Origin of the sequence: Novosphingobium sp. Leaf2, from assembly GCF_001421325.1 — a bacterium.
GTDB lineage: Bacteria > Pseudomonadota > Alphaproteobacteria > Sphingomonadales > Sphingomonadaceae > Novosphingobium.
This window is the reverse complement of sequence record NZ_LMJY01000006.1, coordinates 57,672-99,223: the sequence shown is the minus strand read 5'-3', so window position 1 is coordinate 99,223 and position 41,552 is coordinate 57,672. Positions and strand designations below refer to the sequence as shown.

33 protein-coding genes (1 of these 33 only partly in view) are annotated in these 41,552 nt (G+C 65.5%); 16 read left to right on the top strand and 17 right to left on the bottom strand.

Annotated features, from left to right (window positions below; all coding sequences use genetic code 11):
• Window positions 1-25 precede the first annotated feature (25 nt).
• The 7 genes from ASE49_RS18915 to ASE49_RS05915 form a co-directional block, all read right to left on the bottom strand.
• Window positions 26-166, bottom strand: coding sequence for an aldehyde dehydrogenase family protein (locus ASE49_RS18915; RefSeq protein WP_442945947.1), 141 nt, complete (start codon window positions 164-166; stop codon window positions 26-28).
• The gene (locus ASE49_RS18650; RefSeq protein ID WP_235522860.1) at window positions 163-264 is read right to left on the bottom strand and encodes an aldehyde dehydrogenase family protein; all 102 of its coding nucleotides are present in this window, start codon (window positions 262-264) and stop codon (window positions 163-165) included. Before ASE49_RS18650 ends, ASE49_RS18915 begins: the two co-directional genes overlap by 4 nt.
• A 1-nt stretch (window position 265) precedes the next feature.
• The coding region (locus tag ASE49_RS05935) for an aldehyde dehydrogenase family protein (protein ID WP_235522859.1) at window positions 266-1,523 on the bottom strand (1,258 nt) is incomplete at its 3' end.
• Window positions 1,520-2,671, bottom strand: a complete 1,152-nt coding sequence (locus ASE49_RS05930; RefSeq protein ID WP_056769321.1) for an FAD-dependent monooxygenase — start codon at window positions 2,669-2,671, stop codon at window positions 1,520-1,522. The genes ASE49_RS05930 and ASE49_RS05935, both read right to left, overlap by 4 nt.
• 2 nt (window positions 2,672-2,673) lie before the next feature.
• Window positions 2,674-3,534 (bottom strand): polysaccharide deacetylase family protein, encoded by an 861-nt coding sequence (locus ASE49_RS05925; protein ID WP_235522858.1) that lies wholly within the window; start codon window positions 3,532-3,534, stop codon window positions 2,674-2,676.
• A 193-nt stretch (window positions 3,535-3,727) separates the two neighbouring features.
• Window positions 3,728-5,221 (bottom strand): flavin monoamine oxidase family protein, encoded by a 1,494-nt coding sequence (locus ASE49_RS05920; protein ID WP_056769318.1) that lies wholly within the window; start codon window positions 5,219-5,221, stop codon window positions 3,728-3,730.
• 101 nt (window positions 5,222-5,322) lie between these two features.
• Window positions 5,323-6,285, bottom strand: coding sequence for a hypothetical protein (locus tag ASE49_RS05915; RefSeq protein WP_056769316.1), 963 nt, complete (start codon window positions 6,283-6,285; stop codon window positions 5,323-5,325).
• A gap of 115 nt (window positions 6,286-6,400) precedes the next feature.
• Between ASE49_RS05915 and ASE49_RS05910 the strand changes: the two genes are divergently transcribed.
• Both ASE49_RS05910 and ASE49_RS05905 read left to right on the top strand, forming a co-directional pair.
• Window positions 6,401-8,209 (top strand): diguanylate cyclase, encoded by a 1,809-nt coding sequence (locus ASE49_RS05910; RefSeq protein WP_056769314.1) that lies wholly within the window; start codon window positions 6,401-6,403, stop codon window positions 8,207-8,209.
• 79 nt (window positions 8,210-8,288) lie between these two features.
• The gene (locus ASE49_RS05905; protein ID WP_056769312.1) at window positions 8,289-9,176 is read left to right on the top strand and encodes a LysR family transcriptional regulator; all 888 of its coding nucleotides are present in this window, start codon (window positions 8,289-8,291) and stop codon (window positions 9,174-9,176) included.
• 89 nt (window positions 9,177-9,265) lie between these two features.
• On the opposite strand, the gene ppdK is transcribed toward ASE49_RS05905, so the two are convergent.
• Window positions 9,266-11,944 (bottom strand): pyruvate, phosphate dikinase, encoded by a 2,679-nt coding sequence (gene ppdK / locus ASE49_RS05900; RefSeq protein ID WP_056769310.1) that lies wholly within the window; start codon window positions 11,942-11,944, stop codon window positions 9,266-9,268.
• A gap of 458 nt (window positions 11,945-12,402) precedes the next feature.
• Here ppdK and ASE49_RS05895 point away from each other — a divergent pair, with 458 nt between their 5' ends.
• On the top strand, window positions 12,403-14,667 hold the full coding sequence (locus ASE49_RS05895) for an FdhF/YdeP family oxidoreductase (protein ID WP_056769308.1): 2,265 nt from the start codon (window positions 12,403-12,405) through the stop codon (window positions 14,665-14,667).
• 9 nt (window positions 14,668-14,676) lie between these two features.
• On the opposite strand, the gene ASE49_RS05890 is transcribed toward ASE49_RS05895, so the two are convergent.
• Window positions 14,677-16,308: a Na+/H+ antiporter gene (locus ASE49_RS05890; protein WP_056769306.1), complete on the bottom strand. Its 1,632-nt coding sequence runs from the start codon at window positions 16,306-16,308 to the stop codon at window positions 14,677-14,679.
• Window positions 16,309-16,466: 158 nt separating this feature from the next.
• Here ASE49_RS05890 and ASE49_RS05885 point away from each other — a divergent pair, with 158 nt between their 5' ends.
• From ASE49_RS05885 to ASE49_RS05865, 5 genes are all read left to right on the top strand, one after another.
• Entirely contained in the window at window positions 16,467-17,090 is a 624-nt protein-coding gene (locus ASE49_RS05885; RefSeq protein ID WP_056769305.1) for a TetR/AcrR family transcriptional regulator, read from the top strand.
• A gap of 450 nt (window positions 17,091-17,540) precedes the next feature.
• Window positions 17,541-17,924 carry a hypothetical protein gene (locus tag ASE49_RS05880; protein WP_056769302.1) on the top strand — a complete coding sequence of 128 codons (384 nt, stop codon included), beginning with the start codon at window positions 17,541-17,543 and terminating at the stop codon, window positions 17,922-17,924.
• Window positions 17,921-19,192 carry an efflux RND transporter periplasmic adaptor subunit gene (locus tag ASE49_RS05875; protein WP_235522857.1) on the top strand — a complete coding sequence of 424 codons (1,272 nt, stop codon included), beginning with the start codon at window positions 17,921-17,923 and terminating at the stop codon, window positions 19,190-19,192. The genes ASE49_RS05880 and ASE49_RS05875 overlap by 4 nt, the downstream gene beginning before the upstream one ends.
• Window positions 19,193-19,324: 132 nt before the next feature.
• The gene (locus ASE49_RS05870; protein WP_056769300.1) at window positions 19,325-22,501 is read left to right on the top strand and encodes an efflux RND transporter permease subunit; all 3,177 of its coding nucleotides are present in this window, start codon (window positions 19,325-19,327) and stop codon (window positions 22,499-22,501) included.
• A 14-nt stretch (window positions 22,502-22,515) separates the two neighbouring features.
• Entirely contained in the window at window positions 22,516-23,928 is a 1,413-nt protein-coding gene (locus tag ASE49_RS05865) for an efflux transporter outer membrane subunit (protein ID WP_056769298.1), read from the top strand.
• 18 nt (window positions 23,929-23,946) lie between these two features.
• On the opposite strand, the gene ASE49_RS05860 is transcribed toward ASE49_RS05865, so the two are convergent.
• Window positions 23,947-24,429: a DUF4142 domain-containing protein gene (locus ASE49_RS05860; protein WP_056769296.1), complete on the bottom strand. Its 483-nt coding sequence runs from the start codon at window positions 24,427-24,429 to the stop codon at window positions 23,947-23,949.
• 191 nt (window positions 24,430-24,620) lie between these two features.
• Between ASE49_RS05860 and ASE49_RS05855 the strand changes: the two genes are divergently transcribed.
• Both ASE49_RS05855 and ASE49_RS05850 read left to right on the top strand, forming a co-directional pair.
• Window positions 24,621-25,697 carry a TauD/TfdA family dioxygenase gene (locus ASE49_RS05855; protein WP_056769294.1) on the top strand — a complete coding sequence of 359 codons (1,077 nt, stop codon included), beginning with the start codon at window positions 24,621-24,623 and terminating at the stop codon, window positions 25,695-25,697.
• Window positions 25,698-25,767: 70 nt separating this feature from the next.
• Entirely contained in the window at window positions 25,768-26,973 is a 1,206-nt protein-coding gene (locus ASE49_RS05850; protein WP_056769337.1) for an SGNH/GDSL hydrolase family protein, read from the top strand.
• 21 nt (window positions 26,974-26,994) lie between these two features.
• Here ASE49_RS05850 and ASE49_RS05845 read toward each other — a convergent pair whose 3' ends face one another.
• The 4 genes from ASE49_RS05845 to ASE49_RS05830 all read right to left on the bottom strand — a co-directional run bounded on the left by ASE49_RS05845 (window position 26,995) and on the right by ASE49_RS05830 (window position 30,911).
• Window positions 26,995-28,362, bottom strand: coding sequence for an amidohydrolase family protein (locus ASE49_RS05845; protein WP_056769292.1), 1,368 nt, complete (start codon window positions 28,360-28,362; stop codon window positions 26,995-26,997).
• An 82-nt stretch (window positions 28,363-28,444) separates the two neighbouring features.
• Entirely contained in the window at window positions 28,445-29,785 is a 1,341-nt protein-coding gene (locus ASE49_RS05840) for an AtzE family amidohydrolase (protein ID WP_442945946.1), read from the bottom strand.
• 2 nt (window positions 29,786-29,787) lie between these two features.
• Window positions 29,788-29,988 (bottom strand): hypothetical protein, encoded by a 201-nt coding sequence (locus ASE49_RS05835; protein ID WP_056769289.1) that lies wholly within the window; start codon window positions 29,986-29,988, stop codon window positions 29,788-29,790.
• 83 nt (window positions 29,989-30,071) lie between these two features.
• On the bottom strand, window positions 30,072-30,911 hold the full coding sequence (locus ASE49_RS05830; protein WP_056769286.1) for a DODA-type extradiol aromatic ring-opening family dioxygenase: 840 nt from the start codon (window positions 30,909-30,911) through the stop codon (window positions 30,072-30,074).
• Window positions 30,912-31,113: 202 nt separating this feature from the next.
• On the opposite strand from ASE49_RS05830, the gene ASE49_RS05825 reads away from it, so the two are divergent.
• Window positions 31,114-32,391, top strand: coding sequence for an MFS transporter (locus ASE49_RS05825; protein WP_056769284.1), 1,278 nt, complete (start codon window positions 31,114-31,116; stop codon window positions 32,389-32,391).
• A gap of 3 nt (window positions 32,392-32,394) precedes the next feature.
• Here ASE49_RS05825 and ASE49_RS05820 read toward each other — a convergent pair whose 3' ends face one another.
• Window positions 32,395-33,846 (bottom strand): hypothetical protein, encoded by a 1,452-nt coding sequence (locus ASE49_RS05820; RefSeq protein WP_162234229.1) that lies wholly within the window; start codon window positions 33,844-33,846, stop codon window positions 32,395-32,397.
• 107 nt (window positions 33,847-33,953) lie between these two features.
• Between ASE49_RS05820 and trhO the strand changes: the two genes are divergently transcribed.
• Window positions 33,954-34,925, top strand: coding sequence for an oxygen-dependent tRNA uridine(34) hydroxylase TrhO (gene trhO, locus ASE49_RS05815; RefSeq protein WP_056769280.1), 972 nt, complete (start codon window positions 33,954-33,956; stop codon window positions 34,923-34,925).
• Between the two features lie 87 nt (window positions 34,926-35,012).
• On the opposite strand, the gene ASE49_RS05810 is transcribed toward trhO, so the two are convergent.
• Window positions 35,013-36,104 (bottom strand): acetamidase/formamidase family protein, encoded by a 1,092-nt coding sequence (locus ASE49_RS05810; RefSeq protein ID WP_056769277.1) that lies wholly within the window; start codon window positions 36,102-36,104, stop codon window positions 35,013-35,015.
• Between the two features lie 197 nt (window positions 36,105-36,301).
• Here ASE49_RS05810 and ASE49_RS05805 point away from each other — a divergent pair, with 197 nt between their 5' ends.
• The 3 genes from ASE49_RS05805 to ASE49_RS05795 all read left to right on the top strand — a co-directional run bounded on the left by ASE49_RS05805 (window position 36,302) and on the right by ASE49_RS05795 (window position 40,441).
• Window positions 36,302-36,787: a VOC family protein gene (locus ASE49_RS05805; protein WP_056769275.1), complete on the top strand. Its 486-nt coding sequence runs from the start codon at window positions 36,302-36,304 to the stop codon at window positions 36,785-36,787.
• Window positions 36,788-36,894: 107 nt separating this feature from the next.
• A complete protein-coding gene (locus tag ASE49_RS05800; RefSeq protein ID WP_235522856.1) occupies window positions 36,895-38,097 on the top strand; it encodes an aromatic ring-hydroxylating oxygenase subunit alpha in 1,203 nt (400 codons plus the stop codon).
• 37 nt (window positions 38,098-38,134) lie between these two features.
• Window positions 38,135-40,441, top strand: a complete 2,307-nt coding sequence (locus ASE49_RS05795) for an acetamidase/formamidase family protein (protein ID WP_056769273.1) — start codon at window positions 38,135-38,137, stop codon at window positions 40,439-40,441.
• A gap of 15 nt (window positions 40,442-40,456) precedes the next feature.
• Here the strand turns inward: ASE49_RS05795 and ASE49_RS05790 are convergent, their stop codons facing one another.
• Window positions 40,457-41,287, bottom strand: coding sequence for an oxidoreductase (locus ASE49_RS05790; protein WP_056769271.1), 831 nt, complete (start codon window positions 41,285-41,287; stop codon window positions 40,457-40,459).
• A 159-nt stretch (window positions 41,288-41,446) separates the two neighbouring features.
• Between ASE49_RS05790 and ASE49_RS05785 the strand changes: the two genes are divergently transcribed.
• Window positions 41,447-41,552, top strand: the 5' portion of a protein-coding gene (locus tag ASE49_RS05785) for an LLM class flavin-dependent oxidoreductase (RefSeq protein ID WP_056769268.1). Its footprint extends 1,025 nt past the window's final position; only the first 106 of its 1,131 coding nucleotides appear in the window; its start codon is at window positions 41,447-41,449; its stop codon lies off the right edge, out of view.

The following is a 41,552-nucleotide window of genomic DNA, read 5'->3' as shown; positions in this document are numbered from 1 at the left end:
TTGATCCGATGCCCGGCCGCCGCGTTTACACCACCGCGCAGACCGTCTTCCACTCAAGGTAGTTTTCCAGCGCCTGCCGTCCGCTGTCCCGACCCCAACCAGACTGCTTCACGCCACCGATGGCCAACCCTGTTCCGATGGGGCACGCGTGACGGTAGCGGGTCACAGCCTTGCGGTGACGGCTTTGGTTTCGAGGTAGCCGTCGAGGCCTTCCTTGCCGAATTCGCGGCCCCAGCCTGACTGGCCGTAGCCGCCGAACGGGATNCGCCATCAGTTGCGCCAGTTCCGGGATCTACCGCCATCACCGGGCCGAAGATTTCCTCGCGCACCAGCGCCATGTCGGGCCGGCAATCGGTGTAGATCGTGGGCTGCACGAAGTTGCCGGGCCGGTCGAGCCGCGCGCCGCCGGCCACCAGCGTGGCCCCGCTTTCCCGCGCGCCCTCGATGTAGCCCATCACCTTGGCGGTGTGGGCATCCGAGATCATCGGTCCCTGCATCGTCGCCGGGTCCAGCCCGTGGCCCAGGGTCATCGCGCCGGCGAACGCCGCGAGCCCGGCGACGAGCTCGTCATGGATGTCGGCGTGGGCGAAGATGCGCGTGCCGGCCATGCAGTTCTGGCCCTGCAGGAAGAACGTTGCCATCGCCACGCCCGGGATCGCCAGCGACAGATCGGCGTCCGGCATGATCACCACCGGGCTCTTGCCGCCCAGTTCCAGGCTGACCTTCTTGAGATTGCCCAGCGCGGCCGAGACGATCCGGCGCCCGGTCGCGGTCGAGCCGGTGAACGAGACCTTGTCGATCCCCGGATGCGCGGCGATCGCCGCCCCGGCTTCGGCGCCAAGGCCGTTGACGATGTTGACGACGCCGGCCGGGAAGCCGGCATCGAGCACCATCTGGCCCAGCGCCAGCACCGACAGCGGAGTTTCCTCCGACGGCTTGAGGATGACCGTGCAGCCCGCCGCCAGCGCCGGTGCGAGCTTCAGGATCGCGGTGGAGAGCGGGACGTTCCACGGCACGATCTGGCCCACCACCCCCACCGGCTCGCGCAAGGTGTAGGTCAGCGCCTCGGTTTCGGTGGCGATGTGGCGCGGCGGAGCGGTGGTCGTCCCCTCGATCCGCATGATCGCGCCAGCATAGTAGTCGATCATCTCGACGCAGTTGGCGGTGGTGAGGCCGGCGATAAAACCCGGCATGCCGTTGTCGAGGATGTCGAGCTGGGTCAGCAGCGTGGCGTGCTGTTCCATGATCCGGGCGAGCCGGTGCATCAGCGCGGTGCGTTCCGCCACCGTCATCCGGCTCCACGGGCCATCGAAGGCACGGCGTGCGGCGATGACCGCCCGGTCGACCTCGGCCGCGCCACCGGTCTGGACACGGGTGAGTTCAAGCCCCGTGGCCGGGTCCGTAACCGCAAGCTCGCCGCTGCCTTCCACCCATGCGCCGCCGATCAGCAGTTGGTGAGTGGAGGCCAGGAAGGCCTGCGTTTCGGGCGCGATGGCGTGGCCGTCGAAGGGGAGCGCGCTCATACCGGCACCGTGCGGCAGTCGTACGTGAACAGGCCCAGCGATTCCTCGTCCTTCATGCCTTCCAGGCCGAAGAAGTCGGTGTCCTGGCCCTGCATCCGGTCCGCGTTGGCGTTGCTCTCGGCCTGGATGAAGGTGGCGCGTTCGTGGCGGGCGGCCTCGTAGCGCTGGAGACCCTCGGCAATGCTGGCAGAGGCCCCCAGCGCCCTGGCAAGCACCACCGCGTCCTCGATGCCGCAGGCCGCCCCGTGGCCCAGGAACGGCGTCATCGCGTGGGCGGCATCGCCGATCAGGGTGACGGTGTCCTCGATGATCCAGCCGGGCAGCGCAGTGCGCGCATTGATCGCCCACTTGTACATCGGCTGCTGGCAGGCCGCATCGATAAGCGTGCGCGCATCGTCGCACCAGCCGGCATAGACCTGGCGCACTTCGCGCGGGTCGACCGGCGTCGTCCAGCCTTCCTCGTTCCAGCCGTCCTGCCGGGAAAAGAACACCAGGTTCATCGCGGTGGCGCCACGGATGTTATAGCGCGTGATCATCGCGCCGGGCCCGATGATGATGCCCGGAAAGTCCGACAGTTCCTGCAGTTCGGGCGTCACCGGCACCAGGCAGCGCCACGCGACGTGGCCTGTGAAGTGCGGCGGGGTCGTCTCGAACCGCGCGCGGATCACCGACTTCACGCCGTCCGCGCCCACGATCAGGTCGCCGCTCACGGTGGACCCGTCTACCAGCGTCACGGTACTGCCCTGGCTGGACACCACGCCCGCGTTAGTGCGCAAGTCCACCCCTGCGCGCCGGGCCGCGCCCACGAGGACTTCGTGCAGATCGGCGCGGTGGATCGTCACGTACGGGGCGCCGTACCTGGCGCGCTGGTCCGAACGGTCCTTGGCAACGATGGTCCGCCCGTCCTGCCAGTGCTGGATGCGCTGGCGCGCAGGCTCGACCCCGGCGCTGGCGACCGCCTCGCACACGCCGATGAAATCGAGGCCCTTCATCGCGTTGGGCGACAGCGTGACGCCTGCCCCGATCTCGCCAAATTCGCGCGCGCTTTCCAGCAGCGTGACCGCGAACCCTTCCTGCGCCAGTGCCGCGGCGGCGGTCATTCCCGCGATGCCGCCACCCACCACTACGATCGTTTCGGTACGCGCCACAATCAGCTCTTTGCCTCAAGCTGGCCGGGGATGTGGTCCTCGTGGTTCTCCAGATACCATGCCGCGATCTCCTCGCGCGTCGCCCACCAGACGCCGGGCAGCGACTTGGCATGTTCGATGAACTCGCGCAGCGCGCGCACCCGGTGCGCGCGGCCCGAGACGTGGGGGTGCAGGCCCACGTTCATGATCCGCCCGGTCTTGGCGCCTTCGGCATACAGAACGTCAAGTTCTTCGATCAGCGCATCGCGGAACTGGTCTGTCGTGAAGTTCTTGCGGGTGATGAACGTGAAGTCGTTGATCTCGTTCGAATAGGGCACCGAGACGATCGGGCCGTGCGGCGTGCGCAGCAGGAACGGCTGGTCGTCGTTCATGATGTCGCAGTAAAAGGTGCAGCCCTGCTCGGCCAGGATGTCCGCCGTCTGCATCGTGCCGCGCAGCGAGGACGACAGCCAGCCCTTCGACTTGCGCCCCGTGTATTTCTCGAACTGGTCGAGCGAGCGCAGCACGATGTCGCGCTCCTTCTCGGGCTGGTGCGCGAAGTTGGTCAGCAGTTCGCCCTGCTCCCAGTTGTGCGTCAGCAGTTCCCAGCCGCGCTCCAGCACCGCATCGGTCATCGCCCGGCGCCGCTCGAACGTCACCGCATTGGTGGTGCAGCTGGCCGGCACGCCCAGTTCATCGAACAGGTCGAACAGCCGCCAGATCCCCACCCGCTGCCCGTATTCGCGCCACGTGAAGTTGGGAAAGTCCGGCGTGTTGCCCGGAAGCACGTCAGGCAGGATCGCCGGCCCGCCCGCGTAATACGGCTTGTCCGTATCCTTCGTCAGATCCCACGTCTCCAGATTGAACGTCAGAATCAGCGCCACCCGCGCCCCATTCGGCCACCGCAAAGCCCCCCGATGCGGCAAAGGAACGTAATCGTATTCCATAGAAAGGCTCTCACTCGCGGCTGACAGTTTTACCATGCCCTGTTCCGGCATCCCTTCCCCGGTTCTGCGCGCAATTGTCCGCCGTGCGAACAGCGACAGCCATCAGAAACCGGGGACGTTCATGGCGGCGTTACGAGATCACTTCAAGCACGACCCGTTCGCTCGATTCCAGCGCGCCTTCCAGCCCGCGCGCACCGGTAGCCGTGTGCTCGCCCGCGAAGAACAGGTTGCCCGCAGGTTTGGCGATGTCTGCCATCCACTTCACCTGACCCGGTGCCAGATAAGAGAAATCGCCTACGTTGAAGCGTTCCTGCGACCAGCTGAAATAGGAGTGTGCGCGCAGCTTGCCCTTGGTAGCCGGGCGCAGTGCCTCGATTCGTGCAACGATCAGCGCCTTGGCGTTTTCGGCGCCAAGAAGGTCCCAGTAATCCGCCAGGTTGCCCCGCGCCTGCACGATGAAACCCGTGATCTGCTGGGGATCCTCACCGTATCGCTGGGGAATGACGTTGCCCAGCACGCCGTCAGTCCACATGCCGGGGGCAAGTTTGTCCTGCTCCCAGAACGGGGTATCGGCGGTGAGGAACACCATCGAAATCGGCTGATAGCCAAGCTGCGCCACTGCTTCGGCCTGCAGTCCATTCAGCCCCGGCTCTATCGCCACGTTGCGCAGGGTGGAAAACGGCAGCGTGCAGATGACCTTGGGCGCGGAGAAGACGGACCCGTCCTTGCAGTGCACGGTTACCCGGCTGCCCGCGTCACCACCTTGTGTGATCGCCACAACTTCACGGCCAAGCAGCACGTCGCCCTTGAGCTGTTTGGCCAGGGCCTGTGCCATCAGCAGATTACCGCCCTTGACTGCGAACGATTTGGGCCCTGCCGCGATCTGCGCTTTCACGAAACCATCGTTGTATTCGCTCATCAGCGCCGAAACGTCGTAGGCGTTGCGCCCATAGTAAGGCGCGATGTCGTAGGCCAGATGGATCGCCTTGTCCGAAAGACCCTGCTGCTTGAGGAAATCGTGCAGCGAAATGTCCAGCGGCGCGCTAACCGGGTCGGCCCACGCGTTCCAGTCCTTGAGACGTGTCTTTTGCGCCACCAGCATGGCCGCGAGTTCGCCAGGCATCGCAGTCTTCAGCGCGTCGGGAAACGGGTTGCCGGGAAACTTCGCCCATTCGTCCCGCGTGAAAGCCTGGTTGCCGATGTACAGCAGGGGCGGCGGACCGATCCGATAGCGTGAACCCACTTCCTGCATGGTAACGCCGGCACGCGTGGCCACATCCAGCCCGCGCCCATAGCCCTCACCCATCGAGTTGAAGCCCATCTCGGGGTATCCCGGCTGATCCAGCAGCGTCATGATCCGCCCGCCCACGCGGTCCCGGCCTTCGATGATGGCGACCTTGAGGCCCTGCTCTTCGAGCATGTGCGAGGCTTGCAGGCCCGATATGCCGGCACCCAGGATCAGCACGTCGGGCTCGCCGGCCTGGCGCGCGGCCGCCTTGGCCACGGGTTTGGTTCCGGCGCCGGGACGGGTCTTTGTTGCCGCCAGCAAGGGCGTGCTGGCCGCCATCGCGCCTAGACCAAGGGTTGCCGCGCCAAGGGCGAACCTGCGCCTGTCCATCGCCATGCTCCGTCGATCCTTCAGTTATTCAAGGATGCTACATCACAGGATACACGCGGCGGGCAAAGAGGCTTGGCTTCACCATCTGGCGGATAACGCGCGGGGTGTCACCGCCCCTGCAGTTCCAGCATCTCGAACCGGGCGCCCCACGCGGTGGTTGCGCAAAGGCCGCGCACCTGCCCATAGGGCGCCCACTCGAACACCACAACGGGACTGACCTTGGCACCGGCGGCGGCAAGCGCTTGGGCCTTTTCGTCCAGGTTGGTGACTGGCAGACGCAGCGATGCCCACCCACGGCCCGGTGGCGCGGCATGGGAAAAATCGTGGCCGGCGCAGCCGAAGGCGATGATCTCCACCGACCCCTCCATCCGGCCGTGGGGATGATAAATACCGATACGCATGTCGATGCCGCTTGCCAGTCCCACCGGAAGGCCCATGCAATTTCCGCCGTCCGCACGCCCGGCCGGGCTGCTGGTTTCCTGCACGGGCTGCCATCCCAGCCCGTCGAGGAAGAACGCGCGCGCGGCATCGAAATCGGCGACCACCTGGGTGGAATTGAACACCCACGAAGCCGGCCCCGAAATCGTCTCGTACCCCGCCAATGGCGGATGCACCCGCTCCATGAGCGCGATGCACAGACCGTCCGCATCCTTTTCCACCACCTCACGCACCGCCAGCGGGCCGAAGTCCCAGTCGATGATCGGTGCCGGGCTGACAAATCCAGCGTCGCGAAACGCACCATGCAGGCTGTCGATGTCACGCAGCGCGCGGATGTTGATGTCGAAGATCCCGCCGGCGTCCCAAGCCTGAGCGCCATCGCGCATGGGCGATGCAGCCGGCCCGTCAAGCGTGACCAGGCGGATCGCGCCGCGACCGGCATCGGGATGCGCGAGCAGGATGTCCCGGCCACTCCGGTCGCCGCCTAGGCCAAGCAACGCCAAGGCGCCTGCCGCGACCGGGCCGCTGTGGCGACGCTGATAGCCCGTTGCGGCACACACCCGGCTGGCGCTCACCTCGCAGTCGGCGACGATGCCGACGATTTCCTCGAATCCGTTGTCTATCGCGATCATCACTCACTTCTGGCGCGCTTTCGCCGACGCCCAAACGCCAACATCGCAACGATCCGACCAGCGGTCAGCACGCTTGCGTACAAAAAAGTAACCATCATCGTCTAACGCTGCTCTCATGCGCATCGCGACGATCACGAACTGGGCCTACGGGGCCACCGTCTGCCTGACCCTTGCCGCCGGGGCGACTATGTTCATGGCCTCCAACGCCGATCGCGAAGAGCGCGCCGCAGTCAGTCAGCGGGACCAGTTCGATGAACTGGCGTTCGAACTGGAAAGCGACATCGCCCAGCTGACCGACCAGGCGCGCCTGTTCGCGGTGTCCGGCGATCCCAGCCACGCGATCGCGTACGACAGGGTCCTTGCGGATATCGGCCCGGTGGAGCAGCGGCTGACCCGCCTGCGCGATGCCGGAGCGAACGCCGTGGAGCTGCGCTCGCTGCACGAAGGCTTGCGGCAGGCAGAGACCTTGCAGGACGAACAACAGGCTGCGATCGCTGCCATGCGCCAAGGTGACGATGCCACGGCGCGAAAGATCGTGTTCGGGCCGGAATACGAGCGCGAACTGGAACGCGCGCATTTCCTGCTTGGCCGGTTCCGCTACATGCTCGACCAGCGCTCGGACGAGGTGATCCGCAAGGCCAGCGAAGCGTCGCAGCAATTGCGGTCCGTGTCGGAGGTCACGGTTTCCATCACCGCGATCCTGTTCCTGTTCGTGCTGGGTTTCATACTGAAACGCCGGATACTGCGCCCGGTCGTCACGCTCAGCGACGTGGTGAGCCGTTTGGCCGAGCAGGATTATGATGTCCAGCCGCCGGTATTCTCGCACGTCGATGAAATCGGCGACATGGCGCACGCCATCCGCATTTTCCGCGAAAACGGTCTGGAGCGCCAGCGCCTGGAACGCGAACGCGATGCCGACTGGGCAGTGCGCGATCTGCTCGCCCGCATGACGCAGCGCCTGCAGGGGTGCGAATCTGTAGACGATCTGTACGAAGTGGTGGGGATCTTCGCCCCCCGGATCGCGCCGCATCTGGCGGGGCGTCTCTATACGCTGGACGCGCGGCTGGGGCTGATGGTCTGCAACGCGCGCTGGCTCGGCCCGCAAGGCAGCGACGCGAGCTTAGATCCCGACGATTGCTGGGCGCTGCGCCGCGGGCAGATCCACAGTCCCGGCGCGGCGCTCGACGATGTACCCTGCCGGCACGTCGCCACCGATGCGCGCCCGGCTACGATCTGCGTGCCGCTGACCGCGCAGGGCGAGACGATCGGCCTGCTGGCTTTGGAAAACCTGAATGGAACCAGCGCGCCCGACGCGTCCACGGCGATCTACATAGAACTGATGTCCGAAACGATCGGGCTGGCGCTGGCGAACCTCAACTTGCGCGCAGAACTGCACGAAAAAGCGCTGTTCGATCCCTTGACCGGCCTGCGCAACCGCCACGATCTGAGCGACGTGCTGGGCCGGTTGGTGGTGGCCGCCGATGCGGCGGGGCGCACGCTGGCCTGTCTGATGATGGACATCGATCTGTTCAAGCGTCTGAACGACCAGTTCGGCCACGATGCCGGCGATCTCGTGATCCGGGCTGTCGCGGGCGTTCTTGCCAGCGCGATCCGCGACGACGACTTGGTATTCCGCTATGGCGGCGAGGAATTCCTGATGCTGATGCCGGGGCTGGACGAGCCGCGCGCGCTGGAACGGGTCAGCCAGATCCAGGCGCGCATTGCCGCGCTTGATCTGGTGCACGACGGGCACGCGCTGGGCGCCGTCACCATCTCGATGGGCCTTGCGATCTATCCCGATCACGGGCCGGCGCAGTCTCTCATCGCGACGGCGGACGCCGCACTGATGCGAGCCAAGGAGGCCGGACGGGACCGGGTGGTGGTCGCCAATCGCCGGAAGGGCGATGTGCCCGCCCCGGCATAAGCCGGCTCGCCTGGCCGGCCTTCATCCGATAAAGCAGGCGCCATGATCGCTTCTGCCCCTGCCAGCGTGTGACTAACCGATGCTGAACCTCACCACGCTCCAACTGTTCATCCGGGTGGCAGAACTTGGCAGCCTGTCACGCGCGGCGCAAAGCGCGAACCTTGCGATCGGTGCGATCAGCCGGCGCCTGACGCAGATGGAAGAGGAACTGGGCGTGCCGCTGCTGGTGCGCAACGGACGCGGGGTCAGCGTGACGCCGGCGGGCGAGGCTCTGCTGGCCCACGCGCACCGCATCATGCGCGAGGTGGGTGCAACCGTTTCGGACTTGTCCGACTATGCGCAAGGGCTGAAAGGCAGCGTCGATATATTGGCTTGCACGTCGGCGGTGGCGCAATTCCTGCCGGCGGACCTGGCGGCGTTTGGAGCGACGCAGCAGAAGATCCGCCTCAACATCCAGGAGGCGCACAGCGCGGATATCGTCAGCCGGCTGCGCAGCGGCAGCGGCGGGCTGGGTGTAGTCGTCGCCGAGCCAGGCCTCACCGGCCTGCAAAGCTGGCAATACCGGCGCGACCGGCTGGCGGTTGTGGCGCTGCCCCATGTCCTGTTCGGCATGCAGTCCGTGCGTTTTCAGGCGCTGGCTGACATGGAGTTCGTGCAGATGGGGCACGAAACCGCGAACACGCGATTGCTGATGCGAGCAGCGGAGGAGCAGGGCTGGCCGCTTCGCCTGCGCGCTGCCGTGGACAGCTACGATACGGTCTGCCGGATGATCCAGGCGGGATTCGGCATCGGTATCCTGCCGCGCGAGGCCGCGCTCCATTTCGTGAGCGCGATGGGCCTCAAGCTGGTGGAGCTGGATGAACCTTGGGCGGAACGCCAGCTGCTGCTGGTGGCCGACGCCGCCGCCGTGGACGGCTCGACCCGGCTCCTGCTGGATTTTCTGATGGCGCGCGCGACAGCACGCTAGGCGGCGGGAAGCGCAGGGTTAACCGCACTTCCCGCCGGGCAGGCCATTACCGCATCGCTCCTCCTCGACGCAGCCATGGCCCGCCGGTTCTAGCGCGCGTTCAACACCGCCTGCGCGGCTGCAAGGCGAGCGATCGGCACGCGATAAGGCGAGGCGGAAACGTAATCGAGCCCGGTCTTTTCACAGAACGCGATGGAGGCCGGATCGCCGCCGTGCTCGCCGCAGATGCCCAGCTTGATACCGGGGCGCGTGGCGCGGCCACGCTCGGCCGCCAGTTCGATCAGTTCGCCCACACCTTCCACGTCGATGCTCACGAAGGGATCGCGCGCGAAGATGCCTTTTTCCACATACTGGCCCAAGAACCGGCTGGCATCGTCGCGGCTGATGCCGATGGTGGTCTGAGTCAGGTCGTTAGTGCCGAACGAGAAGAACTCACCCACCTCGGCAATTTCGCCGGCCTTGAGCGCGGCGCGCGGCAGTTCGATCATGGTGCCGACAAGGTATTCCACCGTGGCGCTCTTTTCCGCGAACACTTCAGCCGCAACCCGGTCGACGATCGCCTTCATCAGTTCCAACTCCTTGCGGGTGGCGACGAGGGGGATCATCACTTCGGGGATCGGCGCGTCGCCGCTCTTTTCCTTCACGGCCAGCGCCGCTTCGAAAATGGCGCGCGCCTGCATTTCGTAGATTTCCGGATACGTCACCCCAAGGCGGCAGCCGCGATGACCCAGCATCGGGTTGAATTCGTGCAGTTCGCCCGCCCGGCGCTTGAGCGTTTCGACGGTAACGTTCGCGGCCCGCGCCACTTCCTCGAACTCGGCATCGCCGTGCGGCAGGAATTCGTGCAGCGGGGGATCGAGCAGTCGGATCGTGACCGGCAGGCCCGCCATGACCTCGAAGATTTCGGTGAAATCCTTGCGCTGTTCGGGCAGCAACCGGGCCAGCGCGGCGCGGCGACCGGCCTCGCTGTCCGCCAGGATCATCTCACGCACCGCGGTGATGCGGGCGGCATCGAAGAACATGTGTTCGGTGCGGCACAGCCCCACACCCTCCGCGCCGAATTCGCGCGCGGTGCGGCAGTCCTGCGGGGTTTCGGCGTTGGCGCGAATGCGCAGGCGGCGCACTTTGTCCGCCCAGACCATCAGGGTGCCGAAATCGCCGGCCAGTTCAGGCTGCACGGTGGCAACTTCGCCGGCCATCACTTCGCCGGTCGAGCCATCGATGGTGACGATATCGCCTTCGTTCAGCACGCGGCCCTCGATACGCACCGTGCGCGCCGCATTGTCGATCGACAAGCTGCCCGCACCCGATACGCAAGGGCGGCCCATGCCACGCGCCACCACGGCCGCGTGGCTGGTCATGCCGCCGCGTGCGGTCAGAATGCCGCGCGCCGCGTGCATGCCGTGAATGTCTTCGGGCGACGTTTCCACGCGCACCAGGATCACCGCCTTGCCCAGTTCGGCCAGCTTTTCGGCGGTGTCGGCATCCAGCACGATCGCGCCCGATGCCGCGCCGGGCGATGCCGGCAGACCCTTGGTCAGCACATCGCGCGACGCCTTGGGGTCAAGCGTAGGGTGCAGCAGCTGGTCAAGCGCGGCGGGATCGACGCGCGATACAGCCTCTTCCTGGGTGATGAGGCCTTCTTCAGCCATGTCCACCGCGATCTTGAGCGCGGCTTTGGCGGTGCGCTTGCCGGAACGGGTCTGCAGCATCCACAGCTTGTTCTGCTGCACCGTGAATTCTATATCCTGCATGTCGCGGTAGTGCGTTTCCAGGATGTCGAACACGCGCGCCAGTTCGCCGTAGGTTTCCGGCATCGCCTCTTCCATCGAAAGCGGCTTGGCCCCGGCGCGCTCCCGCGCTGCCTTGGTCAGGTATTGCGGGGTGCGGATACCCGCCACCACGTCCTCGCCTTGCGCATTGATCAAGTATTCGCCGTAATATGCATTCTCGCCAGTGGCCGGGTCGCGGGTGAAGGCAACGCCGGTTGCGGACGTCTCGCCCATGTTGCCGAACACCATCGCCTGCACGTTGACCGCCGTACCCCATTCACCGGGGATAGAGTTGAGGCGGCGATAGACTTTGGCGCGGTCCGACTGCCAGCTTCCGAATACTGCACTGATCGCGCCCCACAGTTGATCATGCACGTCTTGCGGGAAAGGCTTGTTCCAAAGTTTTTCCACCAGCGCCTTATATTCGCCGACCAGGGCTTTCCAGTCCGCCGCGGTGAGGTCGGTGTCGAGGTCGTAGCCCTTGTCTTCCTTGGCGATCTCCAGCGCTTCCTCGAACGCGCCGTGATCGAGTTCGAGCACCACGTCGGCATACATTTGGATGAACCGGCGATAGCTGTCCCATGCGAAACGTTCGTCACCCGATGTCGCGGCCAGGCCCTCCACCGTCTCGTCGTTGAGACCAAGGTTCAGCACCGTGTCCATCATACCGGGCATCGAAATGCGCGCGCCGGAACGGACCGACACCAGCAATGGATCAGCCGGGTTGCCGAAAGTCTTGCCCGTCACCTTCTCGATGTGCGCGATTCCGTTGGCCACCTCGGCGGACAGGCTTTCAGGATAGGCGCCACCTTCTTCGTAATACCGGGTGCACATGGCGGTGGTGATCGTGAAGCCCGGGGGAACCGGCAGGCCGATCGCGGCCATGCCATCGAGGTTGGCGCCCTTGCCGCCCAGAAGATTGCGGTCACCTTTGCCGCCATCGTCAACGCCGCCACCAAAGCGGTAGACATAGCGCGTATCGGTCAAAACGGTCATGATGGCAAAACCTTCCCAAGCGCGGCGCCCACGGCAGCAAGTGCCAGGACAGCCGTATATCGTGATCGTGATGCCAGCAGTTTACGCCCGGCGCCATCGATAAATATGGAATGGCGTTTTCACATAATGTGAAATCCGGTGACTATAACGGCGAGCGAATAGCCCTCGTCAATGCGCATTGTGCACAAAAGGCATCAATAATTGCGTTTTTGACAATTGCGCCGCACCGCACCATGACGCATACGGAAAGCGCCTTTCAGGCATCCTCTCCCAAAACTTCACAAGCCGGCCTTCGGGCCGGCTTTTCTTTTGCCCGCCGCGTGTGTGTGCCTGGCGCCCCAGTAATTTGTTGGCACCGTGAACACACATACCGTACCGTGCGTTACGAGGAATGACACAAAAGCGGCGCTGGCATCGGGTAGCATGCGCGCGTTCGGCCCGACGGTGAAAGGTATACCATGAGCGATGAGGCGCAGCCGCGGCATTACAATAAGGCAACCGGTGGCTGGGGTTCGATGGAGGGGATGGCCCGCGTTGAACTGACGACCAAAGCCGGCCCCAGCGCTCTCGCCACCCTCAAAGAGCAGAACAAGCCGGGCGGCTACATGTGCTCATCGTGCGCCTGGGCCAAGCCGCCCGAACCGCACGTCGCCGAGTTCTGCGAAAACGGCGCCAAGGCCACGCTGTGGGACCTGACGCCAAAACGCTGCACCCCGGAATTCTTTGCGACCCATACGGTGAGCGAATTGAAGACCTGGTCGGACTTTGATCTGGAAGACGCTGGCCGGCTGACGCATCCGCTACGGTACGACGCTGCAAGCGACCGCTACCTGCCGGTCAGCTGGGAGACGGCCTTCGCCGCGATCGGCGCTACGCTCAAGCGGCTGGAACCCAAGTCCGTGACGTTCTACGCTTCGGGCAAGGCGGCGCTGGAACCATCGTATCTCTACGCCCTGCTGGCGCGCATGTATGGCAACAACAACCTGCCGGACAGCTCCAACATGTGCCACGAGACGACCTCAGTCGGCCTCAAGAAAGTGCTGGGCTCTCCGGTTGGAACTTGCACGTTCCAGGACTTGGAGAAGTGCGACGCAATCTTCTACATTGGCCAGAACCCCGGCACCAACAGCCCGCGCATCCTGCATCCGCTGAACGATGCGGTGAAGCGGGGCTGCAAGATTGTCGCCTTCAACCCCCTGCGCGAAAAGGGGTTGCTGGAGTTCACCGACCCGCAAAACCCCTGGCAGATGACGCTGGGCAAGCCCACCCAGATAGCGCATCAGTACGTACAGGTCGCGGCCGGCGGCGATATCGCGGCCCTGATGGGCGTGTGCAAGCGGGTGCTGGAACTAGATGCGCAAACCGGCAATGTTCTGGATCGCGCGTTCCTTGACGAACACTGCCACGGCATGGACGACTTCATCGCCAAGGTTCATGCAACGACTTGGGACGAGATTGAGGAGAATTCCGGCGTTTCGCGCGCCGAACTGGAAGCAGCGGGGGATGTCTATGCCCAGGCCAAAAATGTCATCGGCATTTACGGCATGGGCCTGACCCAGCAGGTGCATGGCACCCAGGCCATCGGGATGCTGGTGAACCTGTTGCTGCTGCGCGGCAACATCGGGCGACCCGGTGCCGGCTGTCAGCCGATCCGTGGCCATTCCAACGTGCAGGGCCAGCGCACCGTCGGCATTTCCGAAAAGCCGGAACTTGTTCCGCTGGACAAGCTGCGCGAAATCTTCGGCTTCGACCCACCGACTGAAAAAGGCCATACTACGGTCGAGTTTCTGGAAGCCCTGCTGGATGGCAGCGCCAGAGGCTTCATAGGTCTTGGTGGCAACATTGTGCGCGCGGTTCCCGACCAGTCCCGCTTCGATGGTGCATGGCCTGGCCTGGACATCACCGTCAATATCGCCACGAAGCTCAACCATACCCATCTGCGGCCCGGCAAGGAAAGCTTCCTGCTGCCGTGCCTGGTCCGCGCCGAGGACGACAGGCAGGCCAGCGGCCCCCAGCAGGTGAGCATTGAGGACAGCTTCAGCCACATCTACGGTTCGATCGGTCGCCGCACCCCGGCAAGCGAGCACCTGAAATCCGAGTTGGCGATCATCACCGGCATCGCCAAGGCCACCTTGCCACCGCGCCCAGACTGGGCATGGGATGAATGGACGGCAGACTACGGCAAAGTCCGCGAACTGATCGCGCGCACCTACCCGGATGAGTTTTACGACATGAGCGCGCGGATGGACCAGCCCGGCGGGTTCTATCGCGGCAATCCGGCGCATGATCGCATCTGGAAGACCGAGAGCGGCAGGGCGGAATTCACCGTCCCCACGGTCTTGACCAACAGTGGCCTGACCAAGGCGGCGGGGCGCTTCACGCTGGTAACGCTGCGTTCGAACGACCAGTTCAACACCACGGTCTACGGGTATTCCGATCGTCTGCGCGGGTTGTCCGGCAATCGCATGATCGTGCTGATGAGCCCGGCGGATATGGCGGACATGAAGCTAGCGGACGGCGCTGTGGTCACGTTGGTGACCGACTGCGGCGATGACAGGCGCCGTGCGGTAAGCGGGCTGACGGTCACGCCTTACGACCTGCCGCGCGGGTGTCTGGCCGGGTATTTCCCCGAGCTCAATCCTCTGGTGCCGCTCGATCACCATGACGAGCTGTCGAAGACGCCGGCGGCAAAGGGCGTGCCGGTGCGGATCGAAACATCCTGACCGGGTGGGTCAGCCCAGGATGCGCGCCTCGGTCAAGTCCAGCTCGCGGTTGAGCTTGCGTGCGGTTTCGCTGCCGATGGTGCGGGCGCGCACCATCTGGGCGACTACCGCGCGCTCGGCCCGCACGCCGATTAACCGGAATTCGCGCTGCAGGCGATCGGCGGCGCGCGTTTCGCTGGACTGACGCTCGCCCAGACTGTCGATCCGCTCGCGGTACAGATCCATGACCTGCGCCCCTGCATCAACGTACAGATCCGCCTCGCCATTTTCTTCGGCGAGCGCGTGCTGGCGGTGCTCGATCGCGCGGATGGCCGCTTGCGCCGCATTAACACGCGCGCCTTTTTCTTCCGACTGCCGCGCCGGTTCCGGCGGCATTTCAAGGCCTTTCAGCAGTACCGGCAAAGCAACGCTGGCGATGACGAGCGACACCATGATCACGCCGGCGGCCAGGAAAATCGCCAGGTCGCGGCCGGGAAACGGCGTACCATCGCTCATTGCCAGTGGCAGGGTGAGCACGCCCGCCAGCGTGATGGCGCCGCGCACGCCCGCCACCGACGTTGCCACGATCAACCGCCAGCCCGGGTTATTGACGCTGATGCCCCGGCGCATGTGCCGCAGGATCGTGAGCCGCAACGACGCCCAGACCCAGGCGAAACGCAGCAGGCCAAGCCCGGCCACTATCGCCAGGACATAGAACGCCAGCCACCAGGGATCGCTGTGCCCGGTCAGCGCCACGGTTTGCCTGGCGCTGGCCAGGATCACGGGCAATTGCTCGCCCAGCAGCACGAAAATGATGCCGTTGAGCGCGAACTGCAGCGTGTCCCACACCGAGTTGCGGCGCATGCGCGTGACCGCCATCGTCTGGCGCGAGATTTCGGCGAACGTCATGGTCACCCCCGCGCTTACCGCCGCCAGGATGCCGGATGCGTGCGCGTGCTCGGCCAGAGTGTAGGAGCCGAAGGGGATCAGCAGGCTCACCAGGATCTGCGAGCCGGTATCCTCGCCCCAGCGCTTGGTCACCCAGGCCTTGGCGCGGATCACGGCAATGGTGAAGACCACACCGATCAGCAAACCGGCCCCGGCCACCCACACGAAGCTCAACGCGGCCTGACCGGCCGAGAACGTGCCGGTCAGCGCGGCGGCTACGGCGAAGCGCAGGCACACCAGGCCCGACGCATCGTTCAGCAGCGATTCGCCCTCCAGGATGTGCATCATGCGCTTGGGGATCGGCACGCGCGCGGCGATCGCGGACACCGCGATCGGGTCGGTCGGTGAAACCACGGCGGCGAGCGCGAAGGCGATGGCGAGCGGCATGGCGGGGATCATCCAGTGGATGAAAAACCCCATGCCCACAACGGTGAGCAGCACCAGCCCCAGCGCCAGTTCCACCACCACGACTGCGTCCTTCAGCAATTCGTCCTTGGGAATGCGCCAGCCATCCAGGAACAGCAGCGGGGGCAGGAACAGGAAAAGAAACAGTTCGGGATCGAGGTCCACCCGGTGGGAGGTGGACAGTCCGATCACCGCGCCGAGAAGGATCTGCACCAGCGGGGTGGGGATGGAAAACGGCACCATTCGCGCAATGGCTCCGCTGACCACGACTGCCAGCAGAAGGAAAAGCACGATCGACACGGTATCCAAAACTGCACTCCAAATTACGGCCGGGGCGCGTGCTTTACTGGGTGGACCCGCCGGGCCGCAACCCTGCCGGCGGGATTAAATCGGACCTTTGGCGCGCTGTCATCCATCGGACCCATCCACTGGACTCTGCGCGGGCACACCCCTATATACCGTTCGGTATGAAATGTTCCGCACCTTTGGCGCTGGCGTCCGCAACGCGGGGCCGCCCCCGCGAATTCGATCCCGATCAGGCCCTTGCAGCAGCGCTGCAGGTGTTCTGGCGACGGGGCTACGAAAGCGCGTCGATGGCGGAACTGACCGAGGCGATGGGCATCACCAAGCCCAGCCTGTACGCCTGTTTCGGCAATAAGGAAGCTCTCTTCAAAAAAGCGCTGGACTTGTACGAACGGGACAAGCTGAAATACATCGGCACCGCCCTTGAAGCCAAGACCGCGCACGAAGTGGCCGAGCGTTTGCTGAACTGCGCGCTGGCCACCCACTGCGGCGCCAGCGACCCGCAAGGGTGCCTGGGCGTGATCAGCATGGTAGGCTGCACCGCCGAAGCGGAATCGATCCGCGCCGATGTAGTGGCGCGCCGCGCGTCGTCAGAAGCTGCCGTGGTCCGCCGCTTCGAACAGGCGAAGGCAGACGGCGATCTACCGGAAAGCGTATGCCCTACCAAGCTGGCAAGCTGTTTGATGACGGTGCTGCAGGGCCTGTCGGTAAAAGCGCAAGGCGGGGCCAAGCGTGAGGATCTGCAAGGCGCGATCGACACGTTCCTGACGATGTGGCCACGCCGCTGACATGCGGATCCGGGCGATCGTCCGGTCAAAGCCTGAACTTTCGCCTACATGCGCGTTAAACGCCGGTTCATGCTCTTGAAAAATCTTTTTCGCTTCTAATCTACCGATCGGTACAGAAAGCTGCTTGACGCAGTGCACAAGTGAATATATACCAATCGGTACAGAATGACCTGCCCGAATCGCGCTGATGCAGCGGGACCAGGGTTTCCCTCAACGACCAGCCTGATCGGCTGGACCATTGTCGCATGTGCGGCTGTTGCCCCGGCAACGGCATGCGTGTGACTTTGCCAAACGCCACGGCGGCGCCCCGTTCGGACAGCTTTGTCCGCACGATGCACCGCTGCATCCAGACCCTCCCGGCTGCCCCAAGCCGGGAGTTGCCCCGGTGCGCGCTCTCCCCCCCCTGTCCCTGGGGCGCGCGCCGGGGCTCACCCGCCGGAGTACCGAGCCATGGCATTCATCGATTTTTCAGACGCCGCGTATCAGGCCGTTCCTGCCCTGGCGGCGACCAGCCCGACCGAGACGCTTTCCGCGCTGGAGCGCCGCATCGTGGCACTGGCGCGCAGCGATACGCTGGACACCCTGCGCCCATCGCGCAAGCGGGGCTGGTTTGCCCGGCTGGTGCTGGGCCCCACGCCGCCGTCCGCCATGCTAGCCAACGCGCAGCTGGAAAGCCTGCGCCGCCTGGCCGTGCGGGCCTGGCACCACGGCTATACCCTGCCCGTCTCGGCGCTGCGCGAAGCCCGGCAGGCAGGCTGGAGCGAAGCCAAGATCGGCGCGGTCGTCGACATCATCGGGCGCGAACGCGCGCCCTTTCGGAGGCTGGCTGCGTGAACGTTGCAACCTCGCTGCAAATCCCGGCTGAGTACGCGCCGGATCGGTCCGGCAAAATCGCGCGATCGCGCCGGATGCCGATCGCGGTTGGCGGACTGGCGCTTGTCGCCATCGCGGGGATCGGTTGGGCCATCTTCGGGCGTTCCGAAACCGCCGCCGCCCTGCCCCCGCCAGCGGTGGTGCAGACGGCCCATCCACTGGTGCGCGACGTGACCGAGTGGGACGATTACGTGGGCCGCTTCGCGCCCAGCAAGTCGGTCGACATTCGCCCGCGCGTTTCCGGGGCAATTACCCAAGTGCTGTTCCGTGACGGCGATTACGTGCGGCAGGGCCAGCCGCTGTTTCAGGTCGATCCACGCCCCTATCGCGCCGCTCTGGCCGAAGCTCAGGCCGATGCCGCTTCGGCCCGCGCGGCGCTGGCGCTGGCCCGGTCCGACTATGCCCGCGTGAGCGGCCTCACCGGTGACGAGGCGATGGCTGCCAGCGAAGTGGACAGCCGCCGTGCCCGCGTCCGCGCTGCGGAAGCCGCGCTGGCAGCGGCGCAGGCACGGGTTTCGGCGCGCAGTCTGGACATGGGGTTCACCACCGTGCGAGCCCCGATTTCCGGCCGCGTATCGGACCGCAAGGTGGATGCCGGCAATCTCGTGTCCGGCGAAAGCGGCGCGAACGCCACGTTGCTGACGACGATCAACGCCGTGAGCCCCATCTACTTCACCTTCGATGCTTCGGAATCGCTGTTCCTGAAGGCCCAGCGCGACAAGGCCGCTAACCGGGCGCCGTCCGCTGTGGAAGTACGCCTGCAGGACGAGACGGAATATCGCTGGAAAGGCACGCTGGACTTTACCGACAACGGTCTTGATGCCCGGTCCGGCACGATCCGGGTGCGCGCCAGCCTCGACAACGCCGGCGGGTTCCTGACGCCGGGCATGTTCGGCAATATGCGGCTGGCCAACGGCGGCAAAGTGCGGGCCATGCTGGTTCCGGACGAAGCCGTGCGGGCCGACCAGACACGCAAGGTGGTGATGGTCGTCGGCAAAGATGGCACCGTGGCCGGCAGGCCCGTGGACACAGGCCCGCTGGTTGGCAACTTGCGGGTCATTCGTTCGGGTTTGCGCCCGGATGATGCCGTCGTCATTTCCAATTTCCAGGCGGTTGCCGCCGGGGCGAAAGTTCAGGCAAAGCCAGGGCGGATCGCCTCCGACATTCCGGCGCCGTCGGGAGCGCCGGCCCGTACCGAACCGGTAGCAGCGCAAGCAACGCTGGATTGATCCGCCGCGCCCATTGGCGCTGCGCAACCTTACGAACGCACCAGACCTCCCGCGCCAACCGGCGCGCCGGAACACCTGCGACCGGGGATGTCCCGCCGGGCTTTCGACGCGCGCCTTCAAGGGCCAGCTTTCATGCGACTATCCCGTTTCTTCATCGACCGCCCGATCTTCGCCGGCGTCATTGCAGTACTGATCACGATCATCGGCGCGCTGGCCTTCATCGGCCTGCCGATCACCCAGTATCCCGATATTGTGCCCCCCACCGTGACCGTGACGGCGCAATACCCGGGCGCTTCGGCGGAGACCGTGGCGAACACCGTTGCCGCGCCGATCGAGCAGGAAATCAACGGCGTCGACGACATGCTGTACGTGGATTCGCAGTCCACCGGCGATGGCAAAGTGACGATCACCGTCACCTTCAAGATCGGCACCGACCTCGATGCCGCGCAAGTGCTGGTCCAGAACCGCGTGGCGGTGGCAACCCCGCGCCTGCCCGACGAAGTGCAGCGCATGGGCGTGGTGACGCGCAAATCCTCGCCGGACTTCCTGATGGTCGTGAACCTGCAGTCACCGGACGGCACATACGGACGCGATTACCTGTCCAACTATGCGTTGACGCAAGTGAAGGACCAGCTGGCGCGTATCGAAGGCGTGGGCGATGTAGCGATTTATGGCGGTCGTGATTACGGGATGCGGATCTGGATCGATCCGGGCCGCGCCGCGCAACTGAACCTGACCGCCGGTGAGATCGTGGCCGCCCTGCGCGCGCAGAACGTGCAGGTTTCCGCCGGCGCGATCGGCGCACCTCCGTTCGACAAAGGCAACGCCTATCAGGTGGGCGTGGAACTGCAGGGCCGGCTGACCGATCCGCAGCAGTTTTCCGACATCGTGGTGCGCACTGACCCCGACGGTCATCAGGTCCGCGTGCGCGATGTGGCGCGGGTGGAACTGGGCGCACAGGATTACAACACCAATACCTACCTGTCCGGCAAGCCCACCGTGGTGATGGCGGTGATGCAGCGCCCCGGATCCAACGCACTGGAAACCGCCAAGCTGATCCGCGCCGAAATGGACACGCTGAAAGCCAAGTTCCCGAAGGGACTGGACTATTCGGTGATCTACAACCCCACCGAGTTCATCGGCCAGTCCATCGACGCGGTGTATCACACGCTGTTCGAGGCGGTGATCCTGGTCGTGCTGGTGATCCTGGTCTTCCTGCAGAACTGGCGCGCGGCCGTCATCCCGATCATCGCCATTCCGGTGTCACTGATCGGCACCGCGATCATGCTGGCGGCAGTGGGCTATTCGCTCAACAACCTGTCGCTGTTTGGCCTGGTTCTGGCCATCGGCATCGTGGTGGACGATGCCATCGTGGTGGTGGAAAACGTCGAGCGCTACATCGAGGAGGGCCTCTCTCCGCTCGAAGCATCGCGCCGCTCGATGGACGAGGTGTCCGGTGCGCTGGTGGCGATCGTGCTGGTGCTGTGCGCAGTGTTCGTGCCCACGCTTTTCATCAGCGGCATTTCCGGCGCCTTCTACAAGCAGTTCGCCGTCACCATCGCGACGGCCACGGTGATCTCGCTGCTTTTGTCACTGACGCTGTCACCGGCGCTGGCCGCCCTGCTGCTTCGCCACCGCGAGCGCGTGCCCGCAACCGCGCCACGCTGGCGCCGGGTATTGCAGGGCGCAGCCGACCGTTTCAACACCGGCTTTGATCGCCTGAGTGAGAGTTATGCGCGGCTGACCGGGCGCCTCGTCCTGCTGCCAGCGCGCATGATGACGGTCTATGCCGCTCTGATCGCCGCCACCGCGGGACTTTTCTGGGCAACGCCGGCAGGCTTCATCCCCAACCAGGATCAGGGCTACTTCCTGGCGGCGGTATTCCTGCCGTCCGGCGCCTCGCTAGAGCGGACGGACGCGGTGACGCAGGACGTTGCCAAGCGCCTGCTGCCGATCAAGGGCATTCGCGGCGCGGTGATGTTCGCAGGGCTTCACGGCCCCTCGCGCACCGCCGCGCCCGATGCCGCCGCGATCTACTTCCCGTTCGAGAGCTTTGAAAAGCGCAAGGAACTGGGCGTCACGTATGCGGACATCATGGCCAAGGCCACGCAGGCGCTCAACGACTACGACAAGGCCAAGGTCCTGCTGCTGCCACCGCCCACCATCAACGGCATCGTGCCCGCCGGCGGCTATCGCATGCTCGTGGAGGACAACGAAGGACGCGGTTATCCCGAGCTTGCCAATGCCGCCGGCGGCCTGATCGCCAAGGCCAACCAGACCAAGGGCCTGTCGCAGATCTACACCCTGTTCGACCAGAACACGCCGCGCATTTTCGCCGACGTCGACCGCCGCAAGGCCGAGATGCTGGGCGTGCCGCCCGAGCGCGTATTCGAGGCGCTACAAGTCTATCTTGGATCGGCCTTCGTGAACGATTTCAACCTGCTGGGCCGCACCTTCCGCGTCACTGCACAGGCCGACCAAGGCAGTCGCGGCTCGGTGGCGGACATCGCCAACCTGCAAACCCGCTCCAGTTCCGGCGCAATGGTGCCGATCGGGTCCGTCGCCACGTTCCAGGACAAGACCGGGCCGTATCGCGTCGTGCGCTACAACCTGCACCCCGCGATCGAGGTGGATGGCAACGTCGCGCCCGGCTATTCCACCGGCCAGGCGCTGTCCACGATGGAAAAGCTGGCCGACGAGACGCTGCCGGCAGGCTATGGCCACGAATGGACCGGCATCGCCTTCCAGCAACAGGCGGCGGGCAATACCGCAGGCGTGGTGTTCGGCATGGCGGTGCTGTTCGTGTTCCTGGTGCTGGCGGCGCAATACGAAAGCCTTACCTTGCCGCTGGCGATCGTGCTGATCGTGCCGATGTGCCTGTTCGCCGCGATGCTGGGTGTGAACCTGCGCGGTATGGACAACAACATCCTGACCCAGATCGGTCTGGTGGTGCTGATCGCGCTGGCGGCGAAGAACGCGATCCTGGTCGTCGAATTCGCCAAGCAGGCCGAGGATGAGCGGGGCATGTCGATCGTGGATGCGGCGGTCTATGCCGCGCGCACCCGCCTTCGCCCCATCCTGATGACCAGCTTCGCGTTCATCCTGGGCGCGGTGCCGCTGGTGATCGCGCAAGGGGCAGGCGCGGAATTGCGCCAGGCGCTGGGCACGGCGGTGTTCTTCGGCATGGCCGGGGTCACCGGGTTCGGGCTGCTGTTCACCCCCACCTTCTACGTTGTGTGCCGGGGGCTGGCCGAAAAGCTGCGCCGCGCGCCGGCACGCCCTGACGGCCACGCAGTTCCGGCCGAATGAAAGGACATTGCGCGATGATCGCAAAGACACTTCCGGCGCTGCTGGCCGCCACCGCCCTGTCCGCCTGCGCGGTTGGTCCTGACCATGTGGCGCCCACCCCGTCGCCATCTGCCCAGGGGCCTTTCGTGGGGGTGCAGTCTGCTGACGTTACATCCGGCACGCCGCAGGACGCATGGTGGCGCCTGTATGACGACCCCGTGCTCAGCCGCCTGGTCGCAGATGCACTGGCCGCGAACACCGATGTGCGGGTTGCGGTCGCCCGGATCGAGCGGGCACGCGCATCACTGCGCGGATCGCGCGCGGACGCCCTGCCCCAGACCGGCATCGACGCGTCGGGCACGTATGGCCGCGTCTCGCAAAGCGAGGTCGTGCCCGGCACCGACAGGCAGGGGCGGCGCGTGGATGGCGGCCTCACCGTCAGTTACGAAATCGACCTGTTCGGCAGGGTGAAGCGCGGCATCGAAGCCTCGCGCGCGGATCTGGATGCCGCCCGGGAGGATGCCGACGCAGTGCGGGTCACCGTTGTCGCCGACACCGTGCGCGCCTATGTCGATGCCACCAGCGCGAACGCGCAAATCGTGGTCGCCCAGCGCAACGTCGATCTGTTCGCCCGGTCAGAACGTATCACCAACGCCCGCTTCGAGCGCGGGCTCAATCAGAAGCTGGACGTGATCCGCATCACCCAGTTGCGCGAGGCACACGATGCCGCGATCCCGCTGCTCGAAGCGCGGCGCGACGCGGCGCTGTTTCGCATCGCGCTGCTGACGGGCCGCACGCCGCAGGACCTGCCCGATGGCGTCATTGCGCGGGACACCATCCCGCTCGTCACCCAGCCGATCCCGGTGGGCGATGGCCGCACGCTGCTGTCACGCCGCCCCGATGTGAAGGCGGCTGAGCGGCGGCTCGCGGCAGACACCGCCCGCATCGGCGTAGCGACCGCAGATCTGTATCCGCGCATCTCGCTGGGCGGCTCCGTGGGCAGCAGCACGATCGGCCCGGCCAGCGTGCTGGGTGGCGGCGCGCTGCGCTGGTTGCTGGGGCCGATGCTGTCTTGGGCGTTCCCCAATCAGGAGGCTATCCGGGCCCGCATCGGCCAGTCCCGCGCCGATGCCAAGGCGGACCTCGCCACGTTCGATGGCGCAGTTCTGAACGCCTTGCGGGAAACTGAAACCGCCTTGTCCGCCTATCGCAACGCGCTGCTGCGCAAGGAGCGGTTGGACGCCGCGCAGGTTGCGGCGGCCCGCGCCGCGAACGTCAGCCTGGCGCGGCAGACCCGCGGGGAGATCGACGCACTGGACGTGCTGGATGCCCAGCGCACCCTGGCCGCATCGGACGCGGATGCCGCAGCCGCCGGGCGGGACGTGGCTTTTGCGCAAGTGGATGTGTTCCGCGCGCTGGGCGGCCTGTCTGGGGACGGTGGCCGATAAGGCCCCGTCCCCGCGCCTTTATAGCGCCTGCAACTTCGCTATGTGCTGTTCCACCACCGGTGTGATCGCAGCAGCCGCATCGCGCAGCGGCCTGGCGGTGCCATTGCGGGCATAGTCCTGATGCAAGGCAAGCGCTTGTTGGTGCGCCATCTTCTGCTGCGTAAGGTACGTCATGTCACGCGCCTTGCCCTGCTGGGCCTTGAGCTGTGCGATCATCTTGGCCTGTTCCGGCTTCAGTCTGGCTGGCGCCACCTTTACGCGTGCGGCGGCAGTGGCCGCTTTCACTTCGGCGGTGCTCTTGGTATGGTTGGAAATCATCATCTGCGCAAAGTCACGGATACGGGGATCTTCGGTTGAGCCCATGACGATCTTGCTGGACTCGCGCTCGTACAGATCGCCCGCCCCCGCTGCGGCGACGTATTGCTGGGCCGTCATGGGTTCCGCGTAAGCGGGGCTGCTGGCCAGCACGAACGCACCCGCTGCAATGATAAGCTTGTTCATGATCGTGGTTCTTTCTTTGCGCCGGCAGCCCGACTGTAAGCAACGGACTTACGCCATCATCCCAACGGCCAGGGCGAAAAGTTGTTTCCGCTGCCGGCAGCCCTGCCTGCACGTGGGTGTGCGTCCAGCATCAAGACGTGCGGGCCGCGATCCCCTATGGTCTGCCGCAACCGCCGTCTGGAGATGCCCGCATGACCGTTGCCGAAGTCCCATCCCTGATACTCACCCAGGCCGCCTGGCGCGGCGACCGGCTGATGGAGGGGCAGGAATGGGTCTACCAACTGGACGCGGCGCAAGTCGCCGAGCTTGAAACGCTGGGCCGCCGCTTCGTCGATGCGGACCCGGACCTGCGCTTCGTGCAGGCGGCGGACTATCCGCTGGACGCGTGCGCTGAGGCGGTCAGATCGTGGCGCGCCGATGTCGATTTCGGGCGCGGCTTCGTACTGGTGCGCGGGCTGCGTTCAGACTTGTATTCCGACACGCTTTCCAGCGCGATCTACTACGTGCTGGGCCTGCACATGGGCGATCCCATCCGCCAGAACGAGATGGGCGACCTGATCGATCACGTCTACGCCACCAGCGACAAGACGATGGACGATCCCACAGCGCTGTCCTCCAAAGTGCGTGACAAGCTGGTCTACCATTCCGACAGTTCGGACATCGTGGCGCTGATGTGCCTGCGCGGTGCGCGCGAAGGTGGGCTGTCCTGCCTGGTTTCCGGCGCGGAGATCTACAACGAGATCCTGCGCCGCCGCCCCGATCTTGCTCACCTGCTGCTCGAACCGTTCCATTGGGACTGGCGGCGGCAGGATCACAGCGCGCCGGCTGACACCTACACGTCTCCGGTGGTGAGCATGGAGGACGGGGTATTCAGCATGTATGCCGGCTCGCTATATATTCTCACCGCGCAGGAATACCCCGGCGTGCCCCAGCTCACCGAAGACCAGATCGAGGTGCTGCGCCTGTTCGACGAGATCACGTACGAGCCGGGCATGGCGATCGCGATGGATTTCCGGCCCGGCGACATCCAGTGGCTCTCCAACTACGCCGCGCTGCATTCACGCACGGAATTTGCCGACTGGCCCGAACCCCAGCGCAAACGCCACCTGCTGCGCCTGTGGCTGTCCAGCAAGACGGACCGCCCGGTGGTGCCCGGCTTCGGCAAGAACGGCGTCGTCCAGCACCGGGCCGAGGCCCGCAGCGGCGCGGAACATCCCGAAGCGCGCTTCAGTGTGCGCACGATGGCGGTGCCGCGCCTGATTTCCTGACCGCTGCGCTTTTGGGTACATGTGCGCACAAAGGCTGGACAACGCGGGCGGCGAACGGGAAAGGAGCGCCATGCGTATCCCTTCCGCCTTTGCCGCTGGTGTTGCCGCAGCCGTTTTCGCCTTTGCCCTTGGCAGTATTCCTGCCCAGGCTGCGCCCGCATGGGCCGGGGCGTGGGGGTATGCGGCTGCCGATGCCGGGCCGCAGGACCCGGTGTTTGCGCCTGGCGCTTTCCGCTATCGCGTAAAGCTGACGCAGGCGGGTGATGCGCTGCGCTTCACCCTCAGCAACGCCGAGGGGACAACGCCGTTGTCGGTCTCCTCAGTGAGCGTTTCCGCCCCCGCCGGTGCTACGGGCGTGGAGGTCGCCCCCGGCACTGCGCGCCCGGTCGCGTTTTCCGGCAAAACTACCCTGACGCTGGCCAGGGGCGAGTCCATCGTCAGCGATCCGGTAAATCTCGCCGTGCGGGATATGGACGATGTGGTGGTCACCGTCACCTTGGCCACCCCGTCACAGCCTGCTGGCAACAATCCGGGCATGTACATGGCCTTTGCGCCAGCCACCACCCCAACAATGTTCCTGCCGATCCTGGTGCGGCCGTTCCTGTCACTGGTATCCGTCCGCACACGGGGAGCACCTTGCACCGTCGTGGCGTTTGGCGATTCCATCACCGACGGCGTCACCAGCCTGTCACCGCAAAGCCGGGGCTGGCCAGGGCGCCTGGCGGAGCGTTTGGCACAGCTGCCGCCCACCCGGCGTTGCGGCGTGGTGAACATGGGCATCAGCGGCAACCGCGTGCTGCAGGACGGGCGGGCGGCATCGGCGCTCAATCGCTTTGCGCGCGATGTGGCAAGCGTCCCGGGTGTAACGCACATCATATTTCTGGAAGGCATCAACGACATCGGCGCAGGCGCAACGCAGGGGCCGGACGCCATCACCCCGGAACGGCTGATCGCCGGCTATCGCGCGTTCGTGGCGCGCGCCCACGCGCTGGGCGTCAAGGTGATCGGCGGCACGATTACCCCGGCGCTGCGTGCATTTTACATGAACCCGCAGAAGGAGCAGACCCGCCTTGCAGTCAATGCCGCTATCCGGTCAGGAACGATATTCGACGCCGTGGTGGATTTCGACGCTGCGGTGCGCAATCCCGCCGCACCATCGGAGTTGCGGCCCGATTTCGATCCGGGCGACCATCTGCACCCCAACGATGCCGCACTGCGCGTGATGGGCGATGCGGTGGACCTGTCCGCACTGGGGCCCGCCACCACCCGCCGCTAGGCGGCGTGGACGCCTAGGACCTCATACGATCGGCCACTGCGCCAATGCAGGCAGCCCTGAGCGCGCCAGCACGTCATCGGCCATAGCCTGCGCCTCGGCATACAGCGCATCCTCGTCGATCATGGTGCACCGGTACGTGTCGACCACGCGCACCCCATCGACCCACACCGAATGAACCCCGCGCCCATCGGCTGACCACACCAGCTGATCCACCGGGTTGTTGATCGGCTGCCATTCGGGACGGCGCGTATCATGCGTTGCGATGTCAGCCTTCATGCCCACCGCGATGCTGCCGATCGTATCTGCAAGGCCTAATACCTTCGCTCCGTTCACAGTCGCCATCTCCAGCACCTGATGCGCGGGAAACAGCGCCCGGTCCTGACGGGCGTCCTTGAACAGCGCTGCCATCAGCGTCATCACCCGCATAATGTCGTGGTTGTCTGCGCCATCAGTGCCGAGCGCGATGTTGACGCCCGCCGCGGCCATTTCCGGAAACAGCCCGTACCGGGTAGCGCCAAACCCGCAGCGGATCGCCGCGCCGGGGCAATGGGTGACGTTGGTCCCGCTGTGCGCCACGAGCGCGGCCTCTTGCGCGTCGATGTGCACCATATGCACCAGGTTCAAGTGCGGTCCCAGCACGCCCAGCTGGTCAAGGTGCGCCACAGGGCGCTGTCCAGTGTGCGTGAGATACCACTGCGCATCGTCACCCACCGGGCTCATGTGGGCTGAAACGCCAGTGCCGGTGCGCTTTGCCAACTCCGTAACCTGCTGCCACAGCGCGTCCGTCGCGGTGTTGTGCCCGATGAGGTTGGGCCATGCCGCGATGCGCCGGCCATCCTGCGGGTAGCGCGCCAGATCGCCCTCCAGCGCGGCGAGGGCGTCGCGCGTCAGCCCTTGCGCGTCGGCGGACGGATCCCACGCGCGGTCTTCGGTCCAGCGGCCCGTGCGTGCGCGAATGCCGGTGCCCTCGATCGCCCCCATGATATCATCGAACGCCAGCATCGTGCCGGCCTCGAGAAACGTGGTCGTGCCGGTACGCAACATGGCCGCGATCGCCAGCCTTGCGGAGACCGCCTGCTCAGCCGGGGTATGCCCCTTGTAAAGCGGTATCACCCACCTCCCCAGTTCCTCGTCGAAAGGCAGGGCTTCGGGGATGAAGCCCCGGATCAGGGTTTCAGTGATATGAACGTGGCAGTTGATGAAACCAGGCGTGAGCACCCACCCGCGCCCATCCACCACGTCGCGCGCGACAATCCCGGCAAGCTCGGCGCTCTTGCCCACGGCAACGATCGCGTCTCCGGCGATAGCTACCGCGCCATCGCGGATGACGCGGCGCTGGCTGTCCATGGTGATGACCGTGGCGCCGGTGATGAGGGTATCTGCATCCATGCGTGTGCGTCCTTACCGCACTGTTCTAGACTGGCACGGCGGCGTGGCTTGTGCCTACGCGGCACATTTGTTGACGCGCCGCTCAGCCTTCTGACGGCAGCTGCGGAACGGCGCACAGCCCCTTGTCGATCAACTGGCGCGCCGCGCGCAGCAGCAGCGGTTCGTGGCCCGCCGCGGCGATCAGCTGAACGCCCAGCGGCATGGCGAAATCGCCCGCCAGCGGCAGCACCAGCGCGGGCAACCCCATCAGGCTGATCGGCTGCGTATAGATGCCCAGATGGCTTCGGGCCGACACCGGCTTGCCCTCGAACGTCATCGTCGGATCGGCGATCGTGGGAGCGAAGCCGGGCGCTGCCGGCGTAAACAGCACGTCCGCCAGTTCGAATTGGCGGCGCAGGCGTGCCTGTATCCAGTTGCGAAACCGCTGGGCAACCAGATAATCGTCACTGGGCATCAGCAACCCGGCCAGCAGACGATCGCGCACCGGCGGCTCGAACTGCATGGGGTCGGCTTCCAGCGCCGGGCGGTGCAGGCTGGCGCCCTCCGCCGCGATGATCACCGAAGCAGCGGCGCGGGCGATCTCCGAATGCGGCAATTCGAAGCTGACCCGACCCAGCCGGTTCCAGAATTCATCAAGCGGCCCGCGCATTTCGGGCGCGATATTGTCATCGAACCAGCTCATCAGGCGGCCGAAAGCAATTTCCCCGCGCAAGGTTTCCTGCCGTTCCGGCGCGCCTTCGCGCAGGATCGTGCGCACCAGCGCCACATCGTCAAGATCGCGGCCCAGGGCCCCCACGACGTCAAGGCTTTCCACGAACGGGTGAAGCCCGGCGGTGGGCAGGTCGCCATACGTGGGCTTCAGGCCGATGACCCCGCACAGCCCGGCGGGCACGCGCAGCGAGCCGTTGGTGTCGAACGCCAGGCTGATCGGCACGATCCCGGTCGCCACGCCCACGGCGGAGCCGCCCGCCGCGCCGCCCGCCACGCGTGCGGGATCGTGCGGATTGCGGGTGAGCCCGTAATGCGCATTCATGGTGACGAAGCCGTAGCCGAACTCGTCGATGTTCTGGGTGCCGATCAGCACCGCGCCCGCCGCTTCCAGCAGACTGATCGCCCGGGCATCGCGGCTGGCGAAAGCCGCCTTGCTGCGCGTGCGCGATCCGGCGGTGGTGATTTCCCCGGCCACATCGAACAAGTCGGCGACACCGAAGGGGACGCCGGCCAGTGGGCCAGGATCGATGCCCGCTTCTACCAGCTTGTCCACCGCTGCGGCCTTCGCCAGCGCGCGGCGCTGCAACAGGCGGGTAAAGCCGCTGCGCTCGTTGCCTAGCGCCTGCGCCCTTTCAAATGCCGCAGTGACAAGCTGCACCGCGCTGGCATCGCCGGCACGCACCCGCGCGGCCATCTGGATGGCGAAGGGCACCATCACGCCTCGAAACGCATCGCGCTGGCGCTGCGCGGATCCAGCGCAAAGGCGCGCAAGGTGGCGACGTGATCCTGCAGCACGATCAGATTGGCAAGCACGCCGGGCACGCATTCGTCAGGCGCGGCGATCCCGGCTTCGGCCATGCGCAGGCGCACGCTATCGGCGCTGGGGCGCGCTGCCTTTCCGTTCGTATCGGCCACCGGCCCTCGCCTCCCTCGCACATCCCAAATCGGCGGATACCCTTACAGGCTTGCAGGGCTGCGACAAGGGGGAGAGGCAGGCGCTAACCGAAGCGAAAGGCCGAGATGTCCGCCATCATCACATTGTCGCCGAACACTTTTGCGCCGGGCGATGTGTACCCGGCCCCTGCCGCCACCATCAGCGGCAGCAGATGCTCTTCGCGCGGATGAGACTGGCGCCCGGCAGGTGCCTCGTCCCAGTGACCAAGCTGCGCCTCGCGCTCTGCCGGCGCGGATTCGACCGCGCTGGTAAGCCACTGGTCGAAGACTGCCGAGGGCCGCGTGGCCGATGGCGTGCGGAAGCCGCGCATGTTGTGATAGCTCATGCCTGAACCGACGATCAGGATTCCCTCATCGCGCAGCGGCGCCAGCGCCCGTCCGGCGGCGATATGTTCCGCCGGGTCGAGATCGGCCTTGAGCGACAGCGGCACCACCGGAATGGTCGCATCGGGATCGATCAGCAGGAACGGCACGAACACACCGTGGTCGAAACCGCGCGCCGGGTCCGTGCGTGCGGGCAGCCCCGCTTCGGACAACAGCGCCACCACCCGTTCGGCCAGCGCCGGCGATCCGGGCGCAGGATACTGCAACTGGTACGTGTGCGGCGGGAAGCCATAGTAGTCGTAGATCATGCCCGGCTCCACGGCGGTGGACGCGGTGAACGCCGGCTCCTCCCAGTGGCCGGAAATCACGACGATGCCCTTGGGCCGCTCGGGCAGCGTGGAAATCAGCGCGCGCAGCCAGTCCGCCGTCTTGTCCCACGTATCGGCAGGGCCACCCATCACCGACCAGTCCATGAAAAAGCACGGGCCGCCGCCGTGGGGAATGAAGAAAGTGGGCATCTGCGCGGCCGGGTTGGCGATCGAGGCGGTCTGAGCGTTCATCGTAACGTATCGTCCTGCTGCAACATGGTGCGCCCGCCTATTCCGATCCGAGCGCTGGAGGCAAAGTCGGACGACCTTCCCCGGCGCGCAAGGGCGCAGACTTGATGAACTGCGAAGGATTTGTTGCACCCGGGCAGGAATCGCTTGGGTTCGGGCGCTTGCGGGCTTTTAGTGGCGACACATCGCAACCGGAGACCCGCTTATGCCGCCACCGCAACGCGACCCTGCCGCCGCACACCTGGCGATCGCCGCTACCGCCGGCAATATGGTATGCGTGACTGCCGCGATCAGCGCGCCGTTCGGGACGTTCCTGGTGCCGATTTCGCAGGAGCTGGGCTGGTCACGCGCGGCGGTTTCGGGCGTGCTCGGGCTGATCGCGGTCATTTCCGCCATCAGCTATCCCTTGATCGGCCGCACGATGGACCGGGTGGGCGCGCGTCCTCTCATCCTGGCCGGCAACGTGGCGCTGGGCATTCTGGTGGCGGCTTTGTCACTGACCACGGGTAGCTTGTGGATGTTCTACCTCCAGTTCGGCCTCATCGGCCTTGCCGGATCGCTGTGCGCATCCCCGATGATCGCGAAAGTGGTGTCCAACTGGTTCGATGCCCGGCGCGGGCTGATGCTGGGCGTCACGGCTGGCGTGGGCAACGGCGTGGGCGCAACGCTGATGCCGGTGGTGGCCGGCATCCTGCTGCCGCTGATTGGCTGGCGCGCAACGTATGGCGTCATCGGGGCGCTGGTGCTGGTCATCGGGGTGCCGCTGCTGTGGGCGTGGCTGCATGACATGCCGGAAACCGCACCGCAGGCGAAAAACGCGCCCGAGCGGGTGCTGGAAGGCATGACCTTGCGCGAAGCCGCCTCAACCCGCCGCTTCTGGGTGCTGCTGGTGGCGGTGGCGAGCGGTGCAGGCGGGATGACGGCGGTGTTCACTCACGTCGTGCCGATGATGACCGACCGGGGCTACGGCCTTGGCGAGGCGACCGGCGTGGTCGCCACCTTCGCGCTCGTCACCGCCGCCTGGCAGGTGGTGACCGGCGGCCTGTTGGACAAGCTGCGCACGCCGTTGCTGGTCGTGCCGATGTATGGCGCGGCGATGCTGGGTCTGGGGCTGCTGCAGTTCGGGCATGGCAGCCTGGCAATGAGCGGCGCTGGCGTGCTGCTGGGGATCGGCATGGGCGCCGAATACGGCGCGCTGTCCTATTTCTGCTCGCGCTACTTCGGGCTCAAGCATTTCGGCGCGATCAACGCCGTGCTGTACGCTGCCGTGATCCTGGCGCAGGGGCTGACCCCGGCGGCGATGGACTTGAGCTATGGGAGCAGCGGATCTTACGATCAGGCCTCGATCGCCATCATCGTCACGCTGGCGGTGGGCACCGCGCTGCTGTTCTTCCTGCCCGGCATCGGGGCAGACGGGCGCACCAGAATGCGCAGCGTGCGCGGGATGACACTATCGTCCGAACCGCAGCTGGCCCTGGGCTAGGCGTCAGCGACCGATCAGGCCCAGCGCATGGCGAATGAACGCCTCGCGGTTCAGCACCCATTGCGCCCCCGGTGGCAAGGCTGGATCGGCATACGTCCAGCCCTGCGGCGAATACGGGCGTGCCACATCGCCACTGGTGCCGAATGCGAGTGAGGCCATGCGCTGTTGGCCACGGGCGGTCCGGTCCGTACCCTCCACCGTGGTGGTGCCGGGCGCAAAGGCGGTGCCTTGCGGGCGTAGCGTGAAGACATACGGTTCTTGCCGAAAACTGCGCACCGTGGTGTTGATGAAGACGGACAGATACACTTTGTCCAGCGCCGCCAGCGGCTGCGCCGGCATCTGCCAGCTGCCGTCCGCCAGCACGCTCCAGGGATAGCTGGCCGGATCGCCGTAAAGCATCTCGCTGCGCAGATCGACGAGCCCGTCGCGCGGATCCTGCGCCGGCCTGATCCGCTCGATCTGCAGGCCCTCGGACCACGTGAACCCATACGCCGATGCGTCGATAAGCGGCATCGCAGAAGCGGTGGACCGGTTCGGGCGGTTGGAGACACTGACGTTCTCGTAAATGCGCAGGTACGCCTTGTCCTTCAGCTGGTGCCCGCTGGCTACGTTCTGCCACGCCTGCTGTCCGTGCAGCGCGGTATCGCGGAAATGCGATACCAGAATGCCGTTGATATACGTGGTATGCTGCTGATCGGCGCTGGTGCCCACGTTGCCGGCGATGTCGCTGTCCTCGACATAGAGCATCGTCTCTCCGCTGGGCGCGAAGATGGCGTTCTTGCCGCCATATATGCGCGCGCGGCGCACCACGGCGGTAAACAGGCCGGGCTTTTTCGCGCCCGTCACTTCCAGATGAAGCGCCCCCATCGGCTGAATCGCGCCGGGGAAATCCAGCGCCACGTCCCGAAGTTCGAAATGGACGCGCGCCGGCCCGATGTCGAACATGCGCAAGTCGATCGTCGCCCACTCATCTCCCGTGCGGAAGGTCACCTGCCGACCCGGAATGGACGAGCGCATGATGTATTGGGTGCCGTCCAGCGCCCCGGTGATCTGGGGCATCCACGGCGCGAACGGGTAGACGCAGGGCTGCCCCTGCCCATCCAGCGCCTCGTAGATGAATTCGTAGCCGCCTTCCGCCCGGCCATACAGCTCGTCCGCGCCGCGTCCGTCATAGACTTCGTGACCCGCCGCGCGTGAGGCATCGCACTTGATGCGCAGGCGGATCGCGGGCGCGCGCAGGCCCTTCATGGGCATGTAGAACGGATAGAGCCGATCGCGCTCCTGCGGCGGTGCCTTTGCCTCCGGGGCTTGAGCCTGCGCCGGCGTTTCCGCCGTCAGCGGCGCATAATCTATGCGTGGCAGCGCGCTGTCTGAAGCGACGATCGGCCCGGTCACGCCGAACAGCAGGGGGCACGCAAGGGCCAGCACGGATCGCAAGTATTTCAAGGCGGACACCGGCCTCTCCAAGGGGAACGTGCAGCCACAGTGCCGCACCGGTTGCGAAGATTGTGTGAACGCCCGTGCGGCTTCACGCGCGTTTAACTTCGCGCTAAGCGCGCGCCATGTCCACGCCGCCTGCCGAATCAGCCTCCCAACCTGCTATCGTCGTCGCCGCGTTGTACCAGTTCGCCCGGTTCGAGGACTGCGCCGCGTTGCGCGAACCGCTCAATCGCCTGTGCCGTGAACAGGGCGTGCGCGGCACGTTACTGCTGGCGGCGGAGGGGATAAACGGCACGATTGCCGGTAGCGAAGCGGCTATCGCGGCGGTGCTAGCGCATATCCGCACCCTGCCCGATTGTGCGGGGCTGGACGTCAAATTGTCCAGCGCATCGAAAATGCCGTTCCACCGCATGAAAGTGCGCATCAAGCCCGAAATCGTGACGATGGGTCAGCCCGACATCGATCCGCGCGCCAGCGTGGGCACCTACGTCGAGCCGCAGGACTGGAACGCCATGATCGCCGACCCGGACACCATCGTCATCGACACGCGCAACGATTACGAAGTGGCGATCGGCACGTTCGCGGGCGCCATCGACCCGCACACCGCCACGTTCCGGGATTTTCCGGAATGGTTCCGCGCCGAGCGCGAGCGGCTGCTGGGCGCGCGCGATGGCAAACCGCCCAAAGTGGCGATGTTCTGTACCGGCGGCATTCGCTGCGAAAAATCCACCGCGTTCCTGAAACAGGAAGGCGTGGAGGACGTATTCCACCTCAAGGGGGGCATCCTGAAATATCTGGAAACGGTGCCGGAAGATCAAAGCCTGTGGCGCGGGGAATGCTTCGTGTTCGATTCGCGCGTCAGCGTGGGGCATGGCCTGGTCGAAGGCAGCCACTCGCTGTGCCACGCCTGCCGCCGGCCCCTGAACGAAGAAGACCGGGCATCGCCGCTCTATGAAAAGGGCGTGAGCTGCGCCGCCTGCCACAACGAGCGCACTGACGCGCAGCGCGCCTCCTACCGCGAACGCCATCGTCAGGAAAAGCTGGCGGCCCAGCGCGGCGTCGCCCACGTCGGCGCGGTGAGCCGCAAGTCTTGAGGAAGTCCGGGCCCTGACAAAAAAAGGCCCGGTCCATGGCGAACCGGGCCCTTCATGGTGTCACTCGTCAGGAGTGAGGGTGCCTGTTCAGGTAGGGTCGATCACCGTGCCCTTGGATGGGAATATGCGGCGTTCGATCCGGGCATGCACGCCCAGCGTGCCGTCCACCACTTGCGTAACGCCGAAGTCCGCCGCCACGCTCATCAGCGAATAGGCGTCCTGTTTGCTTAGCCCCTGCTGTTCGTGAAGCAGGTGAAGCATGTCCATCGAGCAGTTCTTCATGGCCTGATCCAGATCCTCGCCAAAGCCGTGGACGATCCAGTTCTCCGGCGTTTCCAGCAGGGGCGAAGGGAAATCGAAATCCTTGCGCAGGATGATCTGGAACAGGCAATCGAGCGAGGCTTCGATCGCGGTGCCGGAAATCTCGCCGTCGCCCTGGCTGACGTGCGGATCGCCGATGGAGAACAGGCCGCCCTTGACCTGGCACTTGTAGAACATCGTCGAGCCGGCGCCGATGCGCCAGTTGTCGATGTTGCCGCCGTGGAGGCCGGGCGGAATGGTGGATACCGGCGCGTCCACCGCCGGTGCCACGCCCGCGGTGCCAAGATGCGGGCGGGCCGGGATGGTGATACCGGGCAGCGCGGGATGGCGATCGCACACGGGACAATTGGTGATGGTGCCCGGCACCAGATATTCGCCGGGAAAATCATACGCATACAGCGCGTGCGCGGTGTTGGCGGTGGGATCCAGTTCGTAGATCGTCACGCGTTCCTTGCGGCCGAACTCGTCATACAAATGGCCCCAGTTGGCGGCGAGGTTGGAGCCGTAGTTGTTGCGCGGCGTCATCTGCAGATAGCGCACCTCGATCATGTCGCCCGGCTCGGCATCCTCGATGTAGATCGGCCCGGTCATGATGTGCACGCCCGGCGCGCGGCTGGCGGGATCGACTTCGCGAAAGATACGCTCCACGCCTTCGTCGAACATCAGTTCGGGCGCATCCCCGGCATGATGCGTAACCGCTTCGGCCTGCACCAGATCGCCGCTTTTGATCCGCAGCGCCGGCTTGATGTCGGGAGAGAAATAGCCCCAATGGATGGTCTCGGGCGTGGCCTTTAGATGCCAGATCGCGGCGGGGCGGGTGTCCGCCTTCGGTGATGTCAGAGTGGTGACCGAAGCCATGCAGTGCCCCCTTGAAGTGTCAGGTCCGTCTAGCCCCACCTTCGGGCCGGCTGGCAAATGGGTCTTGGCCCTCAGCGCACTGGAACTTGGCGGATCGTTCGGTTCGTCGGGCGGCGTCAAGAAAGCGGACGCGTGGGGCAAAGCGTGCGCGCCCGTCCTGTCGCAAACCGCAAAGATACAAGGAGACGGACAAACCCATGCCCAACACCCTCATCTTCGTGGACCTTCCCGCTGACGATCCCGCCGCCGCCGCGCGCTTTTACGCAGACGTGTTCGGTTGGCGGGACGATCACAAGCCCCAAGGCGTCTATCACCGCATGGTGCCCGGCGGCATGTTCCCCAACCCGGACGGGTCCGACAGCGCAATCGGCAACCTGCATCTGGGCATCTTCGATCCGGCCAACGCCCGCCCGCATCCGGACGCGGAGGGCGTGGCCCCGCGCCAGATCGCAGCGGAAGGCCGCAAGCCGCGTATCTGGGTGCTGATCGCAGACGATGACACGCCCGAGCGTATCCTGTCCGCAGCGGAAGAACGCGGCGCGACGGTGCTGTGGCGCAACCACTTCTGGGGCACGTTCAACGGCCTGAACCATGCGTTCCGCGACCCGTGGGGCAACGAGATCGTGCTATGGGGCAAGGCCGGCGATCCGCCGAAAATTCCCGACGGCTACACCCGCGAATAGATCGCGTGGCGAGGGACAACCTCGCAAATGCAACATTGCTCTTCGCGGATGCGGCATGCAGAGTAAGCTTGCCGCATCCGTGCACTCCATGAAAGCGAAGCTGCCCGATGGCCACCATGCCCAACCCGAACATGCCGCCCGAATTCATCGAGTCGCTGTCTGCCTCGGCGGTAGAGCTTGCCGATGCGGTGACGCTGCCACCCGCATGCTACACCAGCGCCCAGTTCTACGAATTCGAGAAGGACGCGCTGTATTATAACGAGTGGCAGTGTGTGGGGCGTGAGGACTGGGTGCGCGAACCCGGCGATTTTTTCACCACCCGCACCATTGGCGAGCCGATCATCGTGTCGCGCAACCTGCAAGGTGAAATCCGGGCGATGTCCGCCGTGTGCCAGCACCGCGCGATGCTGGTGGCCGAAGGCAGCGGATCGGCGCGCGGGTTCCTGTGCCCTTATCACCACTGGAGCTATTCGCTGGACGGCACGCTGGTGGCCGCGCCGGCTATGAACAAGACCTGCAATTTCGATCGCAAGGCCAACAGCCTGCCGCGCTTTGCGACCGAGATCTGGAACGGCTTCATCTTCATCCACTTCGACGAGAACGCCGCGCCGCTCGGCCCCCGGCTGACCGGCGTGGCAGACGCGATCGCGGGGTATGAACTGGCCGGCGCGCAAGGACCCCGGCCCCAACCCGCGGCCCGGCTGCCGTGGAACTGGAAGGTGATGTTCGAGAACAACAACGATGGCTACCACGCCAGCCGGCTGCACGCGGGTCCGCTGCATGATTTCGTGCCGTCCGGCCGCGCCGAGTTTCCCCATTCCGATCCCGAGGACGCGGGCTTCCTGCGCTTCAACGGCACGCTGCATCCGGACGCCAGCTTCAACGCCACGCAGCGCGCGGTGCTGCCGATCTTTCCGGGTCTGTCCGACGAAGCACGCCACCGCATGACCTTTGCCAACGTGCCGCCCTCGCTCAGCCTCATCATGATGAGCGACATGGTGATCTACCTGATCCTGCGTCCGGACGGCCCGGAATCGCTGGAGATGGATACCGGCCTGCTGTTCGCGCCCGGCGCGATGGAAGACCCCGCGTTCGATCACAAGCTGGACATGAACATGCGCGCCACCGAGCACATCATCGCGCAGGATTTCCATGTGGACGAGCTGGTGCAGGCGGGCCTGCGCTCTCGCTTCGCGCCACGCGGCCGCTATTCCTGGCAGGAGGGCGCGCAAGGCCAGTTCAACAAGTGGCTGGTCCACCGCTACCGCGCTGCACACAAGCGGCTGGCTGGCGCTGCGGCGATCGGCTAGGTGGGTTACCGGGTGCTTAATCAAGGATGATCCCGGGATGACCGGCGTGCGTTTGACGACCAATGCCTATCCGCACGACCAGCGCCTGCAGGCGTGGCGCTTTGCACTGCAGCGCGTTTCGCTCGAACTGGAATCCGAAAACGAGGATATCTACGGCGACCTCGTCAGCTTCACCAGCGGCCAGAAGATCCAGTTCGTGCGATGCACCGGCACCGCACAGGCGATCACCCTGGATTTCCGCCAGGAAGCGCGCTGTTTCTGGCTGGTCTTGCTTCTCGAAGGCCGGCTGGGCGCCACCAGCGCCCAAAGCGCGGTCGAGATTGGCGAAGGTGACATGGTGTATGGCGGCGGAGACACCCGGTGCCGCATCGCCACGGAAGGCGATTTCCGCCTGTTGATCGTCAAGGTGCCGCACAGCCTGCCCGCGCTCAAGGCGCGCTCGCAGCTCCCCAACGAAATCAGCGACCTGGTGGCCGACACCGCCGTTGGCCGCATGATGTCCAACCTGCTGCGCACCGTGGCCGACACCATTCTCGACATTTCGGACGACCAGATCCGCCCGGTGGAACTGGCCTTGCCAGAAATGATCGCCGCCACCTTGCTGGACCGCGCCCCGGCCAAGCAGCTTGGCGGGGCGGCGGGTGGCCGCGCCGCGATCCTGGAGCGGGTGTTCCAGTCGATCGAAATGCGGTTGTCGGACCCCAACCTCAACACCCATCAGATCGCGGCCGAACACAACATTTCGCCGCGCTATTTGCAAAAGCTGTTCGAATCGCACGGCGAAAGTTTCGGTCATTACGTGAAGCTGCGCCGGCTGGAACGCTGCCGGCTCGATCTGGGCAGCCCGCTGCACGCCCAGCGCTCGATCTCGGAAATCCTGTTCCAGTGGGGCTTCAACGACAGCGCGTCGTTCTCCCGCGCGTTTCGCGAACAGTACGGGATGAGCCCGCGCGAATACCGCAAATCGCCCGAGGCTGCCACCGGCCCGGTGGCCGCCCCGCGCCGGGGACGCCCGGAAAAGGCCCGCGACGTCAAGCTGGAAGACCGCGAAAACCCCAGCGTGCTGACCGGCCTGCCCTCGCTTGACGATGCCGCGCGCTCACGCCGCCATCACTTTCTGCCGGCACGGCCCGACACGATCCACTGGGGCTATTTCAGCCGCTCGCTTCCCCCAGCGCTGGAAATCCGTTCGGGCGACTATGTGACGATCGAGACTCTGACTCATCACGCCAACGACGATGCCGAGCGCATGATCGAAGGCGATGCGGGCGCCGAAGCGGTGTTCCACTGGACTGCCGAAGGCAAGGCGGTGGAGCGGCGCGGCGCCGGGCCGTTCGATGCCTCCGCGATGGGCCGGGGGGCCGGCGAAGGGTTTGGCGTGCATATCTGCACCGGTCCGATCGCCGTGGAAGGCGCAAGGCCCGGCGACGTGATCGAAGTGCGCATTCTGGACATGGAAAACCGCCCCAGCCAGAACCCGCGCTTCGCCGGGCGGGCCTTCGGCAGCAACGTGGCCGCGTACTGGGGCTATCACTACAACGACCTGTTGACCGAGCCCAAGCAGCGCGAGGTCATCACCATCTACGAGATCGACAACGAGCCGGGCCGGGCGACCGCGCAGGCGGTCTATTCCTATCGCTGGACGCCGCAGCTTGACCCGTCGGGCGTAGTGCATGAGCGCTACGATTATCCCGGCGTGCCGATCGATCCCGATTCGATCACCCGCAATTTCGACGTGCTGCGCGATGTTACGATCCCGGTACGTCCGCACTTTGGCGTGGTGGCGCTGGCCCCTGCCCATTCGGAACTGATCGATTCGGTGCCGCCGGCAAACTTCGGCGGCAATATCGACAACTGGCGACTGGGCGCGGGCGCCAGCGTGTTCCTGCCCGTGGGTGTGCCCGGCGGCCTGCTGTCCATGGGCGATCCGCACGCCAGCCAGGGCGACAGCGAATTGTGCGGCACAGCCATTGAATGTTCGATGACGGCGGTGATCCAGGTCATCCTCCACCCCGCCAAGACCAGCCGCAAATACATCCGCGACATCGATTATCCGATGATAGAGACCAAGGACGAATGGGTGATCATGGGCTTTTCCAGCCCGGAATACCTCAAGGACCTGGGCACCAACGCGCAAAGCGAAGTCTACAAGCAAAGCTCGATCGACACCGCGATGCGCGATGCGTTCCGCAAGGCGCGCCGCTTCCTGATGACCTTGCGCGACCTGACCGAGGACGAGGCGATTTCGCTACTGTCGGTGGCGGTCGATTTCGGGATCAGCCAGGTCGCGAACGGCAACTGGGGCGTGCATGCGGTGATCCGCAAGAGCCTGTTCGCCGCGTAGCGGTGGCGCGGCGCGTCACGTTTCTGCTGCGGCCACGCCGTTGGTCAGATGCGCCCACGTATTGAACTGCGCCTGCAGCATGGCAAATTCGCCCTTCACATAGCCCAAGGCGTCTGTGCCCAACAGCAGGACCAGCGGGGGTTCAGGCGCGGCGATGGCCGTCAGGATGGCCTGGGCGACCAGCGCAGGATCGCTGGGTTCCTGTCCGAAATGCCCGGTCAGCACTGGGCGCGCCGTGTGTGCGGTTTGCGCATAGTCCGTGATCGCCGGTTCGGCACCCGGCAGGCGTGAGGCTGCAAACTGCGTGCGCATGCCGCCTGGAGCGACGTTGGTAACATTGATGCCCAGCGGGTTCACTTCCTGCGCCAGTGTGCGCCCGATACAATCGAGCGCGAACTTGCTGGCACCATAAATGCCAGTACCGTTCCAGCAGGCCAGGCCGCTGACCGACCCAATGTTGACGATGTGCCCGGCGCGCCGTGCCCGCATACCGGGCAACACCGCCTGGATCACCGCCAGCGCGCCCCATACGTTGATGTCGAACAGCGCCTTGGCATCGGCGATCGGGGTTTCCTCGATCGCGCCGGTGTAGCCTGCACCCGCGTTGTTCACCACCACGTCCAGCCCGCCGGTGCGCCCCTCGGCCATGCTGACGACCCGCTGCACGGCCACGCTGTCCGTCACGTCCAGCACCATCCCTATGGCCTGCTCGCCCAGTGCTTCAAACGGACCGACCGCGTCGTGCGCGCGCACCGTGCCCACCACGCAGTGGCCTGCATCAATCGCGGCGCGCGCAATGGCGAAGCCCAGCCCGCTGCTGACGCCGGTGATGAACCAGTTGCTCATGGCTTGGTGCTCCTTGGTTTGGGATCGCACTCCATTGCGGCTCGGCGCGGGTTTGGGAATACATCTCCCGATCATGACAACAGCGCGGGCGCGGGGTGACAAGAACCAGGCGAGACCCCATCCTAGCTTCGCATCACAAATTGTGATCAGGGGAACCGCATGTACGACCGTCAGCCGCGACCCGCCGCCTTTGGGCTACCTTCCGATACCGGTGGGCGGGATCTGGGCATCTTCATGCCGATGGCGAACGGCGGCTGGATCCTGT

Coding starts and splice junctions, on each gene's coding strand:
- ASE49_RS05920 (WP_056769318.1), bottom strand. CDS start 5,221: ATGGCGATGGACAGGCGCAGGTTCGCCCTTGGCGCGGCAACCCTTGGT.
- ASE49_RS05915 (WP_056769316.1), bottom strand. CDS start 6,285: ATGATCGCGATAGACAACGGATTCGAGGAAATCGTCGGCATCGTCGCC.
- ASE49_RS05910 (WP_056769314.1), top strand. CDS start 6,401: ATGCGCATCGCGACGATCACGAACTGGGCCTACGGGGCCACCGTCTGC.
- ASE49_RS05905 (WP_056769312.1), top strand. CDS start 8,289: ATGCTGAACCTCACCACGCTCCAACTGTTCATCCGGGTGGCAGAACTT.
- ppdK (WP_056769310.1), bottom strand. CDS start 11,944: ATGACCGTTTTGACCGATACGCGCTATGTCTACCGCTTTGGTGGCGGC.
- ASE49_RS05895 (WP_056769308.1), top strand. CDS start 12,403: ATGAGCGATGAGGCGCAGCCGCGGCATTACAATAAGGCAACCGGTGGC.
- ASE49_RS05885 (WP_056769305.1), top strand. CDS start 16,467: ATGAAATGTTCCGCACCTTTGGCGCTGGCGTCCGCAACGCGGGGCCGC.
- ASE49_RS05880 (WP_056769302.1), top strand. CDS start 17,541: ATGGCATTCATCGATTTTTCAGACGCCGCGTATCAGGCCGTTCCTGCC.
- ASE49_RS05870 (WP_056769300.1), top strand. CDS start 19,325: ATGCGACTATCCCGTTTCTTCATCGACCGCCCGATCTTCGCCGGCGTC.
- ASE49_RS05865 (WP_056769298.1), top strand. CDS start 22,516: ATGATCGCAAAGACACTTCCGGCGCTGCTGGCCGCCACCGCCCTGTCC.
- ASE49_RS05860 (WP_056769296.1), bottom strand. CDS start 24,429: ATGAACAAGCTTATCATTGCAGCGGGTGCGTTCGTGCTGGCCAGCAGC.
- ASE49_RS05855 (WP_056769294.1), top strand. CDS start 24,621: ATGACCGTTGCCGAAGTCCCATCCCTGATACTCACCCAGGCCGCCTGG.
- ASE49_RS05850 (WP_056769337.1), top strand. CDS start 25,768: ATGCGTATCCCTTCCGCCTTTGCCGCTGGTGTTGCCGCAGCCGTTTTC.
- ASE49_RS05845 (WP_056769292.1), bottom strand. CDS start 28,362: ATGGATGCAGATACCCTCATCACCGGCGCCACGGTCATCACCATGGAC.
- ASE49_RS05830 (WP_056769286.1), bottom strand. CDS start 30,911: ATGAACGCTCAGACCGCCTCGATCGCCAACCCGGCCGCGCAGATGCCC.
- ASE49_RS05825 (WP_056769284.1), top strand. CDS start 31,114: ATGCCGCCACCGCAACGCGACCCTGCCGCCGCACACCTGGCGATCGCC.
- trhO (WP_056769280.1), top strand. CDS start 33,954: ATGTCCACGCCGCCTGCCGAATCAGCCTCCCAACCTGCTATCGTCGTC.
- ASE49_RS05810 (WP_056769277.1), bottom strand. CDS start 36,104: ATGGCTTCGGTCACCACTCTGACATCACCGAAGGCGGACACCCGCCCC.
- ASE49_RS05805 (WP_056769275.1), top strand. CDS start 36,302: ATGCCCAACACCCTCATCTTCGTGGACCTTCCCGCTGACGATCCCGCC.
- ASE49_RS05800 (WP_235522856.1), top strand. CDS start 36,895: ATGGCCACCATGCCCAACCCGAACATGCCGCCCGAATTCATCGAGTCG.
- ASE49_RS05795 (WP_056769273.1), top strand. CDS start 38,135: ATGACCGGCGTGCGTTTGACGACCAATGCCTATCCGCACGACCAGCGC.
- ASE49_RS05790 (WP_056769271.1), bottom strand. CDS start 41,287: ATGAGCAACTGGTTCATCACCGGCGTCAGCAGCGGGCTGGGCTTCGCC.